This window comes from Pseudoalteromonas peptidolytica (genome assembly GCF_012641745.1).
GTDB classification, from domain to species: domain Bacteria; phylum Pseudomonadota; class Gammaproteobacteria; order Enterobacterales; family Alteromonadaceae; genus Pseudoalteromonas; species Pseudoalteromonas peptidolytica.
The window spans coordinates 1-57,671 of record NZ_WEHZ01000029.1; the positions used below are offsets into that span (position 1 = coordinate 1).

Below are 57,671 nucleotides of genomic sequence, written 5' to 3' on the forward strand. Positions count from 1 at the left end.
TTTTGTTAATATCAGAGCGAGTTTCTTCTACAACTGTAAGGTGTTCAATCAGGTTCATTGGTTGCGCCTAGCAATGGGATTGGCGCTATTTGATCATAAATTAGCTAAAAGTGCGATCCCGCCCTGGCTTATCTCCGCTGTGCCACTTATTAACTGCGGCACATCGGTTCCAATTACTCGTTGTAGGTTGGAGCTTTTTAACCCAAAACGCGACGGTAAAATCACCATTGCCAAAGTTTAAACTTTCATTATCAGGTATAATAGCGGTATCATTTACACCATCAAATTTTATTCCAAGATTATTTTTCCCCTGCGTAGTTACAGGGCCATTGTAAAATGTACCGTGATTTTCACCAACAGAGTCGATAACAGCCTGAGCATTGTCTAGCTTCCACAAACTTACAAGTCCATCTGGGTTTTTATCTAATGCGTAAGAAAAGAACGAGAAAAAAGATATAAAAATAATAAGAAGCCTTGGGAAATAACCAGTTAAAAGCATAAATATCCTATATAAAGTTTTTAATTTATTATAATACATTTCAAAATTAATAAATCCAACTAAAAGCTCATTCCTATATATGCAATAAATTCAGGAGATATGAAAAGCACCTATTTCCCCTCTCAACACTATCGTAACATAAGCAACACACCAATAAGCTGCTATATTATTGAGGGGAACTCAGGAGGATAAGATGTTAACAGCATTGAAAAATAGCATGCCTGTGCTGATCGTGACAGCTGACTGGAAGGTGAGCCACTCAACCACTGTAGCTCAGCAGCTACTTCACTCTCCAGATACACTTATCAACCAACACCTAGAAGACCTATTCATATTTCCTTCTTGTACCACCGAGCATCGTTCACTGTCGGAAGGTGCACTCATACAGGTATCACTTCGCGAATCCCCAACAGTACAATTTTTATTGTCTTTTTATGATGTAAAAAGCAATGAAATATTTGTGCATATTGCAGAATTATCAACGTATTACTGCCAGAACCCATTGGAAGATGAGCAAACTCGAATTTTAAGGTACGCTGTAAATAGCGCCAACCTTGGTGCTTGGTGTTACGACTTAGTCAATAAAAGTGCCTATTTTTCACCAAAATTTAAATCCCTAATTGGCTTACCTGTGTCAGCAGCTTTGGATTGGGGATCACTACAAGACATGATCTATGATGAAGACCGGCCACTGTTTACTGAATTTTTATCACACCATATAGAACTCGGCTTGATGTTACACTTTGAATTTAGGATTGAAGTTAAAGGAAAACTGAGGTGGTTTGAGTTAAAAGGCGAGCAAGTAAAGTACTGCGTTCGTACCCATAGCATATATGGTATTTTGGCAGATTGTACACACGAAAAAGACATGTTAAGTGCTTTGCATGATGCAGAAGAAAGTAAAGCCCTGGCAATGCAAGCAGGAAAAATAGGCACATGGCGAGCGACTAGAGTTTCAAAGCAGTGGCTTTGGAGCTGGGATCATCAAGCGAATAAAATCTTCAAACTTCCAGAAGATGCTATAGGTCAATTAAGTCAGTGGGAGCAAAGCTTACACCCTGAAGATAAGCCTCGTGTTATCAAAGCACTTGAACACTCGCTATTAACTGGTGAAGTGTTTGAACAACGTTATCGCGGTTTGCTCAGTGATGGAGATATTATCGTCGCCTATGCTAAAGGTGTAGTAGGGAAAAATGAAGCTGGAGAGCCTGCTCGTATCGACGGTGTGGTTATCGATCAAACTGATGTTTATATCGCGCAAAAAAAATTACAGCACATTAATCAAGAATTGGAACAACGCGTCGCTGAGCGTACCGCAGACTTGCAAGCGGCAATCAGCAAGGCTGAGCAAGCAAACTGCACCAAATCCGACTTTTTATCAATGATGAGCCACGAGCTAAGAACGCCTATGAATGGCATTATCAGCTCGCTAGACTTAATCGGATTGTCAGAGCTTGATGAAGATAACAAAGAGCTGTTAGAAACAGCACAGATCTCTGCTAATAACTTAGTTGCCATTTTAAATGACATTTTAGATCTCGCCAAAGTGGAACAAGGAAAAATGGAGCTCGAAAGCTACCCATTTTCACCTTCGAAAATGATCCACAATATTCTTAAGACATTCGAGGCTCATGCCAAAGAGCATCGCGTACAGCTCCTTATACTTGAAGATCAGAGCCTTCCACTAGAGGTAGTAGGTGATGAAAACCGTACTCGGCAAATTATTTTTAACATTCTTAGTAATGCCATCAAATTTAGCATGCCCGAGCGTGACGAGGGGGCTTTTGTCAAAATATCGGTTCATTGGGAGTCTGAAGGCGTCGCGTTGTCTCACCTTATTTTTGAGGTAGAAGACAACGGTATAGGCATCGCAGCTGAAGTACAAAAAAAACTGTTTACCCCCTTTACACAAGCAGAACGCTCCACCACAAGGAAATATGGCGGAACAGGGTTAGGACTTGCAATTTGTGGCAAACTAATCGATTTAATGGGTGGCAAAGTAGCATTGGAAAGTCAATTAGGTAGTGGCTCTACGTTTACTATTAGTATTCCCGTTTGGCAAGCAAGCCCTGAGCAACCAAAAAATAAGATTTTCGAAACGTTATATTGGTTTTGTGATATTTCGTGGCAAAGCCAAGTAACGCTTAAACAACTTTATCAGGCATGTTTACATTGCTGCCATAAGCTAGTCGCTATTGATGCAATAGAGCAAATGGAAGAGACAAACAATTGCGCATTAGTTCACGTTATCGTTGGTAGAAACAATACCGGCAGTAATATAGATAGTTATCAAGTGCCGACATTACTGTTTGTTGATGGGCGGTCAATGCGGTCTGCTGCTAATTGCCCACCTTTGTCTCAACCGTCCAAACCCGTATCGCCTCAAACATGTTATTCAATAAGGCAATTGTTAGAAAAGCTCGCTGAAAAGACAAAGCAATGTGAAGTAACAAAGCTAGAAAATTTAAGCGATTTCAGCGCCATTGATGAGTTTTTATTGCATCAAGATGCTGCTGTTCAAAGCGGCTGCCCAGCTGTCGACAATAAGACAGCCGTTCATATTTTACTTGCTGAAGATAATCCATTTAACCAAAAGCTCCTAGTCAAGCAGTTAACTAAGCTCGGATTATCGTGCGATATTGCCAACAACGGCAGCGAAGCGCTAGCTATGTTTAAAAAACAAAGATATCAGTTATTGCTTACTGATTGTCACATGCCTGAACTTGATGGTTACGAGCTTGCTAAGTTGATACGTGCATTTGAGTCTGCCAACACGCTCAACCCAACTCCCATCATTGCTGTAACTGGTGCAGCAATGAAGGGTGATAAAAAGTTGTGCCTTGATAGTGGTATGAATGACTATGTCAGCAAACCTGTCAGGTTAACAGAGCTTCAAAGTACATTGGGCAAATGGTTAAAGATGGAATTAAAGTTATGAGTAAAACCCTCAACCCTAATGTGCTGATCGAACTAATCGGCGATGACTTTATTACGGCTAAAAAGTTTTATACTGACTTTTTAATTCAATCAAAATCGAGCTTTGCAAAAATGAGGGCAACGTATCAAGATAACGATTTAAAGCGCTTGAAAGATGAAGCGCACTATCTTAAAACCTCAGCAAAAGCAGTCGGTGCTGAGTTATTAGCAGACTATTTACAGGAGCTAGAATATGCTGCAATGGACGGCAACAGCAGCCTATGCGCCGAAAAGATAAAAGCTATCCACCATGAAATTGGCAGCGAATTTGTCAGGGAATTAAAGGCATACCTCTCCTCTCACCCCCATAGTTAATACCTACTAGGTAACCTGAGGTTTGGGTAAAGAATGTTCCAACTCATTGCTGCTAATGCACAACTTAGTTTTTCCCCTGCCTAGCCATAGAGTTTTAGGGAAAACACCGCTCCCGCATCCTGCTCTCGCTAAGGTACCCACATCCTGTAGGCAAGGCGAATTTATGCACCAATAGCTGGTGGCTATTGGAAGTGAATTCAACGCAGTTAGCGCTAAGGAGTAAACCTGGCGCTAACTACGTTAAAAGCTTCTTCTTTAAAAATACTAAATAGCAAAATTTTTGCCTACCTACATATGCTTAGGTATCTTGGCACTAGCAAAACGCAGAAACGATGTTATCGACAAGATTTTCTCGCCTCAAAATAGATCTCTTAATTAAGGCACATGGTATAACCTGCTCAGCCTCGAGCTGCAATATTATGAGTCCTACTTTATTACCATCAGCCACACTGTTGCTGTGCGGACATTTTATGATGGTTTGAGACTTATAAAAGTTACTAGTGACACCAACTAGCGATTGAAGATGAGCCTAATTCACAGGGGGATCCGTGCCAATAAATCAGTTTCTCCCATATCGATGTCGATTTGATTAAGCAATGTTGTTACCTGTCCTCTATGGTGTGTCTGATGATTAAATAAATGGAGTAGTAACAAGCTTAATTTGCGAGCGAAAGTCTTACCTTTTGTGTTCTGATAGTGAAGCTCTGTTGCTAGGACTTCATCTGTTACCTCTTCAACAAAATTTATAATGATTTCATCCATTGCTACCCTCGCAGCCCTCAAGGTCGCAAACTCATCATATAGTAGGTCGTCTAATTTTGATGGTATTGTCATATCTAGTAATGGATGCAATGTTTTGAATTGATGGCTACTTGTAGAAAATCGTTTGAGCCAAATAACATCTGCAACAAGAATGTGATTTAACGACCCTATGATAGAACTAAAAAAAGCCCCCCGAGGTTGGTGTAATTCAATGTCGCTTAATTCTGCAATTGCCTCAAACATCCTTTCATTCATCCAGCAATTGTAATCTGCCATTAATTCAAAATGTGATTTCATCTACTATTCTAATTCCCTAAAAAAGCCTAACTTGAATTTTTGGACAAGAAGCAAACAACTTCTCTTACCCAGGTATGAAAAGGAGGCTTGCTCTCACTAAAATAGCGCCTACACTTGCAACAAGGCGGGCATCAACTATCCAAAATTCAGATTAACAATGTTCATGAAGTAGATCAAAGTTAACGGTGTTCAAAGTCCCAACCAATCTATTTTACTGTACGATTCAATCAAAACAATCAATTATACAAATAGATAAACTCTCGGCATACTAGCCACATCAACTTAAGAAGGAAAGCAAAATGTTAAAGAATATTGAAGGTCAACACGTACCACAGGTTACATTTCCAATCAGAGAAAATGATCAGTGGAAGCACATCACCAGCGATGAAATCTTTAAAGGTAAAACCGTCGTTGTGTTTTCATTACCAGGTGCATTTACACCAACATGTTCATCGACTCATCTGCCTCGCTATAACGAACTTGCGAGTGTATTTAAGCAAAACGGCGTTGACGAAATTGTATGTTTATCTGTGAATGATACCTTTGTAATGAATGCGTGGGCCCAGTATCAAGAAGCGCAAAATATAACACTACTCCCTGATGGTAATGGCGAATTCACTGACGGCATGGGGATGTTAGTCGATAAAAATGATTTAGGCTTTGGTAAACGAAGCTGGCGCTATTCAATGCTAGTTAAAGATGGTGTGATTGACAAAATGTTTATTGAGCCAGAGAAGCCGGGAGACCCATTTGAAGTGTCAGACGCAGACACCATGTTAGAGTATATTAACCCAAGTCAAATAAAGCCTGAACCCGTGACTATTATAAGCAAAATTGGCTGTCCGTTCTGTGAAAAAGCCAAGGCATTACTAACGGAAAAAGGGCTAGCATACGAAGAGTTAGTACTAGGTCAACAAGCATCACTAACCAGCCTTAAAGCGCTGTCTGGACGTGAAACTGTACCACAGGTATTTATTGGCGGTAAGCATATTGGTGGCTCAGACGACTTAGCCGAATATTTTGCGTAAATAACTTCAATAACCTTATTACACAGTGACTTGGTATATACAGATATCAAGTCATACTGCCCCCCCCAACACGAGCAAATAAGACAGTGAATCATATATTGTCAAGGGGGTTTACACTTTCAAATTTTGGGTTCAACAAATGAAAAAGATAAACACTGACGTAGTCGTGATTGGTGCGGGAACTGCTGGTCTTAGCGCCTATAGAAATGCTAAGAGATATACATCAGAAGTATTAATGATCGAATCAGGTGTATATGGAACTACTTGTGCTCGCGTTGGGTGTATGCCCAGTAAGCTACTAATCGCAGCGGCAGAAGCTGCACATCAAATTGAAACTGCGCCAAAGTTCGGTGTAAAAGTACCACTTGCCACAATTGATGGCAAAGCAGTAATGGCAAGAGTAAAAAGCGAGCGTGACCGCTTTGTAGGCTTTGTTGTGGATGCCGTTGATGAATTACCTGAGCACGATAAACTCCAAGGTAAAGCCAAATTCATAGACAATCACACGGTACAATTAGATGAGCATACGCAGATCACAGCCAAACGTTTCGTCATCGCCACAGGCTCTAGACCAAGTTACCCTGAGGCGTTTAATAACTTTGGAACACGCTTAGTCATTAATGACAACGTATTTGACTGGGACGACCTGCCGCACTCTGTCGCTGTATTTGGACCTGGAGTAATTGGCTTAGAACTTGGCCAAGCGCTGCACCGCCTAGGTGTGAAAGTCAAAGTATTTGGCGTTGGCAAAGGCCTTGGCCCTTTGACGGATCCCATTGTAAAAGATTATGCGACTACTGTATTTAGCAACGAATTTTATCTCGATACCGATGCCAACGTCTCACAGATGAAGCAAGTGGGCGATAAAGCCGAACTCACCTATATAGATAAGCAGGGTTACCCACAAACAGAGCAGTTTGATTATGTGCTAGCTGCCACGGGGAGAATTCCTAATGTTGATAATTTGGGGCTAGAAAATACAAGCCTTGAACTTGATAGTAGAGGCGTTCCTATAGCTGACCCACACACTATGCAATGCCTTGATGGCTCAGGTAACGCGCACATTTTCATTGCTGGCGATGCCAGTGATCAAATCCCATTGTTACATGAAGCTGCGGATCAGGGCACCATTGCAGGTGAAAATGCCGGTCGCTTTCCGGATGTTAGAGTCGGACTACGCCGAGCCAAACTTGCAGCAGTCTTTAGCGATCCGCAAATAGCGATGGTAGGGGCAAGTTACAAGGAGCTAGAAAAACAATACGGTGATTGTGGCTGTTTCGCCATCGGCGAGGTGAGCTTTGAAAATCAAGGCCGCAGTAGAGTCATGTTAAAAAATAAAGGACATATGCGCGTTTATGCTGAGCAAGGGACTGGGCTATTCTTAGGTGCGGAATTTGTTGGCCCTGCGGCTGAGCATATCGCTCATTTACTGGCTTGGGCGCTGCAAAATAAGATGACAATACCCCAAATGCTTGAGATGCCGTTTTATCATCCAGTGATAGAAGAAGGCTTAAGAACTGCGCTTCGTAATCTCAATGCCAATCTAAAGTTTGGGCCCGACATTATCGCTCATTGTTTAGAGTGCGGACCAGGTGCCTAAGCATTTCTTGATTTAATAGCTGATCGGCGGGTAAACCACTACTTCACTGGTTTACCCGTTAACGTCTTGCATCTACTTCTCTGGCGAGATCTTTGTTTATTGCTCTTATAGTATTGATAACTGAGGACTCAGACACAGGACTTGAGAAATAATAGCTTTGAACTTTATCAACATTAGCCTCTTTACAAGCATAATACTGCTGATATCTTTCAACACCTTCCACCACAATACTTAACTGCAAGCTTTTCAACATATTTATTAAGCCAAAGAAAACTCTTTCCCCCATTTCATCTGCTTCTATTCTATCGGTAAGGGATTTGTCTACCTTTACAATATCAATTGGATAATTTAGCAGGTGAGAGATAGACGAATAACCGGTACCAAAATCGTCTAAAGCAAGTTTACAACCAATATCCTTAATGCGATTTAAGCTAGTCATTACTCGCTCACTATCATTAAGCAGCGCGGTTTCGATCAGCTCGAATGTGAATAACCCCCCTTCCATGTTTGCACGCTCAAGACAGTCATTGATAAAAGCAGGTAAGGATATATCCACCAGCTGCAACGGTGAAAGGTTAATGGCTAAACGGATCGGATAGCCGAATTTCGAGTTAATTTGTTTTAATGTGTAGATCGCATGCTCAATAATCCATTTTCCTAAAGGCTCTATTAACCATGACTCTTCCGCTACCAAAATAAATTCCTGCGGACTGCTAGTGAATTTAGCAGTAGGCCACCTGATCAGCGCCTCAAGTGATACTACCTTCCCTTGGCGAATATCTACGATAGGTTGAAATGCAAGCTCGAGCTCTTGTTTGTCGATTGCTCCTCTTAGGTCTTGCTCAACGTTATATTTCATTTGAAATTCAGTCTGCATGTTATCTTCAAATATACATGCCGCACTGCTCTTAGCTGATTTCGATCTAAAAAGTGCAATATCAGCGAAGCGGATAAGGTCATCTGCTCGCTTACCGTTTAGAGGATAAAGCGCTAGCCCCATTCGTACTTGGCAGCGAATATCCTTAGACATAATAGAATAGGTACGACTTAATAGCTTTATTAACTTTTCTGCCTCAATTTTTATTTGTAATGGGTTGTCGCAAGATACCAGCAAACAAGCAAACTCATCCCCCCCAAAACGGCTTACTATATCTTCGGGTTTGGTATGCCGATTAAAGCTTGCACCAAGCTCAACCAGCAATTGATCGGCTGCCTCATGACCAAACCGGTCATTGATTTTTTTAAAATCAACAATATCTACAATCAAAACCCCAGCACAGCTATATCGACTTTTGCCTGCTTGCATCAGCCGTTGACAAGTTTCTTCAAAGTAATAACGATTATACAAGCCGGTGAGCGCATCCAGCTCAGCCATTTCTTTTACTTGTAAGTAACTATTGTGGAGCTGGCTTTCAAGTTCAAAGCGCTTTCTCGCTTGAATAATTGAGCGACTCAATATTGAGGCTGTGACTTCTTCTTTTAATAAAAAATCCTGAACCCCTAAATCAAGGCACTTTAATACTAGCTCATCAGATTGCGCATTACTGATCATAACGATAGTTAGATCTCGAATATGGTTAATCCGTTTCAGCTCTATCAATAGGTCTAAGCCATTCTTTGCTGGCATATTGTAATCAAGAAGCAACAAATCAAACGAAAGCTGCTCAAGAGCAATTATCCCCTCTTCAACACTCTCCACTTCGGTAAGTTGATGCTCGATACCTCCCTTTATTAAAGAGCGGCGGATCATTTTCCTATCAACAATATCGTCATCGACCAGCAATATATTCATATATGCACCATTTACTTCGCCGGAAACTGCACTATCCGCCAATATCCATCCAACATATCCACTAAACTCGACATCGAGTCACTAGCCTGCTCTTTAAAAAAATAACCGGCAACATTATTTGCATAGCTGTGGTGAATGTCATCCTCGTCTTTTGACGTAGTAAGCACAAATACCACCGTTTCTTGTAACTGACTATCTGCTCTTAACTTCTCTAAAAATTCAAGCCCGCCCATCCGTGGCATCTTTAAATCAAGAAGAATAATAAACGGTAATCAACTTGGCCACCTCGCAGTAATTCGAGTGCTTCAACGCCGTCAATTGCTCTAACCATAGGATTCATGATTTTGCACTTTGCGAAGCTTCTTTTTACTGTCATATAATCAACGTCGTCATCTTCAACAACTAACACTGTAATATCGTTATTTTGCATCTCTTATTCGCCTAAATAGGATTCACTCTGGTGTCTACTTTTGGCCACTTAATTACAAATTCGGCGCCTACATCTGTATCCAATATCTCAATGCTACCACCATAATAATCTAGTACTTTTTTAATAATCGCGAGCCCCATACCACTGCCTTCTTGTTGATCTCGGGGTTTGAGTGTTTGAAACATTTCGAATACTTTTTCTCGATACTCTTTGGGGATCCCGGGGCCATCATCAGTAAAATGCAACTGGTATAATTCTGGCGTCTCTTTGATGTCTATGATCAAATTACCTCTCTCACAATGGTGATGTTTCAGTGCGTTACTGATCAGGTTTCGCGTGACAACCTCAAGGGCTGTTTTTGGTAAAGTGACCATTAGTGACGCACATTGCAGTGTTAGCGTTGATTCGATATCAATTGAGTCATAAATTTCTTGTGAAAACTCACTAAATTCAAAAGTTTCGCATTCACTATGCTTGCGATTAACCCGTGAATATATCAACAAGTCATGCAACAGCTTATTCATTCTAGAGACGCGCTGCTGGATCAACGCAAAGTTTTCTTTTGCCCCTTCTGGTAATTCATCTTCATCAATCCAAGTTACTAGTTTTGAAATCGCATTGAGTGGTGCTTTTAAGTCATGTGAAGCTATATATGCAAATTCATCTAATGCGTCATTTGAGCGTCTGAGCTGCACAACCAAATGCTCTCGCTCGGTAACGTCACTCGAGAGCCCCAATATAAACGCTTCCACCTCCTCAGGGTGATACGACTCTAAAGTGGTGTAGCCGATAATTTTCTCACGGGCAGACTCTGGGTACATTGAACGAAAAGCGTCATTTGCTTTCACAATCCTGAACTTGTCATCTTTAATGAAGGCATAGTCAGGAATATTGTCAAAGATTAGATCAGAGAGCGAGTCATCACCAACAAACCGCTCTGCTTTGGCGAGGGGGACTGAATTTGTCATCGTTATTCCTTTAAATCACGTATACTTTTGCATAGTAAAAATCGCCGTTTATTCAAGCAAAAACCGCTCTTTTGTTATAAAAGTGTTTTAATTCATGAATAAAGCGTATACTTCCATTAAGGTACAACCTTGGTATGACGTTGACATCGCAGCAAAGCAGGTTTAACGCTATATTAAACCTTGAGCCATCATGATTGGCAGCCTCGCGTAGGAGTAGAGCAACACAATGTTTGAAGAAGTGACTGAGCTTAATGATTGCACCGTGGTCATTATTGAAGACTCCCCGCTGACACAAAAAGTATTAACAGCTTGCCTTGATGATATGTGCACAGTGGTTGCATTTGAAGGCGCTGAAAAAGCCATTGACTATATTAAACTCGCTCTGCCGGACTTAATCCTAATGGGTTGGATGCTCGATGGGCTCACTGGCATTGACGCCTGCAAAGAATTGCAAAAGGATCCGATCACAGCGCAAATTCCGGTTGTATTTGTTACTTCAAATATAAAAGAAAATCAGCAAGAAATGTGCTGGGATGTGGGGGCGGTCGATTTTATCAGTAAACCTATTGTTGCTCGAACACTGGTAAACCGCGTAAAAACCCATTTAAAGTACAAAAAACAGGCTGATCAGCTAAGAGAATATTCTTATGTTGATGGGTTAACAAAAGCATTTAACCGTCGGCTTTTTGAGTCAGATCTTGAAAAACATTATCGCGGTGCAAAGCGAGCCGAGCATGCTTTGAGTGTTATTATGCTTGATGTTGACTACTTCAAACTGTACAACGACGAATATGGACATCTTATGGGAGATGACGTATTAAAGCATGTGGTTAAGTCTGTCAAAAGCCATATCCGTCGCCCAATGGATGCCGTGTACCGCTACGGTGGCGAAGAGTTTGTGATTTTACTCCCAAGCACCCCGTACGACTCGGCAATTAAGATCACCGAGCGTATTATCAAGCATTTTTTCGATGCCAAAATCGAGCACAAGCATTCCCCTTTTAACTATGCGTCCATCAGCGCTGGAGTTGCAACTTACAATGCACAAAGCCATCACGAGTCAGCCGCCTCGCTGGTACAACAAGCTGATGATGCACTGTATGAAGCAAAACATGGCGGAAAAAACAAAGTCTGCGGCGCAAACAGATAAAAGGCCTCATTTAATGTGAGGCCTTAACGTTTTTATTCATATCGCAATGAATTGATAGGCCTTGCCTGCGCAGCTACCATAGTTAAAGAACCTACTGTCACCCAAGCTATTACAAAGGCTATCACGGCAGCGGCCAAAAATGGGACAAAAGATAGCTCAATGCGATAAACAAAATTATTCAACCACTCTCTCATCACAATGTATGCCAACGGCCAAGCAATCAGGTTTGCAATCAAGACTTGTTTTGAAAACTCTTTGTTGATCAATAAGACAATGTCCATCACCGAGGCACCCAACACTTTACGCACGCCAATCTCTTTTGTCCGACGTTTCGTTGTAAAAGAAGCAAGGCCAAAAAGTCCAAGGCACGCAATGAAAATGGCAAGGAGAGAAAACAAGTTAAACACAGTGATTTCTTTATCCTCTTGTTGATACATCTGTTCAAACTCAGTTTGAAGATATGTCAACTCCATCTGTTGCTCGGGTATCAGCTTACGCCAAGTCGCCTCTATAAAATCGCGAATAAGCGACGCATCTCCTTGGAATTTAATTGCCATAGCATTCCCCTCTCCTTCCCTTAACAAGTGATAGGTTGGACTTATTTCTGTTCTGAGCGACGAGAAGTAATAGTTCTGTGTGACGCCAATGATGGTCGCTGTTGCACTCGAGTGTCGAGTTAATCTCACTTCAAACGTTTTACCGATAGCCTCATCAGAGCTGAACCCAAGACTCTGTGCTGCTTTTTCATTTATCACAACAGAAAAGTGAGGGTGTGGATTGGTCTCACTAGGCAGAGTAAATATATCCGCAGGAAAATCACGGCTAAACCCACGGCCAGTTAGTAGTTTGATGTTGTAGCTGCTAAAGTAATCTTCATCGACTGCTAAAGTAGGCATAGTTTGCGATAATTGAGTCTTAGGGTTAACCATTCCAAAGGCATCAACTATGCTTTGTGTTGGTACAGCAGAGCTTGCCGTTACACTGTTAATATTTGGATGTGAGAGCAGTTCTGTCTTCAGTGCACTGCGTTGCTGGCTTGCAATATCGGTATAGAGACGATTCAGTACAAAAGTGTTGTCTTTGTCATAGCCCAACTCTATCGCTCGGGCGTATTTTAATTGTTGGTTTGACACTACAGTGGCAATAATAAGCACGATGGCAACACTGAATTGGAACACCACCAGCCCTTTGCGTAACAGTGCCCCTGACCTACCTTGTGTGATTTCTCCTTTGAGTACCTTGGCGGGTTTAAAGCCGCTCAGATAAAAAGCAGGATACGAACCTGAAATGAGCCCAACGACAAAGCCTAGTAGCAATAGAATAGCTAAAATAACGGGCTGTGAATAAAAATCAAAACTAAGTGGTTTACCAATAAAGCTTGCGAACATAGGTAAACAAGCCTCAACCAGTGCCACGGCTATGATCAAGGCAATATAACTTAACATCATCGCTTCAACGATGAACTGTACAACCAAATGCTGCTGCTTCGCACCCAAGGTTTTACGCACCCCAACTTCTTTTGCTCGCTTAGTAGCAGTCGCGGTAGATAAATTCATAAAGTTAACACAAGCAATAAAAAGAATAAGTGCCGATATCACACTAAATGAATATACCGTATTAATGTCACCGTTTTCTTTCATCTCGCCATACATTTGAGAGTGAAGATAAATATCGCTGACAGGCATTAATGTAAAGTCTAACGTGTCACTCGCACCATGGCCGTAGCGGTTCTCTAAATAACTTGGGATTTTTGCCTCTACGTCGTGCCCCGACACGCCATCAGCAAGCCTAACATAAGTGAAATAGTTAAAACTTGGGTCACGCTGCCAACTGGTATCACCATAATAAGTTGTTGCCGTTTCCATACTGATTAGTGCAAACACATTCAAATGAGTGCGCTGTGGTAAATCTTTGATAACCGCAGTGACTTTCAAAGGTAACTTTCCATCACCTAGTAACGCTTCGCCAACAACAGAGGTGCGGCCAAAATAAAGCTCTGCGGCAGCTTCTGTTAGCACGATGGAATTAGGATTATTGAGCGCAGTTTGGCCATTACCATGTAGTACTTGCAAAGAAAAAAAGTCTATAAAGTTCGCATCAGCAAGCAGTACACCTTCATGAATAAAGCTCTCCCTACCTTCACCAAGTGCTACCGTCACCTGTCTAAATCGAGTGGCATCGACGACTTCTTCAAAATGTGTTTTGTAGTTTGGGGCATTAAACACTTGCCCCTGAGCATAATAGATTTCAGGCGCACTAGGAGGCATCCACTTTACTGACGAACGATACACTTGCTCGTGGTTCTGGATAAACTTGTCGTAGCCAAGCTCAGATTCAACAAAAATTGCCATACTAATACAAATAGCAAGACCAATCGCCAAACCCAAAATATTAATAGCCGAATAAAGCTTTTGTTGTAGCAAGCTACGATACGCAATCAAGAGATAGTTTTTAAGCATAACGTACCTCCTGCATTTGGCTGGAAACGATATGCCCATCCAAAACGTGAATCGTTCTGTGTGCATAATTTGCATGGTGCTCAGAGTGCGTTACCATCACAATTGTCACGCCTTCTTGATTGAGTTGAGCCAGCAACCCCATCACCTCTTCACCATTTTTGGAGTCTAGGTTACCAGTTGGTTCATCCGCTAAAATCATTTTTGGCTTGGCGACAATGGCTCGTCCAACTGCAACTCGCTGCTGCTGACCACCGGAAAGCTGTTGTGGGTAGTGATCTTTACGGTGAGCAATATTCACTTTCTCTAATACCGCAGTGACACGCTGCTGACGCTCCTTTTTTGCAACTCCCTGATATACCAAAGGTAGCTCAACATTTTCGTATACTGTTAGTTCATCAATCAAGTTAAAGCTTTGGAAAATAAAACCAATATTGTCTTTGCGAATATCCGCCAATTGTCCCTCTGTTGAGTGGCTGATGTCACTACCATCAAAAATATACTCACCACCATCAAGCTGATCTAGCATGCCGATAATATTCAGTAGGGTAGATTTACCTGAGCCTGATTGCCCCATAATGGCCACAAACTCACCGCGCTCAATTACCAGCGAGACGTCCTCTAGCGCGTAAGTTTCAACCAATTCTGTACGAAAAACTTTATTTATTTTTGTTAGCTGTATCATATTCTTGTGCCTTCTAAATCTTGTTAACTTGGGGTTTGGCTTACACTTAGTGCGTCAGGCTTACTGACTGCATATCCTTGAAGCTACCGTAACTTGAGGTGATCACTCGGTCACCCACTGCCAGTCCATCTAGTACTTCAATAAATTTGTTATTACGCAGACCAAACGTCACCGGCTTTTTCACCGCCACTTGACTGCCTTGCTCTAACACAAACACCCATTGACCACCGGTATCTTGATAAAATCCGCCATTTGGCAACAATGTTGCTGACTTAGCATCTGCCAGTAATAAATCCAACTGTAAGCTTTGACCTCTGCGGATCCCACTCGGTAAGGCATCATTAAAGGTTAACTCTACCTCAAATCGCCCATTTGACACCTCGGCATACACTTTTACTAGGGTTAACTCATATTGTTGACCTTGCAAAGACAATCTTGCAGCTTGTCCTGCATACACACGGCCAAGGTAAAATTCATCGATTTGTGCCGACACTTTATATTGAGAAACGATATCAACTTGACCTAACCGCGCTCCCCTTGCTTTAGATGCACCCAACTCTGCACTGAGTGCAGTCAACTGTCCATCAATAGGCGCTTTGATTATCAAATTCTCTAAGTTCTTACGGGCAAACGCTAAGTTTTTATTTAATTGCTTAACACTGTCTTCTAGCTGCGCAATTTGTGCGGTACGGATCTTTTCATCTTGTTGTTGCTGCTCAATAATTAGTTTGCGGCGATTTTTCAAATACACGGTTTCGTCTTCGGCGGCTTGCAGTTCATCTTTTGAAACCAAGTTACCATTACCTAGGCGCTTAAACTGAGCAAGCTTTCGTTCGCTTTGACTAACTTGAAAGTCCAACTCCAATAGATCCCGTTTTAAATTTAAGCGATTTTGATCTATTGCTAAGCGTGTATTGTGCAAATTATTCAGCTGCTCTGAAATTTGCGCCTCGCGAGAAATAACATCAAGCTGCAAGCTGGTATTGCTTAGCGCAAGTAGCTTGTCGCCTTTTTTTACCATGGCTCCCTCTTCTACAAAGCGCGCCTCTACTCGCCCTCCTTCTATGGCGTCTAAGTACACTGACTTACTTGGGGTAATATTACCTCTTAGAGGGATCAGATCATGAAACTCCCCTTCTGTGACAGTGCTTATTTTGATCCGATTGATATCAACATTAAATCGATTCCCGCTACTCGTCGCAGCACTACCGAATGCAAAGTATGCGACTACAACCATAGGCAGAGCCAACCACCAAAGTCGGAATTTTTTGTTAGGTGTTATTTTTCTATCCATTTTGTCACTCACTTGAATTTAGTTGGATTTAATAACTCAAGTTACATGCCAAATAAAAAACAGCATAAAAATCATAAAGATAAGTTTAAACAATAAAATAAAGGAACAAAAGAGTGTAAAAAAATTAAACACCTAGTGTACGATATCGTACAGTTTTACGAGGTAAGGAGACCCTATGGCGGTCAATAACAAAGCGATTTTAGTTGTAGACGATAACACCGAAATACTTGTCGCCACGAGAATGTTGCTCAAACAATATTATAAAAAAGTGGTAACGTTAGATAATCCCCATGACATTAAAAAAGCGATGTCTGAACAAGACTTTGCGCTAGTACTGTTAGACATGAACTTCACTCGAGAGTCTACCTCGGGTGCTGAAGGTTTTTATTGGCTAAAGCAAATAAAAGCAATCGATGAAGATGCTGTCGTTGTGCTCTTTACCGCCTACGGTGACCTAAACATGGCGGTTGATGCTATTAAACTTGGCGCCAATGATTTTGTACTTAAGCCTTGGCAAAATGAGAAACTTCTGGCCACAGTCGCAAACTGCATTGAACTGAGCGAACAAAGACAAAAGTCCAAAAAACTGACGCAGCTCGCACAAATTTCAATGGCTGCACAACATAAACCGTTTGAACACTTAATTGCGTCAAGTCCCGCCATGGAGCAAGTCTTTCAAACCATAGAAAAAGCGGCAAAAACCGATGCCAATGTGCTTATTTTAGGTGAAAGTGGCACAGGGAAAGAAGTCGTCGCGAGGGAGCTACACAAACAATCATTGCGACAAGAGCACACTTTTATATCTGTGGACATGGGGACGATTGCCAGCTCGTTATTTGAGAGTGAACTGTTCGGTCATGTCAAAGGTGCATTTACTGATGCCAAGAGCAATAAGCCAGGCCGTTTCGAATTGGCAGACTCCGGAACTTTGTTTTTAGATGAAATCGCAAATATTCCCTTGGCATTACAAGGGAAACTACTTACCGCTATCCAAAATAGAATAGTCACGCCTGTAGGTGGCAGCAAGCAAGTTGAAGTCGATTTACGGCTGATCACAGCAACCAACATGAACCTATATGATATGGTTCGTGAAGGTAATTTTCGCCAAGATTTATTATATCGCATCAACACGGTTGAGTTGACGCTCCCAGCGCTCAGAGATAGGCCTCAAGACATTCCGTTACTTATCGAGTTTTACGCCGATTTATATAGTAAAAAGTACAAGTTAGCGCGCAAAACTGTCAGCGATAAAGTGATGGCAGAGCTAGTACAGTACCAGTGGCCAGGTAATATCCGTGAGTTGCAGCATTTAGTGGAGCGTGCCGTTATTTTGTCTGACTCGGCACAGCTCGAGTTCCAACTCACTACATCAAAAACACATGCACCTGACAACCTAGTGACAGACTCTTACAACCTGGCAGAAATTGAGCAAAAAACCATTGAACGCGCGATTAAAGACTTCAAAGGCAACATCAGTCACGCTGCTAAAGCGCTTGGCATAACACGCGCATCGCTTTATCGAAAAATGGAGAAGTACGATGTGGAATAAGCCTCTTACTCGAATGATAGCCTTTCAACTTGGGGCTATTTTATTCGCGACGCTTGGGGTTTTAGGCCTACTTCATAGCTACGCTCACCTGTTTAGCATGCTGGCTGTCGCTATTGCCGCAGGGTTCTCTGCTTTATCTATTTCCACATTAAAAAGCCAAAAACAACAATTCGAAGAGGTATTTACTGCGCTCAAATACCAAGATAGTAGCTTTCGGATTAATCATGCACACCCTATTAGTGAGCAAGCGCTCACTGTTTGTCACAAAATGATGCAAAAGGTGCGAGAAGATAAAGTCAAACAAGATGAGTTAGTGACCACTTATGAAACCATGTTACAACATATTGAGGCTGGCCTCATCCTCATAAAAAATGGCCATACTATTATACTCTGTAATAACAGCGCAAAGCAGTTACTCGATATTCGCGGTGCCGAAACAGGAACTTCATTGTTAAAAGTTCACCCAGAGCTTGAACAGGCCAAAGTAGGTAGTCATATTACTGCCGATCTACTATTTAAATACTTCACTTTTTCTAATCATAATAATCAATACGAGCTTTGGCTGTTTACCGCTATCTCAGAGCAGCTTGAAAGTACGCAAATTGAATCTTGGCAAAAGTTGATCCGAGTACTTATTCACGAAATTGGCAATTCAGTTGCGCCCATCTATTCACTCTCTAATACACTTGTGAACATGACTAACAATCATCTCGCAGGTACAGTAGCAGACAAAGAGCTTGTTGAAGACTATCTTCAGAGCTTACAAGCCATAGGGATACGCAGCCAATCTTTGCTCGGGTTTATCGATAATTATAGAAAGCTCACCCATATTCCAGAGCTTGAGCTGAGACCAGTTACAGTCAAAGCACTGTTTGATGATATTGCTCCCCTTGTCCAAAACGAATTTAACGAAGCCAAAATCTCTTTGTCCTTTGATGTTTCCCCTGCGTCACTGACCATCAAGATCGATAGAAAAATGATAGAGCAAGTGCTATTGAATCTCCTCAGCAACGCCAAAGAGGCGCTTAACGCAACATCTAACAAGCAAGAAAAAGTAGTCCAAGTAACCGCTACTATTAATCGCTACGGCAAATGTGAGATAAAGGTCACAGACAATGGTGTAGGAATAGAGCAAAGTGCCATTGATAAAATTTTCGTGCCGTTTTTTACTACCAAATCCAATGGCTCAGGAATAGGACTTGCACTTAGTCAACAAATTCTTCATCGTCATAAAGGCCGAATTAGTGTCTGCTCCGAAATCGAAAAAGGCAGTTGTTTTAGTTTATTGCTATGAAGCGACATCACAAGGCAAGTAGCTTGAGGTAATGGTCTGCGCCCGCATTCGGCATCAGTGTGACTTGATTGAATTACAAAAATCAAGGCACACTGATGGTGCTGCGGCTATGCCTTTTTAATCGCCTTTTTCAGCTTTTTGATTTTAGCTTCATGCTTTTCAATCTTTGCTTTACGGGCTTTTATTTCCTTTTTAAGTTGCTTTATATCGTCTTTTTTCGCCATGAGAGAACTCCTTGATTAATTGATTTTAGTCCACTTAATATCAACTAATTCCTAGCTCAGTTAAGCCAACTAGTTGAGATTATACCAATTTGCTTAATTAAGTGGTCTATTTTGAGGCGAGAAAATCTTGTCGATAACTCCGCTACCGCGTCCTGCTATCGCTTTGGTACCTACGTCCTGTAGGCAAGGCAAAAATTTTGCTATTTAGTTGTTCTAAATGAGAAATTTTTAACGCGGTTAGCGTCAGATATACTCCTTCAAATTGAGCAAGTATTAAGTCAAATTGGTATTACACCTTAGCAAATGCCACAGTGATTTCAACCTCATAGAAAAGGCCAACCAGCGAGGAGTGAAATTCATTTGCTTAATCAAGTAGATTATTTTGACCAAATAGTAGGCTCATTCGTTAAGTTTTAGTGTTTATCATAAAGTCACGTTTTGTTGTTATTTTAACCATTTGATTTTATTAAAAGCTTTCAGTGGCTTAATAATTGCTTAATACCTAGCACATCAACGAAATGGAACCTCATGTTATGTCTGTACCACTACAAGATAGGCCTCTCGAGTCAGTTAGAGAGGAAATCATCGACCAGCTAATACTCAACTATAGCCATGGTGAACTATCAGCTGAGGCGTTCGAGAGAAGATTAGATCAAGCCTACAATTTACAAGAACAACAAAAAATTGCCGCATTGAGTGCCGACTTACCACTCAAGTCAGACCCCAGATATCACAGTGAAAAAGCAGCTCGGTTGGGACCAAAGTTTACCTCATCGACTGAGGATGTCGAAAAAATGCACATGACTTCAATGTTAGGGTCAAGCCACCGCAGCGGTGAATGGGTTGTTCCCAAGGAAATCCATATAAAAAATTATCTCGGTAGTATTGAGTTGGATTTTACTTGCGCTATTTTTAGCCACCCTGAAGTACATATTTACATGGACTGCATTCTAGGCAGTGGCGAAATCTATATTCCTGATTCAGTGGATGTGATAACTGATATAAACAATATTATGGGTTCGGTCGAAAATACACGAAATACCTTAGCGACAAATACCCAAGTAAAACAACGCCCTTGCATATATATTAAAGGTAGAACCATTTTGGGAAGTCTTGAGGTCAGTGTAAAACGCTCAATGAAAATGCAGTTAAAACAGTTTGCAGACGGGCTAAAGTCTTTGTTCAGTGATCAATCTAACTCAAAATACTAAATGAAAAAGCCCCTTAGTTGGTCACTAGGGGGCTTTGGTGTGCATATTCAGTATTACTTTTCTACTGGAAAGCCTCTATCACGCATTAATGCTTCAACTTTGGCATCACGACCTCTGAACTTTCTATACGCCTCGGCTGGATCCATTGCGTTACGTACCGAGAACAGATAATCCACCAGACGCTGTGCAACGTCTTTATCGTAGAAACCGCCAGGAGAGTCAGCAAAAGCTTCTGCAGCATCAGATGTTAATACCTCAGCCCATAGGTAACCGTAGTAGCCTGCAGAGTACCCTTCACCAGAGAATACGTGACCAAAATGTGTCGTGCGATGACGCATAACCACTTCACTCGGCATGCCAAGCGCATCTAACTGTGACTTTTCAAATGCAACTGGGTCGCCAATTTTGTCTGGATCCGTTGTGTGGAACAACATATCCATAATCGCTGAACCTAAGTACTCAGTCGTTGCAAAACCTTGATTAAAGGTCGCTGACTTTTTAATTTTCTCGATAAGTGCCTTAGGCATAGGCTTGCCTGTTTTGTAATGTACTAAGTAACGGTTAATTACTTCATCAGTTGCAAGCCAGCGCTCCAATAGCTGTGACTGGAACTCTGTATAGTCACGCACACCAGAGTTAGAGCTTGGGTATTTCACATTCGATGATAGTGCATGAAGTGCATGGCCAAACTCATGGAAGTAAGTTTCAGCATCAGACCAAGAGATAAGTGTAACTTCTCCTTCTGGTGCTTTTACAAAGTTAGAGTTATTTGAGCTCAACACATTGGTTTTACCATCAAACGTGGTATGACTGCGATACGATAATGCCCAGGCTCCAGAGCGCTTACCTTTACGTGCAAATGGGTCTAGGTACCACAGGCCGATATTTTCACCTGATGTTTTGTCGGTCACTTCCCACACCCGAACATCTGGGTGGAAAACGGGTACCGACCCATCGGTGATTTCAGTAAACTCAAAGTTAAACAGACGACCCGCAACATAGAACATCGCCTCGCGCAGGTTATCCAATTGTAAGTAAGCCTTCACTTCATTTGAATCTAACTGATATTTAGCTTGGCGTACTTTTTCAGCGTAAAAACGATAATCCCATGGCTTAATAGTGATCTTGGCTCCTTCTTTATCAGCGATAGCCTGCATATCCGCAACTTCTTCTTCTACACGAGCAATCGCTGCTGGCCACACTTTCTTCATCAGTGCCATGGCATTTTCTGGCTTTTTGGCCATACGGTCTTCAAGACGCCACTGAGCATAATTCTCGTAGCCCAGTAAATTAACACGTTCGTGTCTGAGCTTTAAGATTTCAGAAATAATCGCTTTATTGTCAAACTCACCGCCATTGTTGCCACGGTTATAGTAGTTATTCCAAACTTTTTCACGTAGCTCACGTTCTGTTGAGTAAGTTAAAAATGGATCCATCGAAGAACGAGAGTTTGTAATCGCGTACATCCCTGACTTACCTCGCGCTTTCGCTGCAGCCGCTGCAGACGCCACAAATGACTCAGGCAAACCTGACAGCTGCGCTTCACTGAGGTAAACAACATAGTTTTCTTCGTCAGCAAGTACATTATTCGCAAATTTTGTGTGTAGTTTTGACAATTCAAGATTAATGTCTGCATAACGCTTAGCGTCATCACCTGTGAGGGTTGCACCATTACGTGCAAAGCTATTGTAGCGCATCCAAGTAATACGCTGCTCTTCCGCAGTTAGCTTTTTATACTCTGCGCTTTCATACACCGTTTTCACTCGTTCAAACAGCTTTTGATTTTGTGTGATCTTAGAGCTAAATTCAGAAAACTTTGGTACTACTCGCGACTGAATTTCTCTAAACTCAGGACTTGAAATATTTGAACTCCACAGACCGTAGTAGGTAAAAACACGATCTAAAGCTGCACCAGTGCGCTCTAATGCCACAATTGTATTATCGAAATTAGGCTCTGCTGGGTTGTTCGCAATCGCTTCAATTTCTTTCAGATTATCTGCCATACCGATTTCAAGAGCGGCTTCTAAATCACTCAGTTTCATTTTATCGAACTGAGGAACACCTTGATAAGGGCCTGAAAATTCCTGTAACAGCACATTATCATACTGTTTGTCTTGAACTAGTTTGACCGGCTCAGCCGTTTTGTTAGTAGTACCTGCGCAACCAGCAAGGGCTACACACACTGCAGCGCTTAATAATGTGATAGAAGGTTTGAACATAATATTTCATCGCTTGTTGTTATCTTGAAGGGAAATATTACGGATTGCCTTCAAAAGTGCAATTGCTTTGCGGGTAAAACCTGATTCTACGCGATAGAGCAGCAAGAAGTGCACTCACCGGATGCAAAATGGGTTAATCTCAACAGTTACGCTGTATAAATAGCCCAACGCTTAGCGTAAAACCAAAAGCTTTTTTCATGGATTGTTACAATTTACCTTGAAAAATTAGCTGAAATCAGCCAAGTTAGTAAAAAACTGATCTGTGAGAATAGATAATGGAAGTAGGCATTTTCATATACGATGGCGCAGAATGTTTAGACTTTTGTGGTCCATTTGAAGTATTCAATACTGCAAAACGCTTTATAGATACCCCCATTAACGTCAGCCTAGTTGCACCTACTCATATCCCCGTCACAACAAGGGGTGGAATGAGTGTAAACCCCCATTACAGCATACATTCACATCCTAAATTCGATTTACTTATTGTCGTTGGAGGGCTTCACCACAAAATTTGTGGAAACCACAATGTGCTCAATTGGCTTGCAGAAACCGCAAATCATACTTCACAGTGTGCATCAGTTTGTACTGGCATATTTTTGTACGCAGAGGCAGGTATTATAGATGGCAAACGTGTCACAACACATTGGCAAGATCTCGATGATTTACGTGAGCAATATCCTAGCCTAGAAGTCATTGAAGACACACGATTTGTGATGGATCAAAATTTTACTAGCTCAGCGGGTATCTCTGCTGGTATCGATATGAGCCTGGAGCTTGTGAAAAAGCGCTTTGGGCAGGCTACCGCTCGAAAAACCGCGATGCAAATGGACTACGACTGGCCGAAATATCCTAACGAATAGTTCAGCCTAACTTTATACCAAACCCATTGTATCGCTTTGGTGCAATGACGCCAGAATTTACGGAAGATTTATACACAATAAATTTTGTTAATTAACCCCTTGTGAGCGATAAAACCTCGTGATAGCGCCATCCACGTTTCTTGATGGCAAAAGGGGAACTGTATCCATACAACCAAACATTTTACTAACTCTTGGCGTGTTGTTGTTCTAGCTCTGCAACTCGATTTTTTACAAACTTAAGTACATTCTCATACTCTATTTGCGCAGCTGCGAGGTGGGACTTACATTGACCAGCCTGATGGTTTCGGGCGTATGTTTCAATATTATCGAGCACATCAAACAACTTTTGAGCAGCCAAATCTCCAGCTTGCCCTTTCAGGTAATGACTGTATTTTACAGTTGCGTCACAGTTACTATTTTTAATGCTTAGTATTAGTTGCTGCATTTTACTTTCAGAGTCTTGTAAAAACAGCGCATAAAGCTGTTGTAACAGCTCGTAGTTTCCTGATAACCGCGCAATTACCTCACTCTCTGAAATGGGGAGTTGTTGCCGTACCTCTTCATCGTCTTGGTTGCCAAAATCAAATGGTTGGATAAGCACCGAATCATCTTCTTTAGCATAGATGTTGAGGCTCTCTAGCACTGAAAATAGCTGCTCAATTACAACTGGTTTGGTCACAAATTCGTCCATACCTGCACTGAGACAGCGCTCTTTTTCTCCCGCCAAAGCACTTGCTGTCATCGCAATGATTGTTGTATTGCAAAAACACTCACCACCTTGCCCTTGACGAATAGCTCTTGTCGCTTGGTAGCCATCCATTCCAGGCATATTGCAATCCATAAAGATGGCATCAAAATTAACCCCTTGATCCTCAAATAATAATAGTTTATTGATAGCATCCTGACCATCTACTGCAAATTGCACTTTAGCACCTTGTCCTTCTAAAATACCTTTAGCAACAATGCGATTAATTTGGTTATCATCAACCACAAGAAACTCGCACCCTGCTACCAAGTTGCCTGTAAGCGTTACTGCCTCTCCTGATTTCTTTAAGCTCGGCTGAAGGGTCACAGCTTTATTGAGGTCAAACACAGAGACAAACTCGCCCAACCTCACAGGTGCGGATATATGCACAATATTGTCAGAATCATTGATATGTTGCAGTTCATCGCCAACCAAAATCACCTTTTTGAACTCACTTGCTACTTGCTCTACCTGAGAAAACGCTTGTTTACTGGTTGCAATACAAATATCGCTTGGGCGAGCATGATCAACATGTTGCCCGCCAAACTTCGTGATGAGTTTAATCATGTAGTCCAACTCAACAGTCGTATCGCAAAAAACAGACACGGTTTTTCCAGCAAGAAAACTGGGGAGGTTGATAGCCTTAGCTTGTGATTTAGCAAACGGTAGCTCGAACCAAAATGCACTACCTTTATGCTTTTCACTTTCAAAACGAATATGCCCCAGCATCTTTTCAACTAATTGTTTACAGATAGAAAGACCTAGGCCTGTACCTCCGAACTCATTTGCGGTGTTGGTTGACTCTTGGCTGAAAGACTGGAACAGTTTATTATGGTTTGCTTTGTCTATACCTACACCAGTATCTTCCACTGCAACTTTAAGCCATACCGTATCGTCTGTCAGTTCAGTGGTGGCACTTAATTTAACATAGCCTTCTTTGGTAAATTTAATTGCGTTACTAAGTAAGTTATATACAACTTGTTTGACTCGCGCAGCATCCCCACATAATTCGATGTATTCGAGACCTAGTTGGTCGACTATGTAAATTATCTCTTGCTCTTTGGCTTTGGTAGACATAGACAAGGCTACATGCTCAATCACAGAAAGTGGATTAAAAGGTTCATTATCAATCTCTAACTTTCCAGCTTCTATCTTTGATAAATCAAGCACATCATTGATCAGTGACAACAGTGTGGTTGAGCTAGTTTCCATCATTTCTAAATATTTTTGCTGATGCTTTGTTACAGGCTCCTTTCTAACCAAATTCAGCGACCCCAAAATACCGTTGAGTGGCGTTCTCATCTCATGACTAATAGTTGAGATAAAGGCACTTTTCACTTCTGAGGCTTTATCAGCTTTATCACGCGCATCTACTAGCTCCTTGGTACGCTCTGCGACTTCATTTTCAAGACGCTCATTCGCCAATAGCAATTGTGTTTCAGCCTCCTGTTGTGCGGTTATATCTTCAACAAACAATGCCACACCTTGGATCACTTGTTTACCACCATAAATTGGCGATAAATTCAGCGATAACCAACTGTTATCTTGACCGCTTTGAGTCAGCTTAATCGAGCGAGACTCGACTTCTTTGCCTTCAAGTACTTTACTTGCATTAGCATAAATAAATGCAGATACGGGGTCAGGTAGAAACTGCGGTTCACTCCTGAGCTTGGTATTATTCAATTTGTTAAAAAAAGATGTGGCCGACTCATTAAAACTTGTGAGCCGTAGAGTTTTGTCAAAACCAAGCACCCCATCTGATGCTCCATCTAAAATAGCTTTGAACTCTGCACGCGTTGAGTCAAGCGCTTGTAAACTTCGGGTATATTGCCAAAAAGCAAAGAAAATCAACGCAAATACACCACTGGCAACTGCAAGTAAACTATATGTTGTGAGTCGTTTTTCATTCAAACTTTGCTGGTAAATTGAAAATGAGATCAGATTGACTAATTTCGCTTTCAAGCTGCCAACGTTTACCCCTTCCACTTCATTAATTAATGCTAAAAAGCGTGCATTCGTTTCTTTGTCTTCCACTAGCTGTAGTTTGTTGTTCCATGGTTGCACTTGATAGCGGCTACGAAAATCTATATCCGGATTGAGATCTCTGCTGTAACGCAGAGCAAAGTCTGGATGATAAATAAATGAGTCGCTCTCTCCTAGCACTATCACTTTTTGCGTATTGGGTGCTTGTGAGACAATTTTATTTATCATTTTTTCTGCATTGGTGTTGATCACTAATATGCCGAACAAATCGTTATCAATATCGTAGGTGGGTAAGGTAAAACGCTTCGTGGGTTGAAACGGCACAACAATTTGACCGCGCTCTTTGTTCAAATTAATTGACGTTGAGTAGATAGTTCGCTCAGGCAGTTGCAGTGACTGCGTAAAATAATCATATTGGCTTTTATTTTGCAACTTGCTATCTAAAACCGTAATAACTTTTCCGAGTTGTCGCTCCACTCTGACTAGCTCCAGTCCAGTGTGTGCATCCAATAACCGGATCTGAATCAGACCGTCGTAAGAATAAAGCATAGATCTAAAAATTGTGCTTAGTCGCGCTCGCCACACTTGTAAAGGCGTATTCTCCTGCGGGTCGATGCCATTATTTTTTTCAGCTCTGGCAATACCTTGGATAGGGGGCGTATCAAGTAGAAAGTACAAAAACCTTCTACTGGCATCAATTTCACTTAAATAGATATTATTTTGAGCTAAGTGCACTTGCTCCAAGCGCTGATAAAAACTGTCATTGAGGTCGTCTTGAATGTTATTTTCAAAATATAAAATAGCCCCGAGCAGAACCGCCAACAATAATACAATCGCACTTTTAGCAATATTGGAAGAAGACACGCTTTCTCCTTGATTTTGTGACCGCAGCATGTACTCCCTGCATCACCACTATAGCTCTATACCTAGACAGGCATTGATTTATACCAATTTGACTTAATACTTGCTCAATTTGAAGCATTAACCCTAGCGCTAAATGCGTTGAAAATTTCTTATTTAAAACCACTAAATAGCAAAATTTTTACCGTGCCCGCACAAATGCAAAAACCTTGGCGATAGCAAAGCGTGGTAACGAGACTATCGACAAAGTGTTCTCGCCTCAAAATAGAAAGCTTAACTAAGCGAATTGGTATAACTTAAAATCGCAACTTATCTCGCTTTTTATCCAAATTCAACACTACGCAAAGCTGCGACTAACATTACAATAAACAATCGTATGTGTTGACGCCAACACCGCCTCTCAACTTTCAGAATAGACGATGACGACACCATAAAGCCACATAATCATCGCCTATTTAACTCTAGTCTAAATCAATACAAAGGCAATGTTGGCTCTCTTTTACAATGAAAGTCTGTGGCGGTTATGGCCACTCAGATAGTCAATATTGGGTCCTTCCGGTACTACCTGGGTCGGATTAATCATAGTGTGGCTAAAATAATAATGCCGTTTTATGTGCTCAAAATTGACGGTTTCAGCTATCCCAGCATGTTGATATAAGTCCCGCAAATAAGCACTAAGATTTGGATAATCTTCTATCTGCTTAATATTACACTTGAAATGCCCATGATATACGCTATCAAACCGGAGCAAAGTCGTAAATAGTCGCCAATCCGCTTCCGTTAATTGCCCTGCAACCAAGTACCGAGTGTTAGCAAGCCTAGTTTCAATTTCGTCTAATGCCTCAAACAAATCATGAACAGCAATGCGATAGGCATCTTGCGTTGTAGCAAACCCTGCTTTATATACACCATTATTAATATTGTGGTAAACAAAGTCATTGATTTCATCAATTTCACTTCTCAGCGCATGTGGATAATAGTCGCTACTATCTCCTGTGATGTGATTGAACGCATTATTGAACATCCTGATGATTTCACTCGACTCATTACTGACGATCTGTGCAGTTTGTTTATCCCAAAGTACGGGAACGGTTACTCTGCCTGAGTAGCTTTTATCATTTTTTGTATACAGCTGGTGCATAAATTCAAGCCCGTACACTCGTTCTTCAACCTCAGGTCGTTGACTTAAGAAACTCCAACCTTGGTCAAGCATATCAGGATCCACAACCGAGACATCAATATGCGCTTCTAACTGTTTGAGCTTTCTAAAAATAAGCGTACGATGTGCCCAAGGACAGGCTAGCGATACATACAAGTGATAACGACCAGACTCAGCTTTAAATCCACCCTTTCCTGTTGCTCCCTCACGACCATCGGGCGTGATCCAATTACGTAGCTTTGCAGATTCCCGTTCAAATTTGCCTTTGCTGCGCTTGGTGTCATACCATTTGTCGTGCCATTGACCATCAATTAATAGTCCCATGTAAACCCCCTATACAATGTCGCCAAAGCGACCCATTTGGTAGTCTCTCACCGCCTGTTGCAACTCTTCTTGCGTATTCATAACAAACGGTCCCATATGCGCTATTTTCTCGTTAATCGGTTGTCCAGCGAGGAGCAAGAAACCGACGTTATTTGTCGCCACCATATCAAGCAAAAAGTCTGAGTCTAATTCGATAAGCGTTTGCTCACCATAACTTTCCAATTGTCCGGTATGGATATAGATCATCACTTTAGCAAATTGAGTAATATCTACCTGTAAATGCGCTCCTTTTTGTAGCCACACATCAGCAAGTGCACTTTGACCAGCTAACTCTTGTAGCGCCGTCTTTAGCTGCATCTCTCCAACCTGCCATGTACCCGCTAGCGCTGTAAAATAACTTGTTTCGTCGAGCATTACTTGTTTTGCAGGTTGCTTTGTTGAATCTTGGTATCTGGGCGCCCGCATCTTTTCTTTAGCTGGCATATTCAACCAAAGCTGAAACCCATGCATCCCCTCTTTATCACTTAACGGCATTTCACTATGTATTACGCCACGCCCCGTACTCATCCATTGAACATCTCCGGCTTGGATTGCCTTACGATTGCCCATTTGGTCTTGGTGCTCAAATCCACCTTTTCTGATATACGTTAATGTTTCTATACCGCGATGTGGGTGAGGTGGAAAACCAGCCATAAAATCCTTCGGATCTTCCGACCTTAATTCATCAATCATTAGAAATGGATCTAAACTTTTTCCATCGAAACCTGCCACTCGGTTAATCTTTACACCAGCTCCGTCACTTGTTGCTTGTGCTTTTTGTATTCGACGTATCTTCATAATAATGTCTCAATATCTTTGTTGAGAATTAGCATAACAAAGCTGAAAAAGATTAAAATTAGTCAAATTTGGTTAGTACGTTCGATTTAATAGAATGGAATAAACTTAGCCTATAATTAGATTAAATACTCAGCAGCACTTCACTCTGGTCTGAACAGTGATAATGCACGTCACAAATAACAATTTTTAACAGTAATAACACAATTATCTGACAAGCTTGAGAGGCTACAATTTAACTGCTACTAGGAGCAAAGGATGAAGTCTCTAATTATTTTGATGGCGCTAGCATTACTTACGGCGTGTAGTTCTACCAGTCCTGTCAGTGTAAACGCTGTTGCAGGCCCACCAACTAATCTAACTGTTGAAATTACTGAAGTAAGTAACACTAAAGGACAAATGCTGGTATTGTTATTTGACAACAGCGCCGACTACCACAGTGACAAGAATGTGAATGATCCCGATGCACACTTTTTTCGAAAACTGGTTGTCGCCCCAACTTCTCCCCTAACCACTGTTACTTTTGAGTCGGTACCAGCTGGTAAGTATGCCATTCATGTTATTCATGACGAAGACAGTGATGGTGGCATGGATCGAATGATTTTCCCATTTACAGGCATGCCCAGTGAGCCTTACGCCTTATCCAATAATATTCATGACAGTTTTTCAAAAGGTGATTTTGAAGAAGCGTTATTTACGGTCAAAGCGCCCAATACAAAAATACAACTTACGCTCTCTACACATTTATCAAAAGTCACAGGCCTTTAATATCTGAGGTTTTAACAGGTGTGGTGTTCGTCACACCTGTCTTGCGTTTTCCACCTCTGACAATTGTCATTTTATTTTCTGACAACACTCACTGATATTCATTCCGTTACCTATACATACTGCAAATATACCTAGTAAATGGAATCAAGACCGTGAATAGCGCAATCGATTTATCAAATATCAATTTTGGATACCGAGACAGTAACCCCCTTTTAGCGGGGCTAAACCTTACCCTTCAACAAGGCCAAGTGCATGCTATTTTGGGGCAAAATGGTGCAGGGAAGACTACTTTAATAAACATCATGCTCGGAAGAATAAAGCCAACATCGGGACAGGTTCGTGTACTTGGTCATCCTCCAGACTCATTATTTTGTCGCCAGCGTGTTGGCGCTATGATGCAGTTGGGCGGGCTGCCTCTGCATATCAAAGTGCGAGAGTTTATCGAGCTTTTTTCAAGCTATCATCAACACCCGACCCCATTAGATGACATTATCTCACTCTGTCAGCTCGAAGGTTTTTTACAGCAAACCTTTGATACGCTCTCTGGAGGGCAGAAACAAAGATTGTTTATGGCCATCGCGATGGTGGGCGATCCGGATATTATTTTTTTAGATGAGCCAAGCGTTGGTATGGATGTAGAATCGCGACAACAACTCTGGCAAGCCATTCTCGCGCTAAAGCAACAAAATAAAACGGTGTTGCTTACCACACACTATCTTCATGAAGCTGAGACACTGGCTGATGAATTATTGGTGCTAAGGGAGGGTAAGTGTACAAACCTAACCGATATACCAGAATTAGCTAACATCTACCCCCGTGCTCAAATAAAGTTTACCTGCGATTTGCCTGAGGTCACACTTCTTGACGCTCTCCCTATGGTAAATCTTAGTGTTGAAGGCAATAAGTTCACCATACTAACGAACGAGCCAAACCCCATTCTACAGCGACTATTAACGCAATTTGATGTTCACAATTTACAGGTAGCACCAATGAGCCTAGAAGAGGCTTACCTTTCTTTAATGAATAATGGAAATGCTTAACATGATGAATACAACATCTTTTTTACTAGAAAGCAAAGTTGAACTATTGAGTATTTTTAGAAGCAAGGGATTTGTGATCCCTGCATCAGTCTTTCCATGCTTGTTTTATCTTTTCTTTGGCATCATGTTCAGCCATGACGACTCTCACAATTATATGTTTATCAACTATTTGATATTTGGAATGATAAGCCCGGCGTTATTTTCATTTGGTGTGAACGTGGCTATTGAAAAGCAAAATGGCTGGTTGGTTCTTAAGCAATTATCCCCTGTTTCTGCATACCAATACCTCTTCGCAAAATGCGTAAGTGCCTCGGTTTTTTCATTAATTGTGGCCTGTTTAATGAGTATGTTAGCTTTGTTTTCAGGTGTATCATTAGCCTTGGAACAGTTTCTTATAATTGTGTTAATCGCCTTATTAGGTACCTTTCCTTTATGTCTGTTAGGGCTCGTAATTGGCTTGTGTGTGTCGGCAAAAGCAGCGCCAGCTGTCGTCAACTTAGTCTACTTACCACTTTCACTGTTGTCAGGTCTTTGGCTGCCAATTACTCTTTTTCCTGAGCCTATGCAGTGGTTTGCTTGGCTTCTACCTACCTTCCATATTTCGCAGTTAGCGCTTGGTGTTATTGACGCCGCTTTAGGTTTTGCAATTTATTACCACCTGAGCATATTCACCCTACAAACCTGTCTCCTATGCTTTTTTGCACATACTAAATTTAAACAAGCCTAGCATTGATCCCGCAAGCGCACAGACCCTACCCTGTGCGCTTCTTTTACGACATTCGGCAATTATTTTTTGCAAGGGCAGCTTTAGTTTTGTAACTCGCCTTTTACCTTAATCAAACGTGAGTTATTTAGTTTTTTATCAACACTAAAGTCACCAGCGCCAGTTGCCGCTAATGTCAAAAAGCCTCCGGCCATCGCTATATTTTTAAAAAACATTAAAAACTGGATTTGATCCGCAAGGTCAAAGTGAAACAGCAAAGCACTAACTAAGCTAAATCCGGCAAAAGCGAGCGCTGTTAGTTGAGTAAAAGCGCCAATCAAAATGAAGAGCCCTCCAATTAACTCAAACGCAATAACCAAAGGTAATAACTCACTAGGCAAACCACTGGAGGCCATATATGCCGCGTTGCCTTCGTAAAATTGGATCTTATTGACAGCGGCTAAGATGAAAATCGCTGACAACCCAACGCGGCCAAACAAAGATGCTAACGATGAAAACGTACTACTTGGATTGATGATATTAATGATGTTCATGATACTTTCCTCAGTTGATAAAATTGGGGGCTCGTTGTTGAAGAGCCGATGAGGAAAGTATACGTTCCATTTTAGAATATAAAATTTGTAAAAATCACTAATTTCATTCTAATTATAAGAATGAAAGCGAGTCTTAGGCTGAGATAAGGAAGAAACTGATTTAACCTTTAAGCTCGGACTAACTAGTATAATATATAGCCGCCCCCAAACAGAGAGGACATAACTCATACACAACACCATTCAATACCAGTCTAATTAGCTTGATGTAACAGCTGCATGGCGTTAAGTGTTATCGATGGTTTTCAAGAGTTGAAATCAGTAAGTCTCTACTCACCAAAAATCCACAGATGCTGACCACGACGAGAAAAATCCCATACATAGAACCGATATACACCCAGTCGCTTTGTCCAAGTAATAAGCTGGCTCGCGTGCCATCGTTAACCAATAGTATGTTAACGAGTGATATGCCTATCGCCCCGCGAAAATAAATAGGCCTGTCCATGTGGCTCGCGAATGCAGCAATAATGAGAGAAAACAAACAAAGGTAGAAACCAATAACAGAATACGCACCAGGTTGCATACTTGGATATAATGCAACGATAGAAAGGAGCACAGCGGCCCAACCGGTAGCTTTGTAAATCATTATCAAGTCCTTTGAAAATGTTAAAAAGTGTATGTGATGTAAACAGAGTGAAGTATGGAGTAATACACTTAATTACGCAACCAAATGATGAGAAATATTCACGCAAATTACTGCTTGGCGCAGGCTCAGATCACCCAAGCTTGTTTACTTCTGTCACTATGGCTGCATTGAACGAGCTAATTATTGACCATATATAAGGTTACAAAAAATAAAGTTATATGGAATATCTTATTCCCGAAAGGGGTATTTCAAATAAATGTAAAGTTTCGGTATTTGGAACAAACAGTGGCACGAATCTATTACCCACTTTTTATACCAATTTGCTTAATTAAGTGGTCTATTTTGAGGCGAGAAAATCTTGTCGATAACGAGGCAAAAATTTTGCTATTTAGTTGTTCTAAATGAGAAATTTTTAACGCTGTTAGCGTCAGATTTACTCCTTCAAATTGAGCAAGTATTAAGTCAAATTGGTATTATCGCCGCTTCATGCCCATCTAATGCCTTCCTTACCTTTACTTGCAGTTGTGGAATAACACACTCTTCAAACCAGTTATGCTTTTTCAACCATATTTGGTTTCTAGGACTTGGGTGAGGTAGCGGGATCATGTTTTGGGTTTCATAATTTGCTGCTTTTACCATGTCTGTCACTGATGAGTACTGCGGTAAATAATATCGCTGTGCGTATTGACCGATAAGTAAGGTCAAAGACACTTGTTTCAGAGATGCGAACACCTGTTGATGCCACTTTGGCGCGCACACTGCCTTTGGTGCTAAATCACCTGATTTACCTTTACCGGGATAACAAAACGCCATTGGCATGATGGCAAAGAGATCTGGGTTATAAAATTGCGCCCGCTCCACAGCGAGCCAACTGCGCAATCTATCGCCGCTAGGATCATTAAACGGTAACCTGCTGTTATGCGCTTTCAATCCCGGAGCTTGTCCAATGATAAGTATTTTCGAAAGACTATTTCCCTGAATAATTGGTTTAGCCCCAAGAGGTAACTCAGGTTCGCAGAACCGACATAAGTTCACTTGTGTAAAAATATCCATTTTAGCTTGCTGGTTTTGGCAATAAAAAAACAACCAAGATTATCGCATAGCAACGCTTATCCCCCAATGCACTGAAGCTTTTATTTAATACTTACTTAGTTTAACTCCATTTGAAGCCTGTTGTGTAACCGACTCCCACCATAACAACTAGACGAAATATACAAGTACAGAATATCACCCAACGGTAGCAGCTCAAGTTATGTCAATTGAGTAGCAGGCCATGAAAACAAGTGCGAATCACTATCATTTAGATGCAAATTATTGGATAATAATCTATTACTCTTGTTGTAATTTTAAGGGGTACTATGCCTAATCAGGATAACACTAAAATTGAGGCAGCTTTATACAAATCGCAAGTAATTTCACGTTTTTTAATCGCTATAATCGGCGGCTATTTTGTCACCGTTATGGCTTCGTCTCTGCTTGCTTTAACCTTACCAATAAAGCGCTTAGATGCGCTTTTATACGCATTAACAACAGGCATTCTTTTTTATCCTATCACTTTTATATGGGTATTCGGATGCCGCTCTTTTAGAAAGGTATTGCTTAGCATGATTGGAGTACTTTGTATTCTTTACGGCACGTTGACACTGCTTGGAGGCAAGCTGTGAGGGAGTCATTTTTTCGTGGTATGACTTGGTTACACACCTGGGTTGGTTTACTCGTTTGTTGGTTGCTATTTTTAATCTTCTTTGCTGGGACTGCGAGTTTTTTCAGACATGAAATTAGCTTATGGGCGCAGCCAGCGACACATCATTTACCGCAATATAACCATGCTTTTCAACAGCAAACCGTTACAAAAAGCATAGAACGGTTTCAACACATTGCTCCCACAGCCGAATCTTGGCGTATAGAACTGCCAACCGAGCGCCGCCCGAGCCTTTTACTTATGTACTCTGAGAAACCCGAAGAAGGAGAAAGAAGAGGGAAGCGCCATTCAGAATACTTGGATCCGATCACGTTAGATGCGCTACCTGAGTTTAGAGATACAAAAGGAGGCAACTTCTTCTATCGCCTTCATTTCGACTTACATTATATGAATGCAATAACCGCACGGTGGATTGTATGCTTCGCGACCTTATTCATGCTGATTGCGCTAATCTCTGGTGTGGTGATCCATAAGCGTATTTTTAAGGATTTATTTCAATTTAGAAGCAAAAAAGGTCTTCGAAGTTGGTTAGATGCACATAATGTCTCATCCGTTATTGCTTTACCTTTTCATATAATGATCACCTACACCGGTTTGGTTACGCTAATTTTTATGCTGTTACCACAACCTGCGCAGCAACGCTATGAAGACAAACAAACGCTAAGAGCCGAGCGCTATCCTCTACTTGCGACAGCACCTGCTACAGGGCTGCCGCTTCAGGAGCTTGCGTTAAATAAAGCATTGGATCACTATTATACTAACTCAGGCAATGCGCCACTTCGCCGTGTCGTTATTTCATCACCAAACGATGCAAGCGCAACTATAAAGCTTTATGCCAACGCGGGGCGTGCTGTACAGGATGATCCACCGAGCTGGATGTACAATGCCGCATCTGGTGAGTTATTAAAAACACACAATGTCACCTTATCTGGTGCAGAAAACCTCTACGGCGGCATGATAGCACTACACACAGGACGGTTGGCAGAGCCGACCCTGCGATGGCTGTACTTTATTGCAGGACTCGCAGGCTGCGTAATGATAGCAACAGGTGCTGTCATGTGGGCTAAGCGGCTACGCCAAAAGCTTAAGAGAGATGAAAAGCCAGGCTTTGGCCTTAAACTGGTAGAGTCTCTAAACTTAGGTACAATAATGGGTCTACCAGCGGCAACGGCAGCATTTTTCTATGCCAATCGTTTATTACCTACGGAGCTTGTTGCACGCGCAGACAAAGAGGTACTCGTATTCTTTATTGTCTGGGCTATCGTTGCCATCGCTGCCTGTTACAAATCGGATAGATTAGCTTGGCAACTGACGGCTAAAGTAAACGCGCTCGCATGGGCGGGACTTCCTGTAGTGTCCATGCTCACGATTGAAGGGAACTTGGTGAGTTATTTAATACATAAACAGTGGGTATTATTTGGTTTTGACGCACTGGCTATTGGTATTGCCGTAAGCTTTTTGGTGCAAGCTAGGAAGTTAGGTCGCTCCCAAGTAACACCAGCAGCACCCTCCCGCCGCTCTCAACGCGAGGTTAAGATCTGATGCAATGGCTGATATTTTTATTTTGTCTACTTGCCTTTATGGGATTTGCCATAGCGAAACCCAACCACTATAAAGAAGTACTAGGCAAACGCCCAAAAGGTAATATAACAAGTCACTTAAATATTGCCAGCTGGCTTTGTCTTATAGGCAGCCTGATACTGTCAATCGTAACTCAAGGCGCATATGGTAGCGTACAATTTATTGGTTACATGACAGTAGCAGTGCTGCTACTGGTGGCTATTTTTGCAACCAAGCCTCACTATTTCAGATCACTATTTTACCTAGTGAGCTTTAGCATCGTATTGTGCTCACTATATTGGATCATTATTTAACTAAGGTGCTGCTTGCAGCGCCCTTTTCAGATCACTATTTTACTAAGGTTTCTTAGTTAACCCTTTGAAAGAACAACATTTAGAACAAAATATCGCCAGCACTCCACTTCAAGACGCAAATTTACTAACTCAAACCACATACACTTGGTAAAATTCTGATCCAATTCGCTCTTTTTGATTGGTTAGTTAGTAAAAATATGATCTATATATTTTCTCTTTGCATTAGCTTAGTAAAAATCTGATCCAAACAAGGGAACATAGCCCTAAAGTTACAAACCAACAGAGATGAGGGATGTGCTAACTCATGGCTTTTAAACTCACAGCATATTATTTCTTTATCTAGCGTGTCTATTTTAGGTAATTGAAAAACTGATGGTGAAAGTTAACTTTAATGCCACTGTCCAACTCAGTTAGTAAAATTACGATCTAATACATGATGGGAGTGATGATAGGCCTTGAAGCCGCTATTATTTCCACCGATACGATATTGAGGAATAACAGCGGCTGAAGTCATTGGCTACTGCGAAGCTTACGTACTAGAGTAAACTCACAATGTATCGCTTAACTCTTATGAAATGAGTGCCCTTTTTATCGTGAGACATGCTGGGTTGTTGCCTTCCAGTCTAACTGCATATCCCAAACATATCGGTGTTGGGGGGCGAGTGGTTGCTGCGAGTCATCAACTTGCTCAAGCACGTTTTTTGCTTTCACTAAGGTAGCATCGCGACCAAATAAGTAGCTTTGCTCATGCACAATCGTCAAGTATGCTTTATTCAATGCCAATGCACGCGCTTTTGAAGGTGTAATTAGCTCATATATATTTTCAATAGCATTCACTTTCTCTGTATTTAGCGAGCCATCCTTGTTGAACCAGCGCATTAGCATTTCTTGATTTTGCCTAAACTCATCCCCTCCTCCGACACGCATCATATAAGTTAAAAACTCTCCTTGTACTTCACCTTTATTTGGCACATCTTTTATATCGTGTAAATTGATATAACCCCAACCAAGCTTACCCTCAACTTTTCGCGCAAACGAGAAAGTCTGATCATACGTAGAGCCGATCGTCTTGTGGCAGCCATTACAAAACGCTAATTCTTGCTCATGCTGCGGACGAAGTTGCCCCGACTTGTCTTCGATGTATCCGTTAATGGTCCAGCCGAAGTTGTTGTTAATCCCTAAATCACCAAGGTAAAGTGTTTGAGGGTAGTTTTCAAAAGACTTTTCTTTTGCTTCACGATAATAAGCGGCTCCCAGAGATTGTTTTGACTTAAAGTTATGCTTTTTCATATAGCGTACTTCTTTCATTCTGGGCGCGTTAAATATCTGCCCATTATCGTCTACTCCTATGTAACGAACAGTATGCAAAAACTCAGTATCTTCTGGGTACAGCTGATGGGCAAGTTGAATGCGCTTCGCATCTCCAACATAATGTAGGCGGCGTTTTATTTTATTTACTTGGGCTATTTTGCCATCGCCATTTAAATCCTCACCAACTCGCAATTCTGAAATTAAGGGCGCAGATATTTCGTCAAGCCCCTTTACAGCCATCTCCACTAAACTCAGATTTGTTAAGTACACATCTTGGTTATACGTATCACCTTTTTCTCTAAAAGCGTCGGCAAGCCTTATCATTACATCCCCAGTTGAGCCGTTGGTTGGCCAAAAGGTGCTAGGAAAAGGTTTATAATTAAATGCCACCCAACCACTACCGTCATTCGCTATCCCTAATTCATTGAATGCTTTATCTGGGTATGCCAAATCTTTGATTGGTGTTATTTCGCCTTTCCAGCTCGGGTCATTTTTAAGCTTTTCAATAAAAGGTGTGTAATTGTCTTGATTAACCCAGTTAGTAATATCTTGATCTGAAATACGCTTAATAAGTTCAGAGCGGTCTATAAACAAGTTTTTCCAGTGGTTTTTGAACCCCAAATCAGAAAACTCATAGGCACCTTGTAAGTTTGCATCTCGCATCATGTTCGGCCTACTTTTATCGTCGTATGACTGATGACACGCGTAGCATGGGTTCTTCACGCCATCTGTTTTTGTGTAACACTGAGGTGGGATAACTGATTCAGGGTTATAAACTTCATTATGTTCCATATATGCAGTAGCGGGAATATCATCTCCTGGCTGATAAGGTGGCGAAGCTTGCGCTACTTCTAACAACGTATTGTTCACTATGTTAGGTTGCTCGTTATCGCAACCAACTATGCTAATACAACTAAAAAGTACGGAAAAAAGGCTAACGTATTTCACTTTTATGACTCCAAAATTTGGACAAAAAAATGCAGTGCATCGATAAATGCACTGCCATCTATTTAGTTATTTTGCTTTGGATCATAAAGCCATAGCGTATTGTTTTCTTGGAAGCCATCTTCACCGATAATGATGCGACCATCTTCCATCACAATCACGTTGTCAGGTTGTGAGAGTTGATTCACATCACAGCGCTCAGCACCAGTAAGTGAAGAGCGGTACGTCGATCCCATTACAACTGGCTCAATACGTGTTAAGTTATAGTTATTGTCGATATGTGCTCGATATACACCGCCACAATCTTTCACCCGTGCTGAAAGTTGAATATCACCCTCACCATCAATCATGGTTTTATCTATATCTGCAATCCCGATATACATATACGCTTTATCAACGACTTCTCCAGGCACCACATCTTGTCCGGTTACAGCCTCCAAAACGCGGTTATGATTAATACTAATGCCCTCAAGCTTGCGCCATTCAGCCGTTGCGCCCTTTTGACGTGCAGCTTGTCGTGACTCAAGGAAAATAGCTCTGTTATCCATAGGTTTACCAGCTGTTACTTTGCCGCCACCATTTTCTATGGTTGGATAGGTTGCAGCCCCTGTCGCCCACGCTTTAACGTCCGCAACAGACAAGTAGCTTGTTTGCCCTTCCACATAGTCTGATGTATTAATACCATCATACTCAGCAATCCAAGTTTCAATTTGCGCATTACTACCTCGGCCAAGCTCCACCCAAGAGATGTCAAACCCGGTAACAGCAGGATCTGTCAATCCGCTATCTTGCTTTAATTTTGCCGCATATAGCACACCTGCACTTAAATCTTCAGGTTGATCGGCAATAAACTTAAACAATACTCCACCGGTATCATCTTGTGATGAATAAACAGTGCGACGATCCGGCATCACGACTGAGTTTTCATGTTCATATCGTCCGATTGTGAAGTGCTTCACCACATCTGGAGTGTCTGTTGTCGGGTTTTGGATCTCTGCAATATAGCCGTAGCGATATGGATTAGGAAAGTCAGGTGCTGTCAACGCTTCCATCGTGTCATTCCCTGTTTCGGCAGGGTTATTCCACTGTGGATCTTGTGTCGTATCAACCGCGGACCATACAATCCACTCTTCAGAAGTTAGCGGAGTTCCCCAAGGAGAAACTGAGCCAAAGCAATTCGCCGCAGTGCCTTTAACACCATCAAAATCAACCATCATTGCTTCTTCAATTGACCACTTACCAGTTGTCGATTTGCTCATTTTTAAACGGCTTACGCCACCAGGGTAGGCTTCCCAGTTTGTAAACAGGTAACCAGAATCCGCAGTTACTGGAATAAAGCCATTAAAATCAGGATTGTCGTTTTTAATGATTTCTTCACCTGTGGAGATACTGTAATGTACCCCAAGACCGCCAGCTAATCCTTTGTCACCTAGCTGCGAGAACTTATCACCTGTTTGCCCCAAAATTTGGTATTGGCCAATTGCAGAAACCACCGTTTGTTGCTCCATGGTTGATGCAGGTACTGGAGCACTGGGTATATTAGATGGCAAGTTATTAAAATTCACACCTGTGAGGACACCCACTGTACCTGTATTAAAAGGCGTGTTGTTAAAGTTATCTGTCTCAGTGTTTGTGTCATTTGGATGTTGCACATTAAAGAATAAATCACCACCTTGAGAGAGGAAAAGACCCGTTACCTCTGCACCTGCTGGTACCGTTGCGATACGGACTAGACCAGGAACACTATAACTACCGTCACGACCATCCGTACCGTCAGTACCGTCAGTACCATCCACACCGTCCTTGCCGCTGGTGCCATCAGTGCCATCGACACCATCCTGACCATTGGTGCCATTTGTTCCATCTTGACCCGCAGTTCCTTGCTCACCTTTCGGGCCCGTGGCGCCTTGCGCACCATCGTCACCGTCACAAGCTGTCAGTGCCATGGCAACTGCCGCTGCTATTAAAGAATATGCTACACGCTTCATGAGTTACTCCAGTTCCTAAGTATTATTGTTTTGAAAAGCGTGCAACAGTGTGAAGTGTTCCTGTTACAGTTGACTGAATGATTTATTAACCATTTCCTACAGGAATAAGACACGATGGCCGTTGTCTCACGACCATTGAAATGAAAACCCAAAAAGGGTACTGATTGTAAAGGGGGTTTACACTACTCTTGCTCTATTGCTTCATGCTCCATATAAATAAGTGCTTCAGTGTCAAAGCCATATCTATCAGATGTCGCTTTAAATTTATTCATAACGGCTTCAGACACTTTCGGAGTTCTTGAAAGTAACCATAGATAATCTCGGTTATAGCTTGTTACAAAAGCATATTGATAGTCTTCATCTAATTCAAACACCACATAGCTTCCATAAAATGGACCAAAAAATGATACTTTAAGGTGTGCTATTTCCTTATTTGCAACAAACTTGGCCTTTCCTATCGCTTCTTTCCACACTCGCTCTTCTGTTACATACCCCCGATTAACAACCTTGATAGAGCCATCTGAATTCTGGCTGTAAGTCGCGGTAACATTTTGCATTCCTCTCTCAAATGCGTGATCCAACCTTGCAATTTCGTACCAAGTACCTTGGTATCGCTCAACATTAAATTCTTTGACCGGTCCAATTCCATTTGGCAGTCCGGTGCAGGCCGCCATCGATATGGTCATGATCGCACCCAAAAGTAGCTGTCTTAATTTCATTATTGTCTCCAATTTTGTCATCCTAATCATACGCGCTTATTAATGTTGTAGATTAGATCAAAATATAATTAGTACTTGGTATGTAAAGAAAGTAGTGATTTACCGTTTAGCATGCCAATTTTTCCCGATTTATTTTACACTTATAAAAATTTATCTCAGCAATGCCCCATGGATACAACACAAAACAAAAAAATACTAACTCGTGGCTTTGGTGCAAAGACAGGTCATGTTGCCTTTTATATTGAACATCCACCAGCCATACTTTCCTATAAGAACATCAGTAAAATCATACCCCTAGAGGGTGGAGAGATTGATTATATCAACAACCAATGTGGTAATGGCTGGCGGAAAATATTTAATGTTTTTGCCAAGTTTTTGTTCGCGGCTCAGTTGCCAGATCACAATATTACTAACTTCCCAAGTTGGCAGTCATATCGAGATAGCGCTTTATTACAAGCCTCAAGCCAAGAAGCCCTACTCTTTTCACCACCAGATTTTTCAATAAAATCATACAACTGGCATATAATTGCAGGGCGAACATATGCTAAATCGCTATTGAAAGATCAGATTTTTACTAACAGCTTGATATGGTTAGATGATGAGTTTGCAGTAGATACAGAGTTAAACCTGATCGTTTCACCATTTTTAGACTATCGCCAGCTAAGTAATATAAAAATCAATAGGTTAACAAAGATAATTAAGGGAAACTAAGCTCATTTCTGCCATCATTGACGTTAACTTCACACTCTTAGATCACACTTTTACTAGGTAAAAATGTGATCTAACGTAAAGCGCTTTAGTATCAGATCATCATTTTACTAACCTAATTAGCAGTTATATTGCTTACAAATCGGCTTCTTAACGTCGAAATATAGGATAAAACAACAGAAAGCGAGCAATCTAGATCAATATTTTACTAACACCTCTTATACCAATTTGCTTAATTAAGTGGTCTATTTTGAGGCAAGCAAATTGGTAGTAGACTTGGTAAAAACTTGCTCTATTTTTTGGTTGCAACAACACCTGAAAAACCAAGTGCCTTGAAATAGGGTTTAGCGACCCCAAACCCTGCTGCATCGAGTAATTCCGCTAAGCGTATTTTATCGACTGGAAAAAACTCATGTTCTAAATTGACTCGCATGTGCTGCTCACCTTTCTCAGATAGCCCCAGTTGCTTACAAGCGATAAGCTGTGCGTCACGTTCAAAGGGCGTCACCGGCTTCTCCAAATCAGCAATAAAAAGGTGACCATTGGGTTTTAGCTGCTCACTCATTTGTTTAAATAACCGAGCCTTATCGCCATTGTCTTTCACAAAGTGCATCACCAATAAGCACAGCACAGCATCAACTTGATAGGCCGAAGGCGAAAGCGCACCATAGTGAAGTTGAACACGTGAGTTGATTTTCAGCTTAGTAAAATATTGATCTGCTATTTCTAGCATATCAGCAGATACATCCTGCGCGATAAAACGCCACGTATGGTTAAGCTTTGCTAACTCAACCACTTCCTTTCCTGTTCCAGCACCAACGATCAGAATTGTCGCATCATCAGGATAGAGCGCTAATAATTGAGCGCTACTTAACTGATGAAGTAACTCATAACCTGGTACTAGTTTAGTGATTCTTGAGTCGTAGTTTTGGGCTTCTTCGCCCGTAAAAGTCGGCATCCAAATTTCCTTATGTTTGTGGTACCAAATGTAATGATGAATAGCCTCCAGGCTGTTTATCGACATGGATCCGCGTTGCGATCCGCTCACTCATTTGCGCTACGTGTGAGATCACACCAACCTTACGCCCCTGAGATTGCAGCGCATCTAACGCGTCAATCGCGACTCCCAGTGTTTCTGGATCTAATGTCCCAAAACCTTCATCAATAAATAGAGAATGTATACTCACCTGATTGGAAGATAATGCGGCAAGCCCCAGAGCTAAAGATAACGACACCAAAAACGACTCACCGCCTGATAGCGTATTGACACTTCGCTGCTCATCCGCCATGTCCTTGTCTATTACCGCGATTTCTAATGACTGCTCAATCGTCGTCAACAGATAGCGTCTAGACAGTGTCCGAAGTTGTTGATTAGCGTACTGTAATAATATTTTTAATGTTTGTGTTTGCGCCCAATTGCGTAATTTTTTGCCCGTTGCATCGCCAAGTAACTTATCTAGTAAATGCCAGTGCTCATAGTCTTCTTGCAGCTGAGCCAAAATAGTTGCTTGGTCTGAAAATTGTTGTTTATTCTGCGTATCAATTTCCAAAGTGCTCTGCACTTGTAGTAATTGATTTTGTACTTCCTCGAGTGCTTGGTTGCTCACCTCAAGCTCAGCCTGCACGCGCTCTTTATCTATTCCATCAGGAAATTTTTGTTGTAGCTGTAGCAACTCCTCACGTTGATGTGACAAAAGTATTTTTGTGTCATCGCACATACGCTGGATTTGATGATACTGATCCAACTCGGTACGTGCCTCCTCTGAGCAAGCATCGAGTAATATTAATACCTGTGCATGTTCTAAGCGATTCTCATTTAACCAGTGTTCAAATCGCTGTGTTAGCTGCTGCACACGTTCGCCGTACTCAGCAAGTTGCTCTGTCAATTGTGATTTAGCTTGTGAGGCACTTTCACGTTTGGCTTCCGTCTGACTAATGTCAACTCGCAATTGTATGAGCGATTCTTGGGTCGTATTTTGCTGCGATTTTAACGCAGTAACCCACTCATCTAATGTCGAATGTTGTGATGGTAGATGCTTTTGCCTTTCACACACAATATCTTGTATGTGCTGTTGATGCTGCTGTAGCACATCTTCCAACTCAGCTAGCCTCAGCGCTTCGTCTTGCTTTTGCTGTGCCAATAAATTGCACTGATGCGTCAAACTGTCTTGATTTTGTAACAGCTCATCATAGCGCTTAGTGGTGGTAAGCCAACGTTGTACTCGCGCTTCCAACTCAGCCAAACCGGTACTGCATGATAAATCAAATTGCTGCCACCACTGTTTATCATCAATTAATGACGCTAACCTGTCTCTTAATGATTTGGACTTTTGCACAAGTTTCTCATGTTCAGTACGTATATGAACGATCTGATTATCTAGGTCATGATGCTGTTGCTGTATCGCCTGCTCTTGATCTTTAGCTTTCTCAAGTCTTTGCTGCGACAGCTGAACATGTTGCCACTGTTCGTCTATCTGGCTTCTCAAACGTGTTAATTCAGCGATCTGAGACTGAATTTGGAGTAACTTTTGTTCGGCTTGCGTCGCGTTTTCTACCTGATAGTTGTTCGGTAACGTCTCTAAATATTTGCGACTTTCATCAATCTGCTTAGTGCAATGAGCAATCTCTTGGTTCACAGATTGCCACAACGCATTCTCACGCTCTTTTTCACCCACTTGTTGATTATACCGCTGCAACACTTGTTCGCGAGCTTGCTCCGCAGCCTGATATTGAGCACGAAAGTCCCGCAATAATTGCTCCCAATGTGTATCAATATGCTCAACACCATAGGGGTGCTCTTTTGCACCACACACCATACATTCTTGGCCGGCTTTGAGTTGTGAACGTAAGTCACTGATCCGCTCACTAGCTCTGAGTTGCACTTGTTCTAAATTATCTCGGGTGAGTGCTAGGCGCTGTTTTGAAAGTTCGTCCTGCTGTTTAGTATCTTTTATCTGTAATTCTAATCGCTCTAAACCAATATGATGTTGAGTTTGCTGCGAGCGCAGTTGATGTAAAAGTGCCTCTCCTTCATTGATACTCTTGTGCGCTTGAACACACGCCGTCCAGTTTTGCATATCTTGAGTTAAGTCTCGAGCCGTTAACGGGGCTAAGTTTGCTTTCAACTCTTCAAGCGTTTGAACATCAGTAAGATAGGCTGAATTTAGGGTTTGTGCTTGTACTTGGCATTCCTGTAAACGCGTCGCGAGTTGTTGCTGCTGCTCCGGTAAGCTATCGAGTAACGAAGTGCATTCCTTGAGCTGTAACAATAATTGCTGTAAGTCCTCAAACTGAGGCAGTACTGTGTGCCACTGCGATGCTATGTTGGCAACCGACTGTAAGCCTGCTTGCTGCTGTTTAAGCTGGGTAAGTTCGCTCTCAATGTCTTGACGCTGCGATAGCTGCTGCTGTAATTCAAAGTCATACTGAGCTGCCAACTCCGTGTGTTTTGCAATGATGGGTTTAGTTTCTTGCTCCTGAGCACGATGCAACTTTAATTTGTCATCTAATTGCGTGATTGCATCAAATTTTGTCGCTTGCTGGGTAAAGTGCGCCTGCTGCTGAGCAAGTTGCAATTCTAACGCTTGCTCATGTGTTCGTAACGTATCCAAGGTAGTCTCAAATTCTAGCTCTTGTAGTTCTGAGAGCTGTGTTTGGCACTTTGTTTGGCGTAATTGTACTTGCTCTAGCTGCTCTCTATTATCTCGGATCTCATTCGCTTTGAGTACTTGCTCTGCGTGTTTTTGCTGCGGTTCACTCTGTATCAGTTGCTGTTCTTGTTGCTGCAACTTCTGCTCAATATCAATAATTTTTTGTTGTCGTGTTTCAATATCAACTAACCACTGAAGCTGGGTGTGAAACTGAGTGCTTTTGCTTTGTAGTTGATTTCTGTTTGTCAGCAGTGAGTCTTTTTGTGTTTTAAGCTCGGCATGCTGCTCTGCTGATAACAAGACAATCTGCCCTAACCTTTCTTGCAGTGCAGTTAACTCTTGTTTTTTTACCTTATGCGCTTCAAAAATTGCTTTACCAATCTGGCTGAACTTTTCGGTGCCGGTTAGGCACTCGAGTAATTGCGCTCGCTCATCACCTCCCGCTTTCAAAAATGCGGAAAATTCATGCTGAGCAAGTAATACAGCCCGAGTAAACTGGGCAAAGGTCAGCCCGACTAACTGTTCAATTTTTTGCTCAGTGTCTTTCTTCTTTTCGCACACCAGCGTCATATCAGGTAGACGAAATAGCTCTATCGATGCCGGTTTTAGATTGCCTTTTGGGCTTTTTCTGGCACGCTCAACAGACCAAACCACTTGGTATCGATTATTATCTTGTGCGACAAAAACAACCGATGCCGATCCTGCTGTACAGCCTCTGCGCAGCAAATTTCGGGGATCATTGAGTTTTATGTTGTCGCCGTTAAACGCTACCTTTTCTTTGTCATCTGATTTTAACCTTGCGGTTTTACCATAAAACGCAAGACAAATGGCATCAAGTAAGGTGCTTTTTCCCGCGCCGGTGTCACCTGTGATTGCGTAAAGACCGGTATCTTTGAGAGGCGCTTTTGTAAAGTCTACTTCAGCACTTTCAATGGATGCAAGATTGGTGATCTGTATCTTTTCAAGTTTCATCGTTTAACTCTTCCATGTTAGCGATAACTTCCGCAAGCTTATTGTGTAGACTTACAGGCGCTTTTTCTTCATCAGGCTCAAGTTCCCTGTATGCAATATCGAGTAAACTGGTAACAGACAGTGATTCTACTTTGGCTAGGTCCTCAAACAAATCCTCCACGGTGTCGCGCGCCTGTGTTACACGCTCAATTCCGCAAAACTGTATCGCTTTGCCTTTTAATGCAGCATCAATTTCAGCACGAAAGCGACTACTCGTCTCTGCTGAGGAAAGCCTTAACCTAATATAAGGAGCACTGTCGTACTGGCTAAAATCGTTTGTCGTGATTTCCTCACATAACTCGCGAAGACGCTTTGATCCCGTATCAGGAATATAAAGCACATCTTTGAAGCGTGGAACGTAAAGGGGATTTACAGCCATCAGCCTGTGTTCACTAAATTCTGCCAACAGTACTTGGTGGTTATAATGTCGTTCTGAAAAAGACATAGGTAAGGGTGTGCCGCAATATCTAATCGCATCGTGCTTTGCCACCTTCTGCGCTTTATGCAAATGACCCAATGCAACATAGTCAAACTGCTCGCCAAACACACCCGCTGAAATTGAGTCGAAGCCACCTATGTTGAGGTTGCGCTCTGAATCCTCCGAAATAGCGCCACCTTTGGCATGCAAATGCCCCATCAATATAACCGGGCCTTTGCGTTTGGGTATGGTATCAATCGCCTGTTGGTAAGCGAGTTTAACACCTGTTTGATAATCAAACTCTTCATCTGAGGGTTTAGGAAGATCGGCACTACGCAGAAATGGCATTGCAACGACGTGTAGTTGCTGGGCTGCGACTGTCAGCTCTATCACCACTTTCTCTGGTGCTAATTTGTCAAAGCGACCAATTACATGTGTGTTGAACAGTGTTAATAGAGGTTTTGCAGCTTCAATACGATTAGCTGAATCGTGGTTGCCAGCAATAATTATGATGTGCAGCGCAGGGCACAATTGAGTGGCTTTTTGAATGAAAGTATATAGTTGTTTTTCTGCCGTAGCTGGCGGTGTAGCAGTGTGGAAGATGTCACCACTTACCAATAACACATCGATTTGGTTTTTGACCAACTCATCACATAACCAGTCTAAAAAGCATTGGTGCTCTTCTATCCGATCATGTTCGTAGAATGTTTGCCCTAAGTGCCAGTCAGATGTGTGTAAAACCTTCATTTAGCGTTCCTTTTTCTCAAGAAACGCTAATATAACATCGTCAAGCAATATTCGTCTTGTGAATATTGGCGCTTTACCTACTTATCGAGTTAATTGCCACCACGCAAAAATGATCACCGGTAGAGCGACTAAAAAGAATTTTGCCGGCAGCTTCAAAACGCGACTGTGTTTATCTTGCACACGTTTGATAGCCGATTTTTCATTACATGCTGCTACTTTATCAACGTAAAAATAGCCATCATCTAGATAGTCTTTACAGTTCTGTTCGTCTGCAGGAATTGCAACAAACTTCTCTTGTTTTTTTAGTATGTAGAAATCCATACTGCTCACCACATTAGATTCGCTAAACGGGTATTTAGTACTGAGCAAAACTAACGCCAGTTTTACTCAAATATTGTGAAGTGCGCGATTTTAATGACAAACTTAGGTCAATATCAACAACTAATTTTGATTTCTTTATTTATTTATAAAATGTAGACAATAAATTGGCAGAATACCTTTATGGCATGCAAATTAATTTATCCTAATTTGCCACTTTTCCTTATCAAAAACAAAGAATTGAAAAACATGAAAGTCATCGGTTATCGGAACTTGTTACTTTATCTCAAAACTTTGATCTCTGGTTTTTTCTTTGTCAACTTATTGTCATTGACCGAGCGCCTTCATCACCACGTGTCGACACACTATTCGCTTCGGATTCATATAATATAAAACATTGAAAAATAGAACTTATCGATCAGAGTTTTGGTACGGTAAAACAGGAAATAATAATGAAAATATCAACACGTGCCATCCCTTTGATGGCAATACTGGCTTTATCACAGGTCGCGCATGCTAGTGCGATTGCTCAGACCAAAGGCCATTTCGAAGATAAGTTCCGCCAACTTGACGAAACACTCCCCACCCCCAACATATATCGCAGTGCAGCAGGGGAGCCAGGTGAACACTATTGGCAACAAAAAGTGGATTATGATATTGATGTTCACTTAGATGAAAAGGCTAAAAAGATAAGTGCGAAGCAAACTATCCACTATAAAAATAACTCACCCCATACCCTCAAATATTTATGGCTACAATTAGACCAAAATATTTTTAAAACGGATTCAATTGCAGAGCGCAGCACCACATTTGAGAATAAATTACAGAGTAATCCTGTTGCAAACCCTGCAAAAATTTCACTCAATCAACTCAGACGCCAGCAATTTATGGATGATAACGAATTAGGGTTTATCATCGAAAAAGTTACAGATAAGCACCATAAACCGCTCAATATAACCATTGTAGACACCCTGATGCGTGTGGACCTAAACGAGCCACTAAAACCAGGAAAGGAAACACAGTTAAACTTAGCGTTTGCCTTTAATATTGTTGAAGAAGATGCCGTCGGCGCACGTTCAGGATATGAGCATTTTGATAAAGATGGTAACGATATATTTTTACTTGCTCAGTGGTTTCCACGACTTGCGGCCTATACCGACTACGAAGCGTGGACAAATAAGGCTTTTCTTGGCAGTGGTGAATTTACACTAGAGTTTGGTGATTATAATGTTGAAATTACTGTGCCAGCGGATCATATCGTCGCCGCAACAGGAGCGCTTGAAAATCCGCAAGAGGTATTAAGCCAGTCACAACAACAACGCCTAGTTCAGGCAGAAACAGCACCTCGCCCAGTTTTTATAGTCTCTGAAGAGGAGGCAGTTGCCAACGAAAAAACCGCGACGAATGAAACTAAAACATGGCATTTCAAAGCTAAGAATGTGCGTGACTTTGCTTGGGCATCCTCACGAAAGTTTATGTGGGATGCAAAAGGCTATCAGCAAGGTGGTAGTGAGCAACCACTCGTCATGGCCATGTCATTTTATCCAAAAGAGGGTGGGGAACTTTGGAAAAAGTATTCAACAGAGGCAATTATCCATACCATGGAGGTCTACTCTCGGTTTTCATTTGATTACCCTTATCCAACCGCACAGTCAGTTAATGGACCTGTTGGAGGAATGGAGTATCCAATGATTACCTTCAACGGACCAAGAACTACACTACAAAAAGATGCTACCCGGACTTACTCACTTGCTGAAAAACGCTTTTTGATTGGTGTTGTTATTCATGAGATTGGGCATATTTACTTTCCTATGATAGTCAACTCAGATGAACGCCAGTGGACTTGGATGGATGAAGGTCTAAACAGCTTCTTAGATGGCGTGGCGGGAAGAGAGTGGGATCCCACCATCCCCTGGGGAGTCGAGCCAAGAGACATTGCAGCCTACATGAAATCTGAAAACCAATCTCCCATCATGACTCAGTCTGATAGCGTACTACATTTAGGACCAAACGCTTATACCAAGCCAGCCGCCGCATTGAACATATTACGTGAAGTGATTTTAGGTCGTGAACTATTTGATTTTGCCTTTAAAGAATATGCGCTGCGTTGGAAGTATAAGCGCCCAACCCCAGCTGATTTTTTTAGAACAATGGAAGAAGCTTCAGGCGTTGATTTGGATTGGTTTTGGCGCGGCTGGTTTTATAGTACAGATCACGTCGATATCTCACTGGATAAAGTCTATCAGTTACGTTTGGATACCAAAGATCCAGACATAGACTTTAATCGCCTAAGAGAATTTGAACAAAGCAAGCCCGTGTCGTTGTTTGTTATGCGCAACCAAGAAGAAGGCCGTGAGCTGTGGGTTGATAAAAACAAAGACATTCGTGACTTTTACGATGACCATGATCAGTTCACCGTAACGAACGAAGAGCGTAATGAGTATCAAGAGTTCTTATCAGAGCTAAAACCTTGGGAGAGGCGAACCCTTGAGCGCGCAATCAAAGAAGACAAAAATTATTACGTACTCGCTTTTAGCAATCTAGGAGGGCTGGTGATGCCAATTCTCTTGGAGCTAACCTATCAAGATGGGACAAAAGAGTCGCGATATATTCCAGCTGAAATTTGGCGCCGTAATGCCAAAACGGTGAATAAATTAATCATCACCGACAAAGATAAGTTACTTGCATCAGTCACAATTGATCCGCGCTGGGAAACCGCTGATGTTGACATTGAGAATAATCATTATCCAAGACGGATTATTGAGTCTCGTTTGGAGCTTTATAAAAAGAAAGCCCGCGAAGGGAAGGTATATCGTGACATTATGCAAGATGTAAAATCCGAACTGAAACCACTTGACGAAAACGAGGATAAGCCATGAGAATTTGGTATTTCTGCGGTGTTTTAATACTACTAATGCTGTCTTCATTATGTCATGCACATCAACTAAAAGCGGCAATCACTACTGTGTTATTTAATGAGCGAAGCGGAAACATTGAAATAATGCACCGCTTTTACCTACATGACACTGAGCACGCAATTGAGCACCTTTTTAGTCAAGATGCTGACATTTTTAACAATCAAAAAGATAGAGATAACTTTGCAAGCTATGTCAGTAAACGAGTTGAGTTAAAAGCAACTAACGGTAAAGCGCTCCCATTACAATTAGTGGGTGCTGAAATCGACGGTCAGTTTTTTTGGGTATACCAACAGACCCCTTTATTCTCACCAATTACTGCGCTGAATATGCGTCACGGTGCACTCAGAGATGTCTGGCCGCAACAGGTGAACCTAGTTAATTTTGAAGGTAAAGGAAAAGTTAAGTCCTTACACTTCGATGGCAGCGATGACTGGCTCAAAGTGACATTTTAACCTAAAGCGCTACGGCGCTTTTTACTTTCCCCGTAAATATCCTAGACTAAAACTAACTATAAATTTATCCGATAGTGAGGGCAAGGAATGAACGCCTCAGTGGTATATATACTTATCTTTATTTTGCTAGCGCCTCTTACTTCTGTGGCAAAAGATATGGTTCGCTACAATATTTCCAAAGAATTTGCCGATCCTAAACAAGATTATTATATCGCCTTGTTGCGATTGGCACTTAATAAAAGTCGTGATCAATATGGCCCATATCAATTAATCGAAAACTCCTTTGATCAAACACCTCAAGGTAGGACATTGGAGATTTTAGAACAAGGGAAGTTACTAGATGTCCACTGGAGTATGACATCTATTCAACGAGAACAACACTTAGGCACCGTGTATATCCCGCTTCTAAAAGGGATGATGGAGGCACGGCTTTTCCTCATTCACAAAGATACCGCAGCTAGCATAGCATTACTCAACTCCCCCGTGCAGTTGGCAAGCCTTACCATAGGAAGTGGCATTGACTGGCCTGATACCGCAATCTATGAAAAAAACGGCTTTGATGTTGTTACCAGCGTTGCAACACTATTACCTAAGATGCTTGAGGAAAAACGTTTTGAGTTATTTCCAAGGGCACTGCATGAGCCCTGGACCGAGCTTGCGCACATAGATAACGCAGTAGTAGAACCTCAGTTTGCATTTTGCTATCCCGCTGCCATGTATTTCTTTGTTAATAAAAATAACACACGTTTAAAAGAGCGACTCTCTTTTGGCTTGAAAAAAGCCATTGATGATGGGTCATTCGACAAACTATTTTTTAGTCACCCAGTAACTCGCGAGGCAATAACCAAAGCAAAATTCGAGGACAGGCAGGTATTAAAACTCCTCAACCCAAATCTAAGTGGCCATACAAGAGATACACTTTTTAATCCACGGTTCACTTGGCAACCGATCCATCAATGTATATCCCCTCATTGACCGAAGGCTTGTTTGTTGTCCTCAACTCACTACTCTGATATTAGCGTCAATGCGCTTTCAACTACGCGAATAGAAATGAGGTTTCACATGAAAATTGCAGCTGTTCTGAACTAAAAATAGGAACAGAAATCCCCGCATTACTCATGCAAAAAAATTACAGATGAATCAAAATATTTTAAACATAAGAATCAATAAGATAAAAAAATACACTAGATACAATTATCAAATACTGAAATAAAAGCTAAACGAATCAACCACTTTAACGCAACATACTTTAGTTACATTTGTTTGACAAAAAGGAGATTCAACATGATAAAAACACACGCACTGTAAAGATTTGTTAATGAAAAATATACATACATATCATGAAGATATTTAATCTCAATGAATCCATTTGAAAAAACATCGTAAATTATAAGTTGATCAAGATCCCGCATCATGAATAGTATTTCACTAATTATTAACGTCGTCGTGGTGAATTATGCGGTTACTGATTATTGCATTACTTATTGGTTTTATTGGTATTGCTGTTTGGAAAATGATGCCTGAAACGGGGCAATCACATACAAATTTAATTCAAGTAGAGAATACTCAGAGCAATGAACAAAGTGATGAAATAAGTTCAACTTTAAAGGTCATAGTACCCACATCAACGTCTCAAAAAGACTTACAAGCAACTTCACAACACAAAGACAGTGATTTTTATGCTGTAAACAAAGTATCAGACAAAGCAAAAGCTGTACTCGAAGCCGCAAAAGTGTTGCCAAAAGATCTCAATAACGAAGCTTATATTGAGTTTGATTTAGCATCGCTGAGAAAACTCGAAGGTGGTGATAACTTTGAGCTGCTGATCCCACAAACGCAGGAGTCATTTATTGCCGAAGTTACCGGAATTTCTTCAGCTGAAAATGGTGATAAAAGTGTGTTTGGTAAAGTAACGGGTGCAGATGGGCGCTTTCACACCACAGTATTAACCGTCGGCAAAGATGCTGTTTACGGTCAGCTTACTGCACCTAGTGGGAATTACGTATTTGAGTCCAAAGATCAATACGGCTGGATTGCAGCGAAACGAGATCTGTATCGGTCGCATCAAGAAGAAGAACTTCACCCCCATGATCACCACAAGGACGCGAAACAAGACTTAGTTTCAATAGAAGAAGATATTTTTACACCCAAAAAGTAATACCTATTTGCTTATTTAACTGCTTTATTTTGAAACGAGAGGGTCTTAACTAAAACTTGACGGTAAACTTTCTATCTATTTGTTTTAAATAGAAAGTTTTGACTCTTTTCGCGTCTAATTAGCGCACTGAGATTGAGTAAGTATTATGGCAAATTGGTATAACGTTCACTAAAAGAAAGGAAAAACAATGAAAACAACAGTAAAGGTAGCATCGCTGGCAACAGCACTCGCACTATCAGCAAGCGCATCAGCAGTTACAGTCGATATTGGTATTTTATATACTGACCAATCAGCGGCTGCAACATCAAACATCGATACAAAAATCAATCAATTAATTGCTTTCACAAACCAAGTGTATAGCCAAAATGGTATTGATCTACAACTACGTCTTGCAGGCAAACAAAACCTAGGTAACTACAACATTACTCCAACGAGTGGGTGGTTAGACTCTGTGACTAACAGTAGCTATGTGGCAAACCTGCGTGATACTTGGCGTGCAGACATGGTCGCAGTACTTGGCACTGGTGAACGTGATGGTAACTATATTACCTGTGGTTTAGCGTGGGTAGGGCAAGGTAGTAGCAGCACAGGTAACCTGCACTCATATATGAGTGACCGTATGTTTAGTATTACAGGTATTGATTGTGGCGCAACAACATTCGTACACGAATTAGGTCACAATCAGGGCTTAACTCACTCGCGTGAGCAAGGTGATACGAGTGGCGGTGTTTATGTCGATGGTATGGGCTACGGTGTAAAAGACAAGTTTGCTAGTATTATGGCATACCCACATGTATTTGGTAATGCAACGCAGTATGACTATTTCTCTAATCCAAATTGGTCAGTAGGCGGTGAACCTTACGGCATCGTTGGTAAAGCGTTTGCTTGGAAAACAGTAGATGCAACAAAAACGAGCATAGCAAACTTTAAGTAATACCAATTAGCTCAACCAACTAGGGCCTGCTTGCGAGACAAATGATATTGCGTAAAGCAAGCATGTCCTGATTGGCTTGAGACGAAAAGCCATGAATAATACCAACTTCCTTAATTAAGCGGTCTATTTTGAGGCGAGAAAATCTTGTCGATAACGAGGCAAAAATTTTGCTATTTAGTTGTTCTAAATAAGAAATTTTTAACGCTGTTCGCGTCAGATTTACTCCTTCAAATTGAGCAAGTATTAAGTCAAGTTGGTATACGTACCTTTTTCACCAGCGTCTCAGGTTATTAATAAGGCTGTATTTCCTTAGCACAAGCTAAATCAGTGTAGTGGTATTCGCTATCTATGCTGACCAAAAACTAAAACACCACCAAACCCGCAGGATTGCGGGTTTTTTAATACAGTCAACCAACTATCCGCAAAGCGATAAGCATCATGCAAAGCGAGCTGTGCTACTCAGCTAACCATTGGTTAATGGCATTATACATAAAGTCTCTGATGATCGGCTGTGCTGCTTTATTAGGGTGTAAATTATCATCCTGCATTAGTTCGGGCTTACCTGCTATCTCAAGCATAAAATAAGGCATCAGGTGACTCTTTGTTTGTTCTGTTACTTGTTGGTAGCTTTGCGTAAACATAGTGGTGTACCGCGGCCCTAAATTAGGAGGAATTTGGATTTCCATTACAGCCACTTTCGCGCCGAACTTCTGGCTCGAAACAACAAGCTCAGTAAGATTGGCTCGTAATCGCTTGATTGGGAACCCTCGTAGCCCGTCATTCCCACCTAATTCAATCAGTACATGGGATGGGGCAATAGTTTGTAATTGTTGATCAATTTTAGCTAGAGCATTACCAGTTGTTTGGCCGCTGACACTCACATTGATAATTTCGATCGGATTTTGTTCTGCTTCGTATTTATTTTGTAACAATTTAACCCAGCCATCGTCTTGTTTCAGGCCATAAGCGGCGCTTAAGCTATCACCAACTATCATGAGTTTTTGCTTGGCATTTGCGCTAATAGGCGCCATTAAAATAACAAGTATGAACAACAACTTTAGGAAATAGTACTTCATGTCAGTGCTTTCTCAGTTAAATATGATCCAAGTAAAAGACCTTACTAAACAGGTCTCTACAGTTGAAGGTAATCTAACTATCCTTAGTGATATAAATTTCACTGTCAAGTCTGGCGAGTCCGTCGCCATCGTCGGAGCCTCAGGCTCAGGCAAGTCTACCTTGCTAAGTTTACTCGCAGGGCTAGACATCGCCTCCAAAGGAGAGGTTCACTTGGACGGTGAGCCGCTACAAACAATGGATGAAGAAGCCAGAGCGCAACTACGCGCGGAAAAGGTTGGCTTTGTATTTCAATCTTTTATGCTGGTTCAAAGCCTAACCGCTCTTGAAAATGTCATGCTTCCTGCAGAACTAGCTGGGGACAAAGGCGCAAAAAATCAAGCAACGGAGCTATTAGAAAAGGTCGGCTTATCACATCGCTTAACCCACTACCCATCACAGCTTTCAGGTGGTGAGCAGCAACGAGTTGCCATTGCGAGAGCCTTTGTTGGCAAACCTAAAATTCTATTTGCTGATGAGCCGTCGGCTAACTTGGACAGTAAGAATGGCCACCTTATCGAGCGCTTACTATTTGATCTAAACAAAGAAAATGGCACGACCTTAGTGTTAGTTACACATGATGAGCAACTCGCCCAACAATGCGATCGAATCATTCATATTGAAGCGGGTAAGCTGGAGGTAATAAAACAAGGAGCATCGGTTAATGTGGTTTAAGTTAGCACTCACTTTATTCTCTAGAGAGTTAAGAAGAGGCGAGCTAACCATCATTCTTGCAGCGATTGCGCTTGCTGTACTGACGGTGTTTAGCTTATCTTCGATTACCGAGCGGATCCGCTTGAATATAGAGCAAAAATCCGCAGATTTTATCGCAGCCGATAGAAGGCTATCGAGTAACCATGACTTTGATGACAGAGTCCTGACCACCGCACAAGATTTTGGCTTAAACACCGCAAAGCAGGTCTACTTTGACTCTATGTTATTTGCCAATGACGAGCTCGTTTTAGGCTCGCTCAAAGCAGTGACAGATACTTATCCACTCAGAGGCGAGCTAACATTAAGAGACCAACTTGATGGAGAGAATTACCAAGCTCAAGCTGCGCCCAAAAAAGGCAATGTGTGGCTCAGTGAAGGCTTATTTTACTCACTTGATCTCAAAGTTGGTGATGAGGTAGAAATAGGAGCTGGACAGTTTACTGTGAGTAAAGTACTCATTAACGAACCCGATGCCCCCTTTTTCTCACTCGCGGGGAATAAACGTGTACTTATTAATTATGACGATATCCCTGTGACTAAGGCTATTCAGCCAGGAAGCCGCGTATTTTATCGATTACTGTTTTCAGGCTCCGAGCAGCAGTTGGCAGACTACTACACATGGCTCAAACCGCAACTCAAAAACAACCAGTCTTGGCAGGGAATAAAAGACAGGCAGTCCCCTCTTGGAGAGAATCTAGCCCGATCAGAGAGCTTTTTACTCCTAGCGGGGTTATTCGGGATCATGCTCGCAGCGGTAGCAATGGCGGT

Annotated in this window: 46 protein-coding genes (1 of these 46 running past the window's edge); 22 read left to right on the forward strand and 24 right to left on the reverse strand. The window is 41.6% G+C overall.

The window, feature by feature from the left end:
* Window positions 1-100 precede the first annotated feature (100 nt).
* A complete protein-coding gene (locus F9Y84_RS16690; RefSeq protein WP_192503295.1) occupies window positions 101-499 on the reverse strand; it encodes a hypothetical protein in 399 nt (132 codons plus the stop codon).
* 193 nt (window positions 500-692) lie between these two features.
* Here F9Y84_RS16690 and F9Y84_RS16695 point away from each other — a divergent pair, with 193 nt between their 5' ends.
* Together F9Y84_RS16695 and F9Y84_RS16700 are read left to right on the forward strand one after the other, a co-directional pair.
* Complete coding sequence (locus F9Y84_RS16695; protein ID WP_147390673.1) at window positions 693-3,437, forward strand: PAS domain-containing hybrid sensor histidine kinase/response regulator; 2,745 nt, start codon at window positions 693-695, stop codon at window positions 3,435-3,437.
* On the forward strand, window positions 3,434-3,790 hold the full coding sequence (locus F9Y84_RS16700) for an Hpt domain-containing protein (RefSeq protein WP_125252541.1): 357 nt from the start codon (window positions 3,434-3,436) through the stop codon (window positions 3,788-3,790). The genes F9Y84_RS16695 and F9Y84_RS16700 overlap by 4 nt, the downstream gene beginning before the upstream one ends.
* 534 nt (window positions 3,791-4,324) lie before the next feature.
* Here F9Y84_RS16700 and F9Y84_RS16705 read toward each other — a convergent pair.
* Window positions 4,325-4,849 carry a DinB family protein gene (locus tag F9Y84_RS16705; RefSeq protein ID WP_147390672.1) on the reverse strand — a complete coding sequence of 175 codons (525 nt, stop codon included), beginning with the start codon at window positions 4,847-4,849 and terminating at the stop codon, window positions 4,325-4,327.
* A 299-nt stretch (window positions 4,850-5,148) separates the two neighbouring features.
* Between F9Y84_RS16705 and F9Y84_RS16710 the strand changes: the two genes are divergently transcribed.
* On the forward strand, window positions 5,149-5,877 hold the full coding sequence (locus F9Y84_RS16710) for a glutathione peroxidase (protein WP_125252539.1): 729 nt from the start codon (window positions 5,149-5,151) through the stop codon (window positions 5,875-5,877).
* A 139-nt stretch (window positions 5,878-6,016) separates the two neighbouring features.
* The gene (locus F9Y84_RS16715) at window positions 6,017-7,477 is read left to right on the forward strand and encodes a dihydrolipoyl dehydrogenase (RefSeq protein ID WP_147390671.1); all 1,461 of its coding nucleotides are present in this window, start codon (window positions 6,017-6,019) and stop codon (window positions 7,475-7,477) included.
* 58 nt (window positions 7,478-7,535) lie between these two features.
* Here F9Y84_RS16715 and F9Y84_RS16720 read toward each other — a convergent pair whose 3' ends face one another.
* Genes F9Y84_RS16720 through F9Y84_RS16730 form a run of 4 tightly spaced genes read right to left on the reverse strand, consistent with a single transcriptional unit; the run spans window position 7,536 to window position 10,667 of the window.
* Window positions 7,536-9,269 carry an EAL domain-containing response regulator gene (locus tag F9Y84_RS16720; RefSeq protein ID WP_147390670.1) on the reverse strand — a complete coding sequence of 578 codons (1,734 nt, stop codon included), beginning with the start codon at window positions 9,267-9,269 and terminating at the stop codon, window positions 7,536-7,538.
* Window positions 9,270-9,280: 11 nt separating this feature from the next.
* Window positions 9,281-9,502: a response regulator gene (locus tag F9Y84_RS22565; protein ID WP_307724510.1), complete on the reverse strand. Its 222-nt coding sequence runs from the start codon at window positions 9,500-9,502 to the stop codon at window positions 9,281-9,283.
* A gap of 11 nt (window positions 9,503-9,513) precedes the next feature.
* Complete coding sequence (locus F9Y84_RS22570) at window positions 9,514-9,699, reverse strand: response regulator (RefSeq protein ID WP_307724509.1); 186 nt, start codon at window positions 9,697-9,699, stop codon at window positions 9,514-9,516.
* 11 nt (window positions 9,700-9,710) lie between these two features.
* On the reverse strand, window positions 9,711-10,667 hold the full coding sequence (locus F9Y84_RS16730) for a PAS domain-containing sensor histidine kinase (protein WP_147390669.1): 957 nt from the start codon (window positions 10,665-10,667) through the stop codon (window positions 9,711-9,713).
* A gap of 226 nt (window positions 10,668-10,893) precedes the next feature.
* Between F9Y84_RS16730 and F9Y84_RS16735 the strand changes: the two genes are divergently transcribed.
* Entirely contained in the window at window positions 10,894-11,817 is a 924-nt protein-coding gene (locus F9Y84_RS16735; protein WP_147390668.1) for a GGDEF domain-containing response regulator, read from the forward strand.
* A gap of 32 nt (window positions 11,818-11,849) precedes the next feature.
* On the opposite strand, the gene F9Y84_RS16740 is transcribed toward F9Y84_RS16735, so the two are convergent.
* Genes F9Y84_RS16740 through F9Y84_RS16750 form a run of 3 tightly spaced genes read right to left on the reverse strand, consistent with a single transcriptional unit; the run spans window position 11,850 to window position 16,252 of the window.
* Entirely contained in the window at window positions 11,850-14,276 is a 2,427-nt protein-coding gene (locus F9Y84_RS16740) for an ABC transporter permease (protein WP_147390667.1), read from the reverse strand.
* Window positions 14,269-14,958: an ABC transporter ATP-binding protein gene (locus F9Y84_RS16745; RefSeq protein WP_147390666.1), complete on the reverse strand. Its 690-nt coding sequence runs from the start codon at window positions 14,956-14,958 to the stop codon at window positions 14,269-14,271. The genes F9Y84_RS16740 and F9Y84_RS16745 overlap by 8 nt, the downstream gene beginning before the upstream one ends.
* Window positions 14,959-15,004: 46 nt before the next feature.
* A complete protein-coding gene (locus F9Y84_RS16750) occupies window positions 15,005-16,252 on the reverse strand; it encodes an efflux RND transporter periplasmic adaptor subunit (RefSeq protein ID WP_147390665.1) in 1,248 nt (415 codons plus the stop codon).
* Between the two features lie 175 nt (window positions 16,253-16,427).
* Here F9Y84_RS16750 and F9Y84_RS16755 point away from each other — a divergent pair, with 175 nt between their 5' ends.
* The 3 genes from F9Y84_RS16755 to F9Y84_RS16765 all read left to right on the forward strand — a co-directional run bounded on the left by F9Y84_RS16755 (window position 16,428) and on the right by F9Y84_RS16765 (window position 20,530).
* Window positions 16,428-17,801 (forward strand): sigma-54-dependent transcriptional regulator, encoded by a 1,374-nt coding sequence (locus F9Y84_RS16755; protein WP_128732422.1) that lies wholly within the window; start codon window positions 16,428-16,430, stop codon window positions 17,799-17,801.
* Window positions 17,791-19,095 (forward strand): sensor histidine kinase, encoded by a 1,305-nt coding sequence (locus F9Y84_RS16760; RefSeq protein WP_147390664.1) that lies wholly within the window; start codon window positions 17,791-17,793, stop codon window positions 19,093-19,095. Before F9Y84_RS16755 ends, F9Y84_RS16760 begins: the two co-directional genes overlap by 11 nt.
* A 757-nt stretch (window positions 19,096-19,852) precedes the next feature.
* Window positions 19,853-20,530 (forward strand): LiaF domain-containing protein, encoded by a 678-nt coding sequence (locus tag F9Y84_RS16765; protein WP_147390968.1) that lies wholly within the window; start codon window positions 19,853-19,855, stop codon window positions 20,528-20,530.
* A gap of 53 nt (window positions 20,531-20,583) precedes the next feature.
* On the opposite strand, the gene F9Y84_RS16770 is transcribed toward F9Y84_RS16765, so the two are convergent.
* On the reverse strand, window positions 20,584-22,749 hold the full coding sequence (locus F9Y84_RS16770; protein WP_125252527.1) for a M3 family metallopeptidase: 2,166 nt from the start codon (window positions 22,747-22,749) through the stop codon (window positions 20,584-20,586).
* Window positions 22,750-23,024: 275 nt separating this feature from the next.
* Here F9Y84_RS16770 and F9Y84_RS16775 point away from each other — a divergent pair, with 275 nt between their 5' ends.
* A complete protein-coding gene (locus tag F9Y84_RS16775; RefSeq protein ID WP_147390969.1) occupies window positions 23,025-23,609 on the forward strand; it encodes a DJ-1/PfpI family protein in 585 nt (194 codons plus the stop codon).
* Between the two features lie 184 nt (window positions 23,610-23,793).
* On the opposite strand, the gene F9Y84_RS16780 is transcribed toward F9Y84_RS16775, so the two are convergent.
* From F9Y84_RS16780 to F9Y84_RS16790, 3 genes are all read right to left on the reverse strand, one after another.
* A complete protein-coding gene (locus tag F9Y84_RS16780) occupies window positions 23,794-27,201 on the reverse strand; it encodes an ATP-binding protein (RefSeq protein ID WP_147390970.1) in 3,408 nt (1,135 codons plus the stop codon).
* Window positions 27,202-27,697: 496 nt separating this feature from the next.
* Window positions 27,698-28,681 carry a glutathione S-transferase family protein gene (locus F9Y84_RS16785; protein ID WP_147390971.1) on the reverse strand — a complete coding sequence of 328 codons (984 nt, stop codon included), beginning with the start codon at window positions 28,679-28,681 and terminating at the stop codon, window positions 27,698-27,700.
* A 9-nt stretch (window positions 28,682-28,690) separates the two neighbouring features.
* Complete coding sequence (locus tag F9Y84_RS16790) at window positions 28,691-29,518, reverse strand: pirin family protein (protein ID WP_147390972.1); 828 nt, start codon at window positions 29,516-29,518, stop codon at window positions 28,691-28,693.
* Window positions 29,519-29,773: 255 nt separating this feature from the next.
* Here F9Y84_RS16790 and F9Y84_RS16795 point away from each other — a divergent pair, with 255 nt between their 5' ends.
* The 3 genes from F9Y84_RS16795 to F9Y84_RS16805 all read left to right on the forward strand — a co-directional run bounded on the left by F9Y84_RS16795 (window position 29,774) and on the right by F9Y84_RS16805 (window position 32,050).
* Window positions 29,774-30,283: a DUF2141 domain-containing protein gene (locus tag F9Y84_RS16795; RefSeq protein ID WP_125252522.1), complete on the forward strand. Its 510-nt coding sequence runs from the start codon at window positions 29,774-29,776 to the stop codon at window positions 30,281-30,283.
* 152 nt (window positions 30,284-30,435) lie between these two features.
* The gene (locus F9Y84_RS16800) at window positions 30,436-31,323 is read left to right on the forward strand and encodes an ABC transporter ATP-binding protein (protein ID WP_128730579.1); all 888 of its coding nucleotides are present in this window, start codon (window positions 30,436-30,438) and stop codon (window positions 31,321-31,323) included.
* 1 nt (window position 31,324) lies between these two features.
* On the forward strand, window positions 31,325-32,050 hold the full coding sequence (locus tag F9Y84_RS16805) for an ABC transporter permease (protein ID WP_147390973.1): 726 nt from the start codon (window positions 31,325-31,327) through the stop codon (window positions 32,048-32,050).
* 80 nt (window positions 32,051-32,130) lie between these two features.
* Here the strand turns inward: F9Y84_RS16805 and F9Y84_RS16810 are convergent, their stop codons facing one another.
* The 3 genes from F9Y84_RS16810 to F9Y84_RS16820 all read right to left on the reverse strand — a co-directional run bounded on the left by F9Y84_RS16810 (window position 32,131) and on the right by F9Y84_RS16820 (window position 34,276).
* Window positions 32,131-32,580, reverse strand: a complete 450-nt coding sequence (locus tag F9Y84_RS16810) for a DoxX family protein (protein WP_147390974.1) — start codon at window positions 32,578-32,580, stop codon at window positions 32,131-32,133.
* Window positions 32,581-32,869: 289 nt separating this feature from the next.
* Complete coding sequence (locus tag F9Y84_RS16815) at window positions 32,870-33,223, reverse strand: hypothetical protein (protein WP_128730577.1); 354 nt, start codon at window positions 33,221-33,223, stop codon at window positions 32,870-32,872.
* A 462-nt stretch (window positions 33,224-33,685) separates the two neighbouring features.
* On the reverse strand, window positions 33,686-34,276 hold the full coding sequence (locus tag F9Y84_RS16820) for a uracil-DNA glycosylase family protein (RefSeq protein ID WP_147390542.1): 591 nt from the start codon (window positions 34,274-34,276) through the stop codon (window positions 33,686-33,688).
* A gap of 607 nt (window positions 34,277-34,883) precedes the next feature.
* On the opposite strand from F9Y84_RS16820, the gene F9Y84_RS16830 reads away from it, so the two are divergent.
* Window positions 34,884-36,467, forward strand: coding sequence for a PepSY-associated TM helix domain-containing protein (locus F9Y84_RS16830; RefSeq protein ID WP_147390541.1), 1,584 nt, complete (start codon window positions 34,884-34,886; stop codon window positions 36,465-36,467).
* Window positions 36,467-36,799 carry a DUF3325 family protein gene (locus F9Y84_RS16835; RefSeq protein ID WP_128730573.1) on the forward strand — a complete coding sequence of 111 codons (333 nt, stop codon included), beginning with the start codon at window positions 36,467-36,469 and terminating at the stop codon, window positions 36,797-36,799. Before F9Y84_RS16830 ends, F9Y84_RS16835 begins: the two co-directional genes overlap by 1 nt.
* Before the next feature lie 588 nt (window positions 36,800-37,387).
* Here the strand turns inward: F9Y84_RS16835 and F9Y84_RS16840 are convergent.
* From F9Y84_RS16840 to F9Y84_RS16850, 3 genes are all read right to left on the reverse strand, one after another.
* Window positions 37,388-39,058 (reverse strand): hypothetical protein, encoded by a 1,671-nt coding sequence (locus F9Y84_RS16840; RefSeq protein ID WP_147390540.1) that lies wholly within the window; start codon window positions 39,056-39,058, stop codon window positions 37,388-37,390.
* A gap of 62 nt (window positions 39,059-39,120) precedes the next feature.
* Complete coding sequence (locus F9Y84_RS16845) at window positions 39,121-41,043, reverse strand: alkaline phosphatase PhoX (protein WP_128730571.1); 1,923 nt, start codon at window positions 41,041-41,043, stop codon at window positions 39,121-39,123.
* Between the two features lie 182 nt (window positions 41,044-41,225).
* The gene (locus tag F9Y84_RS16850; RefSeq protein ID WP_147390539.1) at window positions 41,226-41,762 is read right to left on the reverse strand and encodes a lipocalin family protein; all 537 of its coding nucleotides are present in this window, start codon (window positions 41,760-41,762) and stop codon (window positions 41,226-41,228) included.
* 168 nt (window positions 41,763-41,930) lie between these two features.
* On the opposite strand from F9Y84_RS16850, the gene F9Y84_RS16855 reads away from it, so the two are divergent.
* On the forward strand, window positions 41,931-42,473 hold the full coding sequence (locus tag F9Y84_RS16855; RefSeq protein WP_147390538.1) for a DUF6942 family protein: 543 nt from the start codon (window positions 41,931-41,933) through the stop codon (window positions 42,471-42,473).
* A 289-nt stretch (window positions 42,474-42,762) separates the two neighbouring features.
* Here the strand turns inward: F9Y84_RS16855 and F9Y84_RS16860 are convergent, their stop codons facing one another.
* The 4 genes from F9Y84_RS16860 to F9Y84_RS16875 form a co-directional block, all read right to left on the reverse strand.
* Window positions 42,763-43,428 (reverse strand): class I SAM-dependent methyltransferase, encoded by a 666-nt coding sequence (locus F9Y84_RS16860; RefSeq protein ID WP_147390537.1) that lies wholly within the window; start codon window positions 43,426-43,428, stop codon window positions 42,763-42,765.
* A 10-nt stretch (window positions 43,429-43,438) separates the two neighbouring features.
* The gene (locus tag F9Y84_RS16865; RefSeq protein ID WP_147390536.1) at window positions 43,439-47,092 is read right to left on the reverse strand and encodes an AAA family ATPase; all 3,654 of its coding nucleotides are present in this window, start codon (window positions 47,090-47,092) and stop codon (window positions 43,439-43,441) included.
* The gene (locus tag F9Y84_RS16870) at window positions 47,082-48,296 is read right to left on the reverse strand and encodes an exonuclease SbcCD subunit D (protein WP_147390535.1); all 1,215 of its coding nucleotides are present in this window, start codon (window positions 48,294-48,296) and stop codon (window positions 47,082-47,084) included. The genes F9Y84_RS16865 and F9Y84_RS16870 overlap by 11 nt, the downstream gene beginning before the upstream one ends.
* An 81-nt stretch (window positions 48,297-48,377) precedes the next feature.
* Window positions 48,378-48,617, reverse strand: a complete 240-nt coding sequence (locus F9Y84_RS16875; protein ID WP_125251227.1) for a hypothetical protein — start codon at window positions 48,615-48,617, stop codon at window positions 48,378-48,380.
* 449 nt (window positions 48,618-49,066) lie between these two features.
* On the opposite strand from F9Y84_RS16875, the gene F9Y84_RS16880 reads away from it, so the two are divergent.
* The 5 genes from F9Y84_RS16880 to F9Y84_RS16900 all read left to right on the forward strand — a co-directional run bounded on the left by F9Y84_RS16880 (window position 49,067) and on the right by F9Y84_RS16900 (window position 55,076).
* Window positions 49,067-51,493 carry a M1 family metallopeptidase gene (locus F9Y84_RS16880; protein WP_147390534.1) on the forward strand — a complete coding sequence of 809 codons (2,427 nt, stop codon included), beginning with the start codon at window positions 49,067-49,069 and terminating at the stop codon, window positions 51,491-51,493.
* The gene (locus tag F9Y84_RS16885; protein WP_147390533.1) at window positions 51,490-51,984 is read left to right on the forward strand and encodes a DUF6702 family protein; all 495 of its coding nucleotides are present in this window, start codon (window positions 51,490-51,492) and stop codon (window positions 51,982-51,984) included. The genes F9Y84_RS16880 and F9Y84_RS16885 overlap by 4 nt, the downstream gene beginning before the upstream one ends.
* An 87-nt stretch (window positions 51,985-52,071) precedes the next feature.
* Entirely contained in the window at window positions 52,072-52,959 is an 888-nt protein-coding gene (locus F9Y84_RS16890) for a hypothetical protein (RefSeq protein ID WP_147390532.1), read from the forward strand.
* A gap of 481 nt (window positions 52,960-53,440) precedes the next feature.
* On the forward strand, window positions 53,441-54,142 hold the full coding sequence (locus F9Y84_RS16895) for a hypothetical protein (protein ID WP_147390531.1): 702 nt from the start codon (window positions 53,441-53,443) through the stop codon (window positions 54,140-54,142).
* 187 nt (window positions 54,143-54,329) lie between these two features.
* A complete protein-coding gene (locus F9Y84_RS16900) occupies window positions 54,330-55,076 on the forward strand; it encodes a zinc-dependent metalloprotease family protein (RefSeq protein ID WP_147390530.1) in 747 nt (248 codons plus the stop codon).
* A 455-nt stretch (window positions 55,077-55,531) separates the two neighbouring features.
* On the opposite strand, the gene F9Y84_RS16905 is transcribed toward F9Y84_RS16900, so the two are convergent.
* Window positions 55,532-56,152 (reverse strand): arylesterase, encoded by a 621-nt coding sequence (locus tag F9Y84_RS16905; RefSeq protein WP_147391388.1) that lies wholly within the window; start codon window positions 56,150-56,152, stop codon window positions 55,532-55,534.
* On the opposite strand from F9Y84_RS16905, the gene F9Y84_RS16910 reads away from it, so the two are divergent.
* Window positions 56,151-56,864 (forward strand): ABC transporter ATP-binding protein, encoded by a 714-nt coding sequence (locus F9Y84_RS16910; protein ID WP_125251234.1) that lies wholly within the window; start codon window positions 56,151-56,153, stop codon window positions 56,862-56,864. The two genes, F9Y84_RS16905 and F9Y84_RS16910, sit on opposite strands and share 2 nt — an antisense overlap.
* Window positions 56,854-57,671, forward strand: partial view of an ABC transporter permease gene (locus tag F9Y84_RS16915; protein WP_147391389.1) — the 5' end (the start) only. 1,684 nt of this gene lie beyond the right edge of the window; 818 of the gene's 2,502 nt are visible here — the first part of the coding sequence; its start codon is at window positions 56,854-56,856; its stop codon lies off the right edge, out of view. Before F9Y84_RS16910 ends, F9Y84_RS16915 begins: the two co-directional genes overlap by 11 nt.

Bases quoted from the DNA above. Each gene is read 5' to 3' on its own strand.
- F9Y84_RS16765 (WP_147390968.1), top strand. From the start codon at position 19,853: ATGTCTGTACCACTACAAGATAGGCCTCTCGAGTCAGTTAGAGAGGAA.
- F9Y84_RS16910 (WP_125251234.1), top strand. From the start codon at position 56,151: ATGTCAGTGCTTTCTCAGTTAAATATGATCCAAGTAAAAGACCTTACT.
- F9Y84_RS16795 (WP_125252522.1), top strand. From the start codon at position 29,774: ATGAAGTCTCTAATTATTTTGATGGCGCTAGCATTACTTACGGCGTGT.
- F9Y84_RS16850 (WP_147390539.1), bottom strand. From the start codon at position 41,762: ATGAAATTAAGACAGCTACTTTTGGGTGCGATCATGACCATATCGATG.
- F9Y84_RS16695 (WP_147390673.1), top strand. From the start codon at position 693: ATGTTAACAGCATTGAAAAATAGCATGCCTGTGCTGATCGTGACAGCT.
- F9Y84_RS16870 (WP_147390535.1), bottom strand. From the start codon at position 48,296: ATGAAGGTTTTACACACATCTGACTGGCACTTAGGGCAAACATTCTAC.
- F9Y84_RS16820 (WP_147390542.1), bottom strand. From the start codon at position 34,276: ATGGATATTTTTACACAAGTGAACTTATGTCGGTTCTGCGAACCTGAG.
- F9Y84_RS16810 (WP_147390974.1), bottom strand. From the start codon at position 32,580: ATGAACATCATTAATATCATCAATCCAAGTAGTACGTTTTCATCGTTA.
- F9Y84_RS16905 (WP_147391388.1), bottom strand. From the start codon at position 56,152: ATGAAGTACTATTTCCTAAAGTTGTTGTTCATACTTGTTATTTTAATG.
- F9Y84_RS16895 (WP_147390531.1), top strand. From the start codon at position 53,441: ATGCGGTTACTGATTATTGCATTACTTATTGGTTTTATTGGTATTGCT.
- F9Y84_RS16700 (WP_125252541.1), top strand. From the start codon at position 3,434: ATGAGTAAAACCCTCAACCCTAATGTGCTGATCGAACTAATCGGCGAT.
- F9Y84_RS16875 (WP_125251227.1), bottom strand. From the start codon at position 48,617: ATGGATTTCTACATACTAAAAAAACAAGAGAAGTTTGTTGCAATTCCT.
- F9Y84_RS16790 (WP_147390972.1), bottom strand. From the start codon at position 29,518: ATGAAGATACGTCGAATACAAAAAGCACAAGCAACAAGTGACGGAGCT.
- F9Y84_RS16885 (WP_147390533.1), top strand. From the start codon at position 51,490: ATGAGAATTTGGTATTTCTGCGGTGTTTTAATACTACTAATGCTGTCT.
- F9Y84_RS16880 (WP_147390534.1), top strand. From the start codon at position 49,067: ATGAAAATATCAACACGTGCCATCCCTTTGATGGCAATACTGGCTTTA.
- F9Y84_RS16750 (WP_147390665.1), bottom strand. From the start codon at position 16,252: ATGGATAGAAAAATAACACCTAACAAAAAATTCCGACTTTGGTGGTTG.
- F9Y84_RS22565 (WP_307724510.1), bottom strand. From the start codon at position 9,502: ATGGGCGGGCTTGAATTTTTAGAGAAGTTAAGAGCAGATAGTCAGTTA.
- F9Y84_RS22570 (WP_307724509.1), bottom strand. From the start codon at position 9,699: ATGCAAAATAACGATATTACAGTGTTAGTTGTTGAAGATGACGACGTT.
- F9Y84_RS16720 (WP_147390670.1), bottom strand. From the start codon at position 9,269: ATGAATATATTGCTGGTCGATGACGATATTGTTGATAGGAAAATGATC.
- F9Y84_RS16730 (WP_147390669.1), bottom strand. From the start codon at position 10,667: ATGACAAATTCAGTCCCCCTCGCCAAAGCAGAGCGGTTTGTTGGTGAT.
- F9Y84_RS16770 (WP_125252527.1), bottom strand. From the start codon at position 22,749: ATGTTCAAACCTTCTATCACATTATTAAGCGCTGCAGTGTGTGTAGCC.
- F9Y84_RS16755 (WP_128732422.1), top strand. From the start codon at position 16,428: ATGGCGGTCAATAACAAAGCGATTTTAGTTGTAGACGATAACACCGAA.
- F9Y84_RS16760 (WP_147390664.1), top strand. From the start codon at position 17,791: ATGTGGAATAAGCCTCTTACTCGAATGATAGCCTTTCAACTTGGGGCT.
- F9Y84_RS16860 (WP_147390537.1), bottom strand. From the start codon at position 43,428: ATGCCGACTTTTACGGGCGAAGAAGCCCAAAACTACGACTCAAGAATC.
- F9Y84_RS16900 (WP_147390530.1), top strand. From the start codon at position 54,330: ATGAAAACAACAGTAAAGGTAGCATCGCTGGCAACAGCACTCGCACTA.
- F9Y84_RS16815 (WP_128730577.1), bottom strand. From the start codon at position 33,223: ATGATTTACAAAGCTACCGGTTGGGCCGCTGTGCTCCTTTCTATCGTT.
- F9Y84_RS16710 (WP_125252539.1), top strand. From the start codon at position 5,149: ATGTTAAAGAATATTGAAGGTCAACACGTACCACAGGTTACATTTCCA.
- F9Y84_RS16890 (WP_147390532.1), top strand. From the start codon at position 52,072: ATGAACGCCTCAGTGGTATATATACTTATCTTTATTTTGCTAGCGCCT.
- F9Y84_RS16745 (WP_147390666.1), bottom strand. From the start codon at position 14,958: ATGATACAGCTAACAAAAATAAATAAAGTTTTTCGTACAGAATTGGTT.
- F9Y84_RS16690 (WP_192503295.1), bottom strand. From the start codon at position 499: ATGCTTTTAACTGGTTATTTCCCAAGGCTTCTTATTATTTTTATATCT.
- F9Y84_RS16845 (WP_128730571.1), bottom strand. From the start codon at position 41,043: ATGAAGCGTGTAGCATATTCTTTAATAGCAGCGGCAGTTGCCATGGCA.
- F9Y84_RS16855 (WP_147390538.1), top strand. From the start codon at position 41,931: ATGGATACAACACAAAACAAAAAAATACTAACTCGTGGCTTTGGTGCA.
- F9Y84_RS16785 (WP_147390971.1), bottom strand. From the start codon at position 28,681: ATGGGACTATTAATTGATGGTCAATGGCACGACAAATGGTATGACACC.
- F9Y84_RS16715 (WP_147390671.1), top strand. From the start codon at position 6,017: ATGAAAAAGATAAACACTGACGTAGTCGTGATTGGTGCGGGAACTGCT.
- F9Y84_RS16740 (WP_147390667.1), bottom strand. From the start codon at position 14,276: ATGCTTAAAAACTATCTCTTGATTGCGTATCGTAGCTTGCTACAACAA.
- F9Y84_RS16805 (WP_147390973.1), top strand. From the start codon at position 31,325: ATGATGAATACAACATCTTTTTTACTAGAAAGCAAAGTTGAACTATTG.
- F9Y84_RS16775 (WP_147390969.1), top strand. From the start codon at position 23,025: ATGGAAGTAGGCATTTTCATATACGATGGCGCAGAATGTTTAGACTTT.
- F9Y84_RS16705 (WP_147390672.1), bottom strand. From the start codon at position 4,849: ATGAAATCACATTTTGAATTAATGGCAGATTACAATTGCTGGATGAAT.
- F9Y84_RS16835 (WP_128730573.1), top strand. From the start codon at position 36,467: ATGCAATGGCTGATATTTTTATTTTGTCTACTTGCCTTTATGGGATTT.
- F9Y84_RS16735 (WP_147390668.1), top strand. From the start codon at position 10,894: ATGTTTGAAGAAGTGACTGAGCTTAATGATTGCACCGTGGTCATTATT.
- F9Y84_RS16865 (WP_147390536.1), bottom strand. From the start codon at position 47,092: ATGAAACTTGAAAAGATACAGATCACCAATCTTGCATCCATTGAAAGT.